The organism is Campylobacter concisus, from assembly GCF_002913545.1.
GTDB classification, from domain to species: Bacteria; Campylobacterota; Campylobacteria; order Campylobacterales; family Campylobacteraceae; genus Campylobacter_A; species Campylobacter_A concisus_AV.
On record NZ_PPBR01000132.1, the window covers coordinates 1 to 57,671 of the forward strand.

The window sequence follows — 57,671 nt, forward strand, 5'->3', positions numbered from 1 at the left end:
ATATCAAGATTATAACAGCATAGACGAGCTAAATAGTGAGATAAAAAAGTGCTCTCTTTGCTTTTTGAGAAATAGCTCAAAGTGCGTTTTTACTGGCTTTGGCGATAAAAATAGCAAGATAATGTTTGTAGCATTTTCAATAAAATTTGATCTTTTTGAAAGCACAGCTGGCAAAATTTTGCAAAATACTATAAAAGAAGGCTTAAATTTAGAAAAAGATAATGTTTATATAAGCTCGCTTTTGCGCTGTGAAATTTCAAATAGTGACGCGAAAAATCCAGCGCTAGAGCGCTCTTTTGAGCTTTGTAGGCCATATCTTTTAGAAGAGATAAGGCTTATTAAGCCAAAAATTATCATCACTTTAGGAGAGGAAGCTTTCATGCATCTTTATCCAAATTTGCTCTCAAAGGGCGGATTTTCAAGCATAAGAGGGAGCATTTTAAAAGATGATGATAGGTTTATAATGCCAACCTTTTCACCAGAGTGGATCAGCAAAAATCCAAGTTTTGAAGAAAATTTTATAGATGATTTGAAAAAAATCAAGGGAGTGATATGAAAAGAATTTTTCTTTTTTTAGTTATATTTGTAAGCCTTTTTGCAGCGCAAAATGAAGCCATAAGCGAGATGCAAGACGAGATCACTGAGGCAAAATTTGAAAGCAACATTACTAAAAATCAAAGCCTCTCAAGCATACCGCCAGCAAAGATCACTTACATAAATTTAGAGCCAGAATTTTGTGATAGCTCTTGCTTAAATGAGCTAGCAAAGAGCGATATGCTAGCTAGCTTTATGGCTAGATTTGAGCCAGCAAAGATAGATGATAAGGCGCTTTTAGGCCTTTATACTTCACTTGGTGGAGAGATGGTTTTAAAGCTTGCGCAAAGCGATAAGATAGCAGTCATCATCCCTCAAAAGGTCATAAAATCATACGCAAATGTCGTGTCAAACGCGATTCTAAGCTACATCTTAAAGCAAGATGCAAATGTCGAAGTGAAATTTATAAATAGCAGCGACGAGAGTTTGTCTAGCCTTCAAAATGCGCTTCAAAACGCTAGAAATGAGGGATTTATCTACTTCATAGCAGCCCTTACTCAAAATGGCGCAAACACAGTAAATTCTCTCATCCTGCCAAACGAACTCATCTACATCACAAGCGTTCATAGCTCTTTTGTGACAGCTCCAAAGCCAAATTTGATCTTTGGCGGAGTTGATTACAAAGCTCAAATTTCAGCCCTGTTAGCTTTTGCCAACGAAAAGATAGTCGCCTTTGACGATGGCAGCGCGCTAGCACAAAAGCTAAATGAGTATGTGCGCATGCAAAGTAGCGACTACTACGAGAGCTCGATCACTGGCAAAGATATAAATTTAAACGACACTTTAAGCAAAAAGTCTAAATTTGATAACGCAAGCGTCTTTTTAAACATCCCAATCGTCAAGGCTTCCCTTGTGGCAACGCAGATGAGAGGTTTTGAGATAAAGCCTTACGCGCTTTTAAGCACGCAGATAAATTTCTTGCCAAATATCTTTAGTGCCATCACGCAAAGAGATAGACAAAACCTCTTTGTGGCAAATTCGCTAAACTCGCTTGATGAGAGTTTTCTAGGGCTTGGGGATCTTTTTGGAGTTGATTTTAGATACTCACAGATAGGCTATTCAAGTGCCTTGGGAGTGGAGTATATCTATACAAATTTCATAAACAAAAATGCCAGCAAAATTTTCACAGAGAGAGTTGAGGGCTCACAAGTTTTATATGATGTGAAAATTTATGATACAAAAAGCGATCACTTTAATGAGGTAAATTCGCAGGAGCAAAACAGCACAAGCGGAATTTAGCAGTTTTGCTTGCTAAAATTTAACCTCATTTATGTAAGCTTTCATGCTCTCATCTATCTTTGCTAGCCTGCCATCTTTCATAAAAGCTAGCGTGATAGTTGCTTTAAAGAGCACTTTTTCGACATCTTTTTCATCAAATTTATAAATTTCTTGCTCTAAAACAAGGCTTGCCTTTTTAAGCTCTATGAGCTTTGTTCTCACAAAAACCTCGTCGCCAAGCACGGCTGAAGCAAGAAATTTAGCCTCAAGAGCTGAAACGACAAAGTATCCGCCCTCTTTTGTAAAATTTAGCCCAGCCTCAAAAAAAGCCTCACTTCTGGCTCGCTCGCAATATTTAATATAGTTTGTATGATATACGATGCCGCCTGCATCGGTATCTTCGTAATAAATTCTTATCTTCACTGCAAAGCTCCTTTAAATTTTCATTTGCTCTTACTAGGCTTGCCTTTAGCGCCTCTAGTTATTGTAAGTGATTGATCATAAAACAAGATAAGCACCACCGAAACGCCCACACCTAGGGCTAGCGAGACCGTCGTAGTCGTGATGGCATTATCAAAAAATATGATCAAATACTCATTTTTCTTAGCGATGCTTGTCTCATTTAAAAATGAAAAAAGTGCCAAAATGCCCTTATACGCAAAAACTCCTGGCACCATCGGCAAAAGCGCTGGAAATGCGATGATCTCAGCTGGCACCTTTAGCCGTTTGGCAAAGAGCATGCCTAAAATTCCGCTCATAAAAGAGACGATGAGCGTTGCGACACTGATGTTAAAAAATCCCATCTGCATGATCCAAAAGCGGCTAGCATGCGCAAATGCAGCGAGCAAAGCGCAAAAGATGAGAGTTCTTTTTGGAGGCGAGCTAGCATAGGCAAAGCCAAGTCCAGCCACCGCAGCAAAGCCAGCATCTACAAGCGTTTCACAAAAAAGCTCAAACATTTAGTATCTCCGCACTGCTAAGCGTTAGCGTGATATAGACGCCAACAGCCATGCAAAGTATGAGGATGCCAGTGCTTATGGCTCTACTGATGCCAACAAGGGTGTTATCGTTTAGGATGTCAAAGACTGAATTTATGAGAAAAACGCCAGGCATCATAAAGAGCACAGACGAGCCTATTGCCACGTCACTTGTATGTGTAAGCCCGTAAGATACGCCAAGATAGGCGATAAATGAGACGACAAAGGATGTCAGGACGTATTGAACCTTTAAATTTACGCCCATTTTCGCAAGGGCAAATTTAAGAGTGTAACCAACAAGCGTTGCAAAAAATATGCAAACAACTGAGCCAGCATCGCCTCCAAAAAGTCTGCAAAATGCCGCATTTGCAAGGCTTATCAAGATAAGCGAGCTAGCAAATTTATTTGCACTGACACTCATCACACCATCAAAGCTCTCTTTAGCTTCATCTAAGCTCAAACCCTCATCTAAAATTTGCCAGCTAAGTGAGGATAGCTCAGAAATTCTGTTAAAGCTAACCTGCCCTAGAGGGATCTTTCTCACATAAGTTCGGCGCAAGGAGTTGTCCTGCGAGTCCATCACGCTAATGGTAAAATACTTCACAAAAATGGTCACGCTAACGTCGTAGCCGTAGTGCTTAGCTATGCGGTCGACGCACTTTTCTACGCGCGCAGTGTATGTGCCAGCGCTCACCATAGCTGTCGTGTATTCGGCGAGAAAATTTGTTAAGATTTGGATATCAGGCTTGGCGTTCATCTTGACTGATCTTAAATTTCACAAAAAACAAAATGAGCTGCAAAACAAGCATCACTTTCATTACATATTCGCTTGCGCTATGCATCTTGGCAAACTCCGCTGTCTGCGTCGCATCAGCACCTAGACCCTGAGCCTGCACGATAAAAGGTGTAAAGATAAAGACAAAGCTAAGCGCTAGGGCTAAGTTTAAAAACGAGAGCATAAAAGTGCTAAATTTTAGCGAAAATGCAAGCTTTTTTCTTAGATCAAAGAGCTCACTAACTGCCACAAATGCGCTTACAAATAGCAAAACATAGTTAAATTTTAAAAATATCTTTGTCATCATCTGTCCGCTCATAAAATGCGTGAGCACGCCCTCGCCTATGATGCTTTGTGGGAAAAATATGACTGGTGCGACCAAAATTCCAAGCGTTAGCTCAGTGCCAATCACCGCTGCTAATAGTAAAAAATAGATACTTCTCAATCTCTCTCCTTTATAGTTTTAAACTCGCGCAAAAGCCCCTGTCAAAGCCCGCCAAGTCCTTGTAAAACGTGCTTTTGAAGCCATTAAATTTTAGCGCCATCTCCATGCTCGCTCTTTGATCATATCCCATCTCGCAGGCGATATCTTTTATGCCGCGATTTCTAGCGATAAGGATGATATTTTTTAAAATTTCATCCCCGATCTCGCCGCCAAATAGCGCCTCATGCGGCTCATTTATCACAAATTTATCAAGTTTATAGCCTCGTGCGATATAAGGTGGGTTTGAGACCAAGATGTCGATATCACCAGAAATTTCATCGATATAAGAGCACTTTACAAAGTCGATCTTATCGCTTACATTAAATTTCAGCGCATTTTTTTTGGCTAGTTTTAGAGCCTTTTCATTTATATCAGTGGCTACTATTTTAGCGTTTGTTTTTAAAGCTAACATGACGCTTATTATCCCGCTGCCAGTGCCGATCTCAGCGATCTTTGGCGCTTTGTAGCCGCTTGCTATCTCTAGCACTTTATCAACTAAAATTTCAGTCTCAGGGCGCGGTATCAAAACGCCACTTTCTACCTCAAACTCCAGCCCATAAAAGCCAGCCTTGCCGGTAATGTATTCAAGCGGCTCATAGTTTTCAAAGCGTTTTATAAGATCAAAGTAGCCGCTCTCATCAAATTCGCTCTTTTGGTTTAAAAATATCCACTCGATGCTCACATCAAGGTAGCTCATGAGCAAAATTTTAGCAACCCTGCTTGGGTTCTCACAAAGCGGCCTTAGCCTTAAATTTGCTTCTTTTAGAGCCTCTTCAACTCTCATTTTCTAGCTCATTTATCCGCTCAAAAAGGCTTGGGTGCGAGTGATAGACAAATGAGTAAAGCCAGTGCGACTTCGGAAATGCTTTGTTTTCGCTGCCAAGCTTGGTTAGGGCGTTTATCATGTCAGTTTTGTTTGAAATTTCTTTTGAAAATCTATCTGCGCCAAATTCATTTTTGCGGCTAAAGTGCGAGATGATCGGCGAGAAAAGAAAGCTAAAAATAGGCGAGAAAAGCACCAAAAAGATGATGATGCTAGCACCATTTTGCCCTAGTCCTATCACCTCGTATGCGCTTGTGCTCACGTTTCCAAAGATAAAAAATAGACAAAATAGCATTACCGCACTTAGCGCTATCATTTTTAGGATATCTTTATGCTTAAAGTGCCCAAGCTCGTGCCCCAAAACCGCCACGATCTCTGCGGTGCTTAGCTTTTTTATCAGCGTGTCAAAAAGCACCACTCGCTTTGTCGCTCCAAGTCCGCCAAAATAGGCGTTTAAGCGGTTGTCACGCTTGCTAGCATCTATCGTAAAAACGCCACTACTTTTAAAGCCGCATTTTGCAAGTAAGCCCTCTATCTTGCCCTTTAGCTCGCCGTCTTCAAGCGGCGACATCTTGTTAAAGATAGGCGCGATGAGCGTTGGGTATATCAAATTTATAATTAAAGCGATGCCAAAACTTAGCAAAAACGCCCAAAACCACCAAAAATCGCCAAGAAAATTTATACATAAAAGCACGAGCCAGACGAAAGCCGAGCCAAAAATGAGCATTAGCGCTAGCGACTTAATAGTATCAATTAAAAATATCTTTGCGCTCATATTTGAAAAGCCAAGCTTTTTGTCTTTTACAAAGCTCTCGTAGATATTTAGCGGCAGATCAAGCAGTGACGAGATCAGCAAAAAGCTCATCACAAAGATGATATTTTCAAACGTAGTGCCATCTTTTAGGCAAGCATTTGAGAGCATTTTTAGCCCAAAGCTTATCCATGCAAAGAAGATAACGGCGTGATAGACGAGGCTAAAAATTTCAAATTTTAGATTTGTCACAGCAGCATCTGCGGCGTTTTTGTATTCGCTCTCTTCAAGCACGACTGGCTCTTTTTTGGCCTGCGCCCTTACAAAGCCGATCTGTAAATTCGCCAAAAAAAGTTTAAAAATCACATAAAAAATATAGATAAATAAAAGTGTATAAAACATATCCTTCCTTAAATTTCATAAAGACTAAAGCAACCATAGTCCGTTCTAACTGCGAGCTTGCCATCTATAAATTTAGCCTCGCAGTTTTTCACAACGTGATCTAGCGTAAATTCCGCCATCGCGTTGCCACTTTTTAGATCGGTAACGTAGCCCCTGCTTTGATCTATCACAACAAGTTTGCCAGCCTCCATGCAAAACTCGCTCGCTCTTAGGTACTCGTCCTTTATCCATGGCTGCTTTGTCACCTTTGCGCTCTTTATATCAAGGCAAAATAGCTTGTTTTCAAGATACTGCCTAAGCAAAAGCGTGTTTTCGTCCAAAAAGCAAATTTTATCAAGCGCGCCAAATTCTGCTCTTAGCTCGCTTAAAATTTCGCCATTTTTTGCATTTAAAATTTGCAGCTCATTTTCTTTGGTGCAAAGTGCAAGCATGCTAGCATCCGCACTAAGAGCTGTGCAAAGTATCGGCACGTGGCTTTTTGTAGCACATTTATACTCGCCAAGCTTTGAAATTTTACCCTCGCAAAAAGTAAAAATCTGCCCAAACATACCAAAGACGGCTACATCATTTGAAGCACAGATAAAGCTCGCTATCTCGCTACTTTTCTTGACATTTTGCTCGGCTAAAATTTCACGAAATTTGGCCTCTTTTGGCTCAAAAATATAAATTTCATGATCAAGGTCTAAAAGTAAATTTTCGCTTGCACACTGGGCATCCCACGCAAGCGGCTTTGGCAAGGTGACCTGCTCTTTTATAGCGCCGCTTCTATCAAGCTTCACCAAAAGATCGCTAGAGTTGCCGCCATCTTTTTGACCGCTACTTTTATAAACGTAAATTTCATCTTTTAAGCCTGCAAATGAGAGCGCTCCAGTATATCCGCCGCCGATATAAACGTGCAGGCTCGCCGCGCCTGCTTTTGCCTCGCTATCTTGCAGGATAAAGCCCTTTTTTAGGCTCTCCCACTCTTTTTTGACGCAGGCTTTTTTAGCCTCCGTCTCGCTTGCAAATTCTTTTTTGCTCTGCTTTGTTTTGCCGCCTTTTTGGCTCACGCTCACTAAAGCTTTATCCTCCACGCCAAGCTCTAAACGCTCACCACTATCAAAATTTACAAGCTCACGCATATTCTACTTCAAAAAGTTGTCATAAAAACTACTGATAAATAGCACCAAAATAACAAAAGGCACGATAAATTTGATATAGAAAAACCAAATATTTATAAGCTTTGCGTACTTTTCGCTGCCTTGCAAGATCTCTTTTTTCGCTTCATCTTTTAGCACCCAGCCCACAAATATCGCACATCCAAGTGAGGTCAGCACGAAAAATATGGTAGCACTTATCGCGTCGTATGCGTCAAAGATATTTTTACCAAAAATGATCACATGACTTAGCAAATTTGTAGCCATAAGTGATGGTAAATTCCCTAGCACGAAGATGACGCTAAGCACTAAAAATATCGCTTTTTTGCGTTTTATCTTAAATTTCTCTTGCAGCGTAGTAATGATCACTTCATATATCGGTAGCGATGTCGTAAGCGCGGCGATCATAAGAAGCGCGAAAAACGCAACCGCGAAAAACCCGCCAAAAGGCATGTGCGAAAAGACGATCGGAAGCGACTTGAAAACTAGGCTAGGACCGCTATCTGGCGAGACTCCGTAGCTAAAGAGCGACGGAAATATCATAAAGCCAGCAAGCACGGCTATGACGGTGTTTAAGATACCTGTGATGATAGAAATTTTAACTAAGCCTTCGTCTTTTTTAACAAAGCTTGAGAGCGTTATCATCACGCCAAATCCAAGCGAAAGCGCAAAGAAAACCTGTCCCAAAACCTCGACAAAAAGCTTTAAGCTTATCTTTGAAAAATCAGGCGTTAAATAAAATTTCACACCACTCATCGCACCCCCAAGCGTGATGTTTTTAGCGATCATGACTAGCATCAAGATAAAAAGAAGCGGCATTAGATATTTTGCCGAGCGCTCGATGCCTCCAACCGCACCTTGCACCAAGATAGCGTAGTTTACAAGCACGAAGGCAAGGGTTGCAAAGCTTATGGCAAGCGGGTTGCTGACGATATTTTGCTCGTAAAATGCGCTAGTTTGCTCAAAGCTCACGATGTGCGAGAGATCAAGCAAACCAAATGAAATTTGAGCGATATAGTTTAAGACCCAGCCGCCGATAACCATATAATAAGCCATGATGCCAAATGCGCCCACAAGGCCCATCCAGCCGACTATCTGCCACTTTTTGCTGATCTTTTTGCCATTTATCGTGCCGCCAAATGCATCAACAGCGTTGCACTTTAGGCGCCTGCCGATGGCGTTTTCAACCAAAATCATAGGAATACCAATGACTATCATCGCTATGCAAAATACCAAAACATAGGCCCCACCGCCGTTTTGACCGACTAAGTAAGGAAACCGCCACGTCGCGCCAAAGCCGACCGTAGCCCCTGCAACAGCTAAAATATATGTAAGTCTTGAACTCCACGATTTTCTATCCATATTATCTACCTTTGTGAAAAAGTTGGATTATATAAAAAAAATGATTAAATTTTGCTAGCAAAAGGCGATACTTGCGTGTAAATTTGGCTTTTTTGCTAAATTTTAGGACTTTTATAGACGGAATTTTTATCTTTGCAGGATAATTTTAAATCTATTAATGCAAAACGCCCAATTCTACATATCCCTCCATCGCAATGAGTAATATCCAGCCCTCTTTTGGGCTGCAAAAATAGTGATGTTGCGGGACATTTTCAACCATAAATTTTAAAAAATCATAAAAGTATTCAGGTGCAAATTTAAGCTCTATGCTAGTTAGACCATCACCAACGTAGCCTATCTCGCCACTTAAAATTTTGCTTTGAATGCTTGTGAGTGAGCTTAGAAAATTTTTAATATCAGCAAAATTTTTATAATCAGCTGTTTTATAATCTTTTAAATTTTGCAAAAGCGGTTTTGAACCAACAAAGGTAAAATTTCGCTCTATAAAATTTGCTACATCATCGCTTTTGTGCCATTTTTGCCCCAAATTTGACAAAAAAGCAAGCACCTCATCATCAGCTGAAGTAAAATTTAAAACTGGACTTTTCTGGCTCATTTGCCTCCTTTTTGTAAAGTCACTACGCCTTTATAAAAGAGGGATTATATAAAATTTATGGTGGTTTTATAATTTTTCGTGGAAGTTAGCGAGCAAATTTTAAAATTTAATGAACGAGTAATTTCGGCTCTAAAATTTGAGCTAAGCTGTAAGCGAAGCCAAATTTTAGTAGTCAATTCTTGCGAGTGAATGGAATTTTAAAATTTACTTTGAGATATAAATTTATCAAAAAGGGAGACAAGGGGACTTGAATTACGGTCTGCTTGCAGTTGCGAGCTTGCGAAGCAAAGCCGTCCCTTTATCCCCCTTTTTTAAATCCTCTAAACCCCTCGCACGTTAGAGGTGCATGCTCCAGCGCTTCGCACTGCATGCGGTTAAAAAACTACGGCAAAATTTTATTTATCACGCCAGATAAGCATCAGGCAAATTTTAAAATTTCATGAACGAGTAATTTCGGCTCTAAAATTTGAGCTAAGCTGCAAGCGAAGCCAAATTTTAGTAGTCAATTCTTGCGAGTGAGTGGAATTTTAAAATTTATAAAAACAACTAGATTAAATTTGCAAATTTGCCCAGAATTTTAAAAATCTAGGCAAATTTCACTCAATTTTACTCTCTAACGACGTGTAAAAATTGCATGTGTTTGCGGTATTGCTCGATGACGTCATTTATCAGCGTGGCTTCGCTCCAGCCAAGCACGTCGTAGTCCTGACCGCCCTCTTTTAGATAGACCTCAGCTCTATAGTAAAGATCATCGCCGTCAAGCTCTCTGGTGTAGTCTGGGCTCTGGCTTTTGGTGAGATAGACGCCATATCTAAAGTCCATCTCATCGCCAAGCCCAACGTTTAAATTTACAAAATTTTCGCCATTTGTGACCTTTGCTTCAAGGCCGTTTTTAGCAAATTCCTCTTTTAGCTCGTTAAAGGCTTTTAGCACGACTTCGTTTAAAAATTTCTTGCCATCTTTCTTGCCTGGAAGCGTTATGATCGCACTTAGGCGCTCTTGCCATGGCTTTGAAAGATCGCTAAGAGGCATGTTGCTAAAGTTATTTGTCTCTTTTTTAGTTAGATCCACACGCAAGGCCTTAAATAGCCCGTAAATAGCGCCAAGTAGCACGATCGCAAATGGCAGCGCCGTGGTGATAGTAAGCGCTTGAAGTGAGGCAAGTCCGCCAGCTAGCATCAAAAATGCCGCTACGATGCCCACTGCAACGCCCCAAAAGACCTTTTGCCAAACTGGTGTATCGTCTTTGCCGTTTGAGCAAAGCATGTTCATAACGATCGCTGCTGAGTCAGCAGAAGTTACGAAAAATATGACGATCATAAAGACTGCGATCACGCTTAGCACGCCTGAGAAGCTAAATTTTTCTAAAAACATAAATAGCGCTGAGGCTGAGTCAGAATTTACCGTGGTTGCTAGCTGACTAAAGCCATTTTGCACGAGCGAGATCGCTGAGTTGCCAAAGAAGCTCATCCAAGCAAATGTAAAGCCAGTTGGCACTAAAAGCACTCCCACGACAAATTCTCTTATCGTCCTGCCTTTTGAAATTTTAGCGATAAATAGCCCCACAAACGGCGACCAAGAGAGCCACCAAGACCAGTATAGCAGCGTCCAGCCGCCAAGCCAGCTATCATTTTGCTTCTCGTAGGCGTAGAGATTAAATGTGTTTGAAATGAGCGTAGAGACGTAGTCGCCGCTGTTTTGCACAAACGACTTTAAAAGCTGCGTCGTATCGCCTAAAAATAGTATCAAAAACATAAAACAAATAGCTAGCGCGATATTTGCGTTTGATAGGATCTTGATGCCCTTATCCACGCCACTTGCCGCTGAGATGGTCGCAGCCAAGCAAAGCACGATAAGAAGCGTGATATGCATGGTTGGCAGCCCAAAAACGTGCGTAAGACCCGCATTTACCTGAAGTACGCCATATCCCAGCGAGGTCGCCACGCCAAAAAGCGTCGCCACGACGGCAAATGTATCGATAGCATTGCCAATCTTGCCATAAATTTTATCGCCAATGATCGGATAAAACGCCGATCTAAGCGTGAGTGGCAAGCCGTGCCTATACGAGAAAAAAGCAAGTATTAACGCCACGATAGCATAAACTGACCAAGCGCCCATGCCCCAGTGAAAGAACGTGATATTCATCGCAAGCTTTGCTGCAGCGACACTTTGCGGGTCGCCAACTGGTGGGTTTAGATAGTGCATGAGCGGCTCAGCCACACCAAAAAATACTAGACCTATGCCCATGCCAGCGGCAAAAAGCATAGAAAACCACGAGATATTTTTGTGCTCTGGCTTTACGTGATCGGCTCCTAGTTTGATCTCGCCAAGCTTGCTAAAGCCAAGGATGATGACGCTAAGAAGTATGACGGCAACGGCTAGGATGTAAAACCAGCCAAATTTTGCCGAAATGTAATCTTGCATGCCCTTAAAAAATTCATTTGAGAAATTTGGAAATATCGCTGCAAATGCTGTTATTAAAACTATGACAATAAGCGATGGGATAAATACTGAATTGTTAAATTTTGACCTTTGAAATTTGATCATTTTTCCTCCTTTTTGTAATGTCAGCTTCTTTTCAAACTAACAAAAAAGAGTAAATAGGTCAAATTTTATCTTTAAATTTTTTATGAAATTTTAAGCTTTAGCCACCAAAAATAGCCACTTTGAAATTTATCTCAAGTCTCTTTCATCTCTCTTTGGTTTTGCAAGAGTTGTTAGCACTATGACGACAAAAGCGATGCCAAATGTGATATACAAGATGATCTTTGGCGAGTCAAACTCTACCCTCGACCTTGCGACCTCTTCGCCGCTTGCCTCCACTAGCTCGCCACGCTTTATCATCTGGCTAACATCTTTTGCGCTAAGCTCTTTAGACGGCCTTGTTAAAATTTCTATGACGCTAAGATCTGCCACCTCATAAACGCTATGTTTGATGCCATAAAATGGCTTTATGTTGCTAAAAAAATAGACCTTATCGCCGTTTGCATAGACCGCGCCATACTCTCCATCTTTTACCAGTCCTATCTCGCGCCAAGATGAGCTTGGGGCAAATTTATATAAAGAGACAGTTTGTGCCACCAAGTGTCTGCCGTGCTTTGAGCGCTGCCACTCTTCGCCTTGCTGTAAAAAATAGGCTGAAATTTCATCTACAAAAACGTCAGCATAGAGCCTTTTTAGCTCGCCTTTTAGCTGGTAGTCTGAAATTTTAGCCTGCTCGTTTTTACTGCCATCCCAAAAGTAAATTCCATCTTTGCTGGCAAAAAGAGGCCAAAACGAATGCACATTATCCACGCTATAAATGGCGCTATAAGGCATATTTTGAGCGCTAAATTTATGCTCATTTGCAAACACAGCCCCACTTTTTGGCTCAAAAAGATATTCTATATCATGTTTTGGGTCATAGCATATCCGGCGCGTCTCATCTGAATAGCTTGCATCAAGCCTATAAAAGCCCATAAACAAGCTTTTGCCATCTGTGTAATACCCACTAGCAGCGCCGCTTTCTGTCGTGATGTATCTTAGCTCACTAGGATCTGCGTCAAGCTTTTCGCCCTTATAGTAAAGCGTAGCTCCGTCTCTTGCAAAACCAGCGTCAAAGATAGGCTCTAAATTTGCGCTTTCTACCCTTTTTGTCCTGTAAAAATAAGGGCTATCATCGTAGCTTTTTATAAAAACGTGAACAAGGTTTTTCATAATGGCACTAAATTCGCTAAATCCCGCCTCTTTCTCGCTTCTAGTGCCGCAATAATAGCTTATCTTGCCATCACTTATGTAGCCATTGCCAAGCACTTTGGTGCTTTTTGGATCAAGTCCTGGCAAAATTTCCCTAGCGCAATAGACATGATTTTTATCAGCTGCCACGTTTGAGTAGTCGTATGCATGTTTTAGCTTTAAGACCCTAAAACTAGCCTCATCGACGCCTTTTAGCTCATACTTGCCACTACCTGAAATTTGAACGTAAATTTTACCCTCAGGCGAGCGGTAAAACTCGCTATTATCAATGTTTGCAAAGCTTCTTTGATACTCGCCCTCATGCCGTAGATAAAGCATCGCCAAAACAAAAAATAGCGTCAAGATAACTAAAAAATAAACAAATCTAATAGTAATTTTTCTCATTATCTATAGTCATCCACCCTTTTTTTAAGCTCACTTTTTTGCTTTTTATTTTTAAAAATAGCGCCAACTACCGAGGCCACAAATGCAATGGCTAAAAATATCCAGTAGGCATATTTTTGCGAGTAATCATCAAAGTCGCTTATCGCATCGATCACCACCTCGCCCTCAGCTGGCACAATAGCGCCTTGATCTACCATTTTTACTATCTCATCAAGTTTTAAATTCTCAACATTTGGGCCATAAGGACGAGTGAGAATTTCAACCACACCAAGGTCGTTTATATCATAAATGCTGCTGTTAAAACGCCAGCCGTAGCCGACATTATCAAAATAATATGTCTTATCGCCGTTTGCATATACTGCTCCATAGCCATCGTTTCTAACAAGACCGATCTTTCGCCACTGCTCTTTTGTATCAAGCCTTACGATAGACGTGTGGCGTGAGCTTAGGCTGTGGTCCCTTTTTGTGTTGTGCCAAATTTCATAGGTTTTTAAAAAATATGTCTTGCCATCACTTATCACCACATCGCCATATAGCGGCGTTATCTCGCCTTTAAATGGATCATCTCCGTCCCTTACAAACTCGCCCTCATCTATGCTGTTATACCACTGCCACTTTCGCTCCCAGTGATAGATCCCGCCTTTACCGCGAAAAAGAGCGTGATAGGAGTGCTCATCTTTTAGGTTAAAAAGTGGCTCGTATGGGGCAAATTTTGGGTCAAATTCATGATCGTTTGCATAGACCATGCCAGAATTTGGCTCATAAAGGTAGTGAATGCGCCATATTTCGCCGATATCACGCATTTGCGGGCTAAATTTGATCCCTAGTTTTGTGCTGTCATAATAGACATTTTCCCCATCAGTCGTAAAATGCACGCTCTTTCTGCCAGATACCTGCTCGATATAACGCATTTTGCTGGCGTTTGCGCCCTCTAGCTCTTTGCCCTCATGATAGACCTTCACGCCGTCGCTTGCGTAGCCAAAGCCCAAGATCGCTGCTAAATTTGCGTTATCAACTTGTCTAAATTTATAGATATGAGTTTGCGCTTTTGGAGTGTTAAACATTTTATGTGAGAAGATATCCCAAAACTCTTTAAGTGCGGATATTTCGAAGTTTGTCTCGCTTACGCTATCGCAAAAATATGTGATCTTGCCATCGCCAAAATAGCCATTGCCAAGCGCTCTAACGCCATTTGGATCAAGCCCGCTCATCACGAGATTACCGCAATATACCGCCTCATCGCTAGCGCCAACGTTTCTGTTGTCGTATTTGCCAGTGTCGATGTATCTAAATTTGCTGGCTTTCACGCCTATTAGCTCAAATTTACCACCACTTGGCACCATGGCATAGACCTTGTCGTCTTTGACGTAAAAAAAGCTATTATTTAGCTCTTTACTATCGCCAATGTCGTCATCTAAAATAGAAACTAACCCAAAGATAAAAAAATAGACAGCAAAAAATATCACAACAATAGCGATCACTACAGAGATTAGCGGATGTTTTTTTAACATTTTAGCCTCGTTTCAAACAAATTTAGCGACCTTATCAAGTCGCAAACCTTTCATACATTTAAATTTCAAAGTTCTATCCAAATATAAAATATCTAAAAATCATAAGCCTAATATATGCAGATTTGCCCATCCAAAATAGAAAACAAGCGGCTGCTAATGTAACAAAAAGCCTATAAATGCTAAATTCCAACGTAATCCCATAATAAATAACCCACAAAGAAATAAAACAAAGATACAAGGCAACAAGCAAAAAGAATAAATTTTTAATCCTTGCAAAAAGTCCCGACTCTTCGCTGTTTTTTGCGATGATGATAATAGTATCTATCTTATTTAAAAACCCAACCTTTTTATATTTTATCTGGACCAGATCGCCTACTTCATATTTATATATTTTAGGTGAAAATGTCTCACTAAATCTCATCTTATCAACGATAATGCTAAGGCTTACAACAGAATTTTGCCTAACAACTCTCGTATTTAGCGCGCTTATCCTACCGATCTTTTTCAAGCTACTCTAGCTCCTCGGCGATCTCAAGCACTTCAAAATAGTCATTTTCTAGGCTTTCAAGCTCAGCTTTTGCCTTTTCAAGCTCTTCATAAAGCTTGGTTAGCCCCACTTCTTGATAAATTTTTGGATCACTAAGCCCCTCGTTTAGCTCAGCTACTCTTGCTTCAAGGGCTGAAATTTTATCTGGATATGTGTTTAAAATTTGCGTTTGTTTGTAGCTTAGCTTTGCGCCAGATTTACTCTTTTGTTTGGCCTCATTTTGGCTATTTGAGAGCTCTTTTTCAAATTTATCAAGCTCTTTCATCTCATCTTCAAGCTCCAAATAGACGCTATACTCTTCATGCAAGACATTTATCTTTGTGCCCTCAAACGCCCAGAGCTTATTTGCCATCTTATCGACAAAATATCTATCGTGGCTAACTAGCAAGATAGCCCCTTCAAAGCTTTGCAAGTAGTCTTCTAAGATGTTGATAGTTGCGATGTCAAGGTCGTTTGTCGGCTCGTCAAGCACCAGCACGTCGTAAGTTTTGGTAAAAAGCATTGCAAGCGCGACGCGGTTTTTCTCTCCGCCACTTAAAACGCCTATCTTTTTATCTAAAAATTCCTTTGGAAAGAGGAAATTTTTAAGATAGCCATAGACGTGCATATTTCGCCCACGCACCAGCACGTGATCGCCGCCATTTGGACAAAATGTCTCTATAAGGCTCTTGTCATCATCAAGGACATTTCTAGCTTGATCAAAGTAGCCGATACTCACCTCGCCTCTTTTTATCTCGCCGCTACTTGGCTTTTCAAGTCCTAGCAAAATTTTAAGCAGCGTGCTTTTGCCACTGCCATTTCGCCCCACAATGGCGATCCTCTCGCCCTGCAAGACCCTTGCGTCAAATTTTTCAAAAAGCACCTTGCCGTCTATACTTTTGCTTAAATTTTTAAACTCAAAGAGCATTTTTTTGCGGTTTTGGCTCTGAACTTGGTTGAAATTTTTACTCGCACGCTCCAGCTCTAGCCTCACGCGCCTTATCACGCCTGGGTTTTTCTTAGCCTCCTCGCGCATAGCAAGCACCCGCTCTTTTCTGCCCTCGTTTCGCTTTAGTCTAGCTTTTACGCCGCGCCTTAGCCACTCCTCTTCTGCCTTTAGCTGTTTTAGCAGCGTCTCATGCGACTTTGCAAGGCTTGCTAAAATCTCCTCTTTTTTGGTTAGATAGTTTGCATATCCGCCCTCGAAATTTTTTAAGCTTGCATCCTCGACCTCAACGCACCTAGTAGCGAGCGCATCGATAAAATACCTATCGTGGCTTATAAAAACTATGCTTTGATTTGAGCTTTTAAGCATATCTTCAAGAAATTTGACCATATAGACATCAAGGTGGTTTGTAGGCTCATCAAGCAGCAGCACATCTGGCTTTTTAAGGATGAGAGCACCTAGTGCCACGCGCCTGATCTCGCCACCACTTAGCGAGCAAATGGGTCTGTTTTCATACTCTTTTAGCTTAAATTCTTGCAAAATTCGCTCGATCTTGTGCTCGATATTCCAGCCGTCCTTTGCCTCTATAAATTTTAAAAGCCTCTCTTGCTCTTTTAAAATTTCTTTGTTTTCTGGGTCATTTGCTAGCAAGACGCCACTTTTTTCATACTCGCTTATCGCATCAAATATCTCTTTTAGCTCGTTATTTAGCGCATCTCTTACGCTAAATGTGGCGTTAAAATTTGGATTTTGTGCTAGCATCTCGACGCTTATCAAGCTCTGCACTATGCGTCTGCCGCTATCTGCTGCCACCTCGCCAGAGATGATCTTCATAAGCGTGCTCTTGCCGCTGCCGTTTTTACCGATGATCGCTATCTTTTCATTTTCATTTACGCTAAGGCTTACGCTGTTTAAAATTTCATTTGCGCCAAATTTTTTACTTACGTCTATTAGGTCAATTAATGCCATTTTTCTCTCAAATTTTAAATTTTTTGGATTATATCAAAAGGGAGCTAAAACCTAATTTGGCTATAATCGCCCCTAAATTTAAAAAGGGAGAAATTTATGAATCTTTCTATGAAAAAACTGGTCGTCCCTATATTTTTAGATATGTTTTTGCACTTTATAACGCTCATCATAAACACCTACATGGTGACAAAAGTGAGCGTGCATCTAGTTGGCGCCATGGGTGCGGGCAATCAAGTGATGGATCTTTTTATGACCATTTTTAACTTTTTAAGCATGGGCTGCTCAGTCGTCGTCGCACAAGCTCTTGGCGCAAAGCAAAACGAGCTAGCCTCAAGCGTCATACACGCAAGCATCACGTCAAATACGATCTTTGGTATCTTTTCAGCCATCATCATCTACGTCTTTGGCTACAACATCTTAAATTTACTAAACGTGCCAAATGATCTCATAAACGATAGCTTCTCATACCTTCACATCCTTGGCTTTGCATTGCTCTTTGATGGCATCGGTATGGTGCTAGCTGCGGTGCTTCGCGTCTATAACCTAGCAACCGCAGTCATGCTAACTTCAGTTTTGATGAACATCATCACCATCTTTGGCAACGCCATCGCCCTTTTTGGCTGGTTTGATCTGCCAAATTTAGGCCTGCAAGGTGTTGCTATCTCGACATTTGTGGGTAGGCTAATAGGCGTTTTTGTCCTACTTTACATGCTCATACGCGTGGCAAAAGTTAGAATTTATCTTAGCAAACTGCTTGTCGTGCCGTTTGGAATTTTAAAGAAAATACTCTCAGTTGGCTTGCCAAGTGCTGGCGAAAATTTACTCTGGATGGCGCAATACATGGTCGCATTTGGCTTTATCGCGAGCATGGGCGAGGCAACTCTTAGCGTGCAGACTATCTACTTTCAGATCACGCTTCTCATCCTGCTTTGTGGAGCGAGTATCAGCGTGGCAAACGAGGTCATCGTGGGGCATTTGGTTGGGGCAAGCGAGTTTAACGAGGCCTATACAAGGACTTTTAAAGCCTTGTGGCTTGGCATTTTTATAACCTTAGTCGTCGTTTTGATCGCCTACGCCTTAAAGTATAAGATCATGGACGCACTAAATTTAGATGAGAGCTTGCGCAAGATAATGCTACCGCTCTTTACCCTCTCGATCGTGCTAGAAGCTGGCAGAACCTTTAACATCGTCATCGTAAATGCCCTTCGTGCAAGTGGCGACGCGAAATTTCCGCTTGCGACTGGGCTTATCTTTATGTGGGGGCTTTCGCTGCCGCTTGGATATTTCTTAGGCATACACCTTGGCTGGGGCATCGTTGGCGTTTGGATAGGATTTTGCGCTGATGAGTGGCTAAGAGGCCTTGCAAATACATGGCGCTGGAGAAGCAAAAAGTGGCAAGAAAAACGCCTAGTTTGAGGCAAAAGAGCGTAAATTTAGACTTTTATGGCCTAAGCGTTTTAATAAATTTCAAAACAAATGTAAAATCTATGCGTCTAAGAGTTGGCAAGGATGCTAAGATCACGCTTTCTATGCCATTTTACAGCACGCAAAAGATGGCTCTTAGCTTTCTTGAGACGCACAGAATTTGGCTTGAAAACTCATATAAAAAAGCTCTTTTAAATTTACCAAAAGATGATGAGATGAAATTTCTTGGTCAAATTTATAAGATCAAATTTAATGAGAGCATAAAACTGCCATTTTTTGAAGATAAATTTATCATAACGCCAAATTTAAAGGCACTTGAGCGCCTTAAAAAAGCAAGAGCAAAAGAGCTATTTTTAGAGCTTGTAAGCTACTATCAGCCTCATATCAATAAGCCAGTTAGTCGCATCGTCATAAGAGATAGCAAAACTCGCTGGGGCAGCTGCAACCACAAAAAAGGCTATATAAACTTAAGCCTAAGGCTCATCGAAAAACCGCTCTCAGCCGTGCGATACGTCGTGCTTCACGAGCTTACTCACCTACTCTATCCGCATCATCAAAGCAGCTTTTATAAATTTATAGAAGCCATCATGCCTGATTATAAAGAGCAAGAGCAAATTTTAAAATCATAATTATTTTTCATCAAGTAAGTGTAAATTTAATATGTTAAAATTGCACATTACTTTACAAAAGGAAAAATTTTATGAAAAAAATGATTTTTATCTCGCTTCTTGCAGCTTGCGCTCTAGCAGGCAACTTTGAAGATGGCTTGAAAGCTTATGCTGACTCAAATTTCACTGAGGCTTTGTCTAAATTTGAAGCAGGTTGCGCGGCAAATGACGCAAGATCATGCGCAAAAGCAGGTGCGATCTACCAGCTTGGCAAAACTGACGTGCCAGATAGCAACAAAGCGCTAGAGTTTTACAATAAAGCTTGCCAAGGCGGTGAAAAAGAGGGTTGCTCAGCAGCTGGTGGAATTTATCTAGATAACGATCCACAAAAGGCAAGAGAGCTTTTTAACAAAGCATGCGAGCTAAATGACGGCTACTCTTGCGCGATGATGGGATCAATACTAATAGATGATCATAAATTTAAAGAGGCCTACGCGGTTTTAGAAAAAGGTTGCAAACTAGGCGATAAGCTTGCTTGCGAATTTGCAGGCGATCTAAAACGCTCAAAACAACTTTGATCTTTAGGCTTTAAAAGCCTAAATTCTCACTTTTTACAAAATCAATAGAAATAAATTTAAAAAAGTTTAGGCAAGAGAGCTCTTGCCTAATGTTAAATCGCTCTTATTTGATCAAGTGGTTTATCTTTTATGCCCCACTGAGTCATAAAGACAAAGCCATAAAGGGCTGCTGCTACGATGTAGGCTGTGTATTCGTTTGGCATTAGCCCAAATTTCACGCAGATATTTGGCACAAGAGCTAGAGGCACGACTGGGATAAGTAGCGCCCTCTCCCAAATCCTAAGCTTTGTGACGTAGTATCCTTGAAGCAAGCTTGAAAAGGCAAACATCCCCACGATCGCCATGCCAAAGACGAGCAAAATTTCAAGCGGGTTGCTCATCCAAACGATACCTTTTGAATCAAGCGGATCGCTCGTGTTTATGCTTTCAATTAGCATAAGTTTGTTGTTAAAGAAAAAGGCAAATGGCAAGATCGCCGTTCTTAGATCGTAAAAGAACCCTTGCACGCCAACGGTTATTGGATTTGCTTTAGCGATGCCTGCTGCTGCGTAGGCTGCGATGCCAACTGGTGGCGTATCATCGGCCAAAATTCCAAAGTAAAAGACAAAAAGATGCACAGCGATAGCAGGGATCAAGAAGCCATTTTTATGTGCCAAAAACAAGATAACTGGCGCAACAAGGCTTGAGACGACGATGTAGTTTGCTGTCGTTGGAAGCCCCATGCCAAGGATGAGCGACATAAGAGCTGTTAAAACTAGGATCATCATGATGTTATCGCCTGCTAGAAGCTCGACTAGATCAGAGAGCACCTGACCAAGGCCAGTAAGCGAGATAGAGCCCACGATGATGCCAGCAAGTGCTGTTGCAATGGCTATTGTGGTCATGCTTTTTGCAGCTGCGACCATCGCCCAAAATATATCCTCAAAGCCAAGAAGCACGTCGCTTAGCCCTACTTTTTCGCCTGAAGCTAGCTTTTTAGTTGGCTCTTGAAAGATCATTATCAAAAATAAAAATCCAATCGCATTAAATGCTGCAGCTATGGCTGACTCTTTTGCGATTAAAAGCGTGTAAAGCAAGATCAAAATAGGCGTTATATAGTGAAGACCACTTACAAAAATTTTAAATCTTGAGTGAAATTCGCTCTGATTTATGCCTTTTAGTCCAAGCTTGACGCTCTCTAAATGCACGATGAAAAATAGTGACAAATAACAAGCAAATGCTGGAATAACCGCTGCCATCATAACATTTGTATATGTCATACCTAAAAACTCAGCGATGATAAAAGCAGCCGCACCCATGATCGGAGGCATGAGCTGTCCATTTACACCAGCAGCAACCTCGATAGCTCCAGCTTTTGTGCGAGAAAGACCAGCTTTTTTCATAAGCGGTATGGTAAATGTACCAACGGTTACGACGTTTGCTGTAGAGCTGCCTGATACCATGCCAGTTAGGCCACTTGCGATGACTGAAGCCTTAGCTGGGCCACCTCTATATTTGCCAAGAAGTGAGAAGGCTAAATTTATGAAGTATTGTCCAGCGCCTGCTCGCTCGAGCAATGAACCAAAAAGAACAAAAAGGTAGATAAAACTAACGCTAACACCGATAGGCACGCCAAAGACGCCCTCAGTCGTTAAAAACATGTGTCCTGCGATCTTTTCAAAGCTAGCGCCTTGGTGAGCGATGATATCTGGCATATAAGGGCCAAAGTGATCATATATCAAAAATAATATACAAATGATAGGAAGCGCTGGTCCCATGACACGCCTGCCAGCTTCAAGCAAGACAATGATCGCTAAAAACGATATGACGATATCTTGAGTGATATAATCCCCTGTCCTATCAGCTAGCTCGTAAAAATAAACCGCTGGATAAAGCACGGCAACAACGCCTACCACACAAAAAACTAGGTCGTAAAACGGCAAACTTGAGTGAGCCTTTTTATGAAAAGTGACTGGATATAGCAAAAATACAAGCCCAACCGCAAAGGCTAGGTGCACTGAGCGCGAAATGTTAGTATTTAGTGGGAAATACGCTATATAAAGCTGAAAAACCGACCAAGAGAAACACGCAAATGCAATGAAATAGTTGTAAATATTGCTATTTATCTCTCTTGTCTTTACCTCGACAAATTGTTCTTCGTTGTCATTAACTTCGTTCATCTTTCTCCTTTAAAATTTAAATATATAAATTTAGAAGAAATTTGCATATTTAAATTTTATCCAGAGGCAAAAGCCCCTGGAGATGGATTATTTTAAGATACCAGCCTCTTTAAATGCAGCCTCTGCAGCTGGGTGAAGCGGAGCTGAAAGACCTTGAACAAGATCCTCTTTTTTAACTGATTTTAGCGCTGGGTGAAGAGTTTTATACTCATCAAAGTTGTCTAAGATAGCTTTTATCACAGCTTTTACAGCCTCATCTTTTGTATCTTTGCTAGTTACTAAAACAGCTTTTACGCCGATAGTATTTACGTCGTGGTCGACACCATCATAAGAGCCTTTTGGGATCACGCCTTTTGCAAAGTATGGTTTTTCTTTAAGAAGGTTGTCGATCTCGCTGCCTTCGATGTTTAGGATATCAATAGGCAAAGATGTCGCAGCATCAGTGATGTTTGCAGTTGGGTGACCAACGACAAAGCTATATCCGTCTATCTTTTTATCTTTTAGTGCGTGTGGGCATTCGCCAACTGTTAAAACGCCGCGATATCCTAGTTTTGAAACATCAAAGCCCTTTGCTTTAAAGACTTCAAGCGTGCTCACTTCGTTGCCGCTACCTGGGTTGCCTACGTTGTATTTTTTACCAGCAAATGAAGAGAGATCGCTTGTTAGACCGCTATCTTTTGCTACAACAAATGCAAGAAGCTCTGGATATATCGCTACTACTGAGCGTAAATTTTCATCTTTTGCTCCGTCAAATTTGCCAGTGCCGTTATATTTGTCATAGACGACGTCACTTTGAACAAAGCCAAAAGTAAGCTCTTTTTTAAGGACGTTATTTACGTTATAAACTGAGCCGCCAGTTGATTGAACAGAGCATTTTACGTCTGTATTTTTATTTGCCAAGCGGCAGATCGCTCCACCTATCGGATAGTATGTGCCTGTCATGCCACCAGTGCCGATACTGATAAATTCTTTTGCTGAAAGTGTTGTTGCCAAAAGCAATCCAGCAAGTGCCAAAGAAGTAGTTTTCATCTAAAATCCTTTCAAAAAATTTAAGGCTATTTTATTCTATAAATTTAGCTTTGTATCTTTTTGATATGATATTTTTATGCCATTTTGGTAAAGTTGCAACTATTCTACACAATCAAGGCTTAAAAAAATATTTTCTTAAGAATAAATTTATATTTCTTTTACGAGCATTCTAAATTTTATGAGCTAGAAATCCTAGCTCTAAATTTAGTCGATAAATCTCTTTGTGATATTTGCGTAGGCATCGATCCTGCGGTCTCTTAAAAATGGCCAAATTCTGCGCACTTCTTCGCTTCTTTTCATATCTATCTCAACGATCTTGCAAAGCTCGTCTGTGCTATTTGCGCGGAAAAGCTGCTCGCCTTGTGGCCCGTAAACAAAGCTATTTCCCCAAAACTTAATCCCATCCATCACACCGCTATCATCTTTTTCAAAGCCCACGCGATTTACTGCAACCACTGGCAGGCCATTTGCCACGCTGTGGCCTCTTTGCACCGCCACCCACGCTTCAAGCTGTCTTGACTTTTCATCGTCGTTGTCACCCTCAAACCAGCCAATAGCCGTTGGGTAGATGAGAATTTTCGCCCCTTTTAGTGCCATTAGCCTTGCTGCCTCTGGATACCACTGATCCCAACAGACCAAAACGCCAAGCTTGCCAAGGCTAGTTTCAATAGGCTCAAAGCCAATATCGCCAGGCGTAAAGTAAAATTTCTCGTAAAAACCAGGGTCATCAGGGATGTGCATTTTTCTGTATTTGCCAGCCACACTGCCGTCACGCTCGAAGACAAAGGCGGTGTTGTGATAAAGTCCGTCAGCTCTCTTTTCAAAGAGCGAAGTGACTAAAACTACGCCATTTTCTTTTGCTACCCTGCCCCAAAAAGCGACGTCCTCTTGCCACTCATTTGCGTGATCAAAGAAATTTGTATCCTCGCTTTGGCAAAAGTATTGCGTCTGGTGTAGCTCTTGGCAGACAACTAGATCGGCACCTCCTTTTTTTGCCTCGGCGATTAGCTCAAGCGTCTTTGCGATAGTTGCCTCTTTTGTCCCTTTAAATTCTTGTTGAAGTAGTGCTACTTTCATCTCATCTCCCTTCTTTGTCGTTGTATGGGTCTAAATGCGTGGTTATCTGCCACGAAAATTCCTTAAATTTCTCTCTTATCTCGGCTTCAAGCGAGTCGGCCACCTCGTGCGCGTCGTAAAGCGAGATATCTTTGTCAAAAACTAAATGCAGCGTTAAAAATATGGTATTTGCGCTCTGCCTTGTATTTAGGTAGTGAAAGTCTGAAATCCTCTGCTTTGCCTTTATCATCTTAATGATCTCAGCTGTGATCTCAGGGCTTGCTGCGTGATCTAGCAAGATACCAAAGGCATCTTTGCCAAGACTTATGGCGCTTTGAGCGATGTAGCCACTTATCACGATACCAAAGATCGCATCTATCATCACAAATCCGCTAAATTTAATGATAAGCAGCGATATGATGACTGCAAGGTTGCTAAAAAGGTCGATCTTATAGTGCAGTGCGTCTGCTTTTATGATAAGATTGCCACTTTTTTTAGAAATTTGGTTTAAAAATAGCACCAAACATAGCGTCACTACGACTGAAAACACCATCACACCAAGGCTTAAGCCAAGGTCTATCTCTAAATTTGGCTCGCTAAATTTCTTAACACTCTCATAAAATATATATCCAGCAGCCACGACGATGATGACACACTCAAATAGCGCTGCTAACGCCTCCAGCTTTGTGTAGCCAAAGTTAAATCTCTCATCAGCTTGCTTTCTTGACTTTCTAAGCGCAAATAAATTTAAAAGCGAAACGATAAAATCAAGCATCGAGTCAATCGCCGAGCCAAGCACAGCGACTGAGCCGCTAAAAAGCCCAGCTGCAAATTTCACAAGTGCAAGTAAAAAGGCGCAAGCTCCAGCTGCGATAACGGCTTTATTTTCGCCCTGCGTGCACTCCTGCTTATTTATACTGTTAAACTCATAATCAAACGGACTTGACAAGACTAAGCCCTCTTGTATCTATTTTGACTTGAGCAGTGAAGCGAGCCATTTTGACGAACAAAAACTAGCGAATTTACACCGATGATCTTTCTATCTGGAAGCGCCTTGGCTAGTAAATTTAGCACCTTTTCATCGTTTTCATCGTTATATGTTGGCACGATTAGCGCACCATTTATAAAGATAAAATTTGCATAGGTGCAGCCAAGCCTTTTGCCATCATAAAATTTAGGTTTTGGTAGTGGCAAGGCAAGTAGCTTAAAGCCAGTTTTTTTAAGCTCATCTTCCATTTTTTTTAGCTCATCATAGTGCTCATCGCTCCTATCATCGCAAGCTGCGTAAGCAATAGTGTCAGGCGTGATAAAACGCGCTAAAGTGTCGATATGGCTATCTGTGTCATCGCCTCTTATAAAGCCATTTTCAAGCCAAATGATACGCTTTAAGCCAAACAAATTCTTTAGCTTCTCCTCGATCTGCTCTTTGCTAAGTGCTTTGTTTCTATTTTCATTTAGCAGGCATTTTGTGGTAGTTAAAAGCACGCCATCTCCGTTAAACTCGACACTCCCACCCTCTAGTATCATATCAACCGGCTCAAGCTTAGTTTTATAAATTTTAGCTAGCTCCAAATTTATCGCATCATCTTTTGAACTCTTAAATTTACCACCCCAAGCGTTAAATTTAAAGTCATAGCTCTTTACGCCGTCCTTGGTGCAAACGTCGATCATACCGTAGTCTCTGATCCAAGTATCGTCAGTATCAAGCTTAACAAACTCTACATTTTTAAATTTCTTAAACCTAGCGAAATTTGCCTCATCAGGGCAGATGAGCACCACCTTTTCAAAAGGCGTAACAGCAGCCACAAGCTCCTCATAGCCCGCCAAAATCTCCTCTAAATAAGGCTCCCAGTCGCTCTTACTATGTGGCAGCGATAAAAACAAAAGCTCCTGCTCTTCCCACTCTGCATACGCTCTCACGCTCTCTCCTTGTAAATTTTATAAATTCCATAAATCGTAATGATTATCCAAAAGGCCTCTATCAAAAATGAACCGAGGTTAAAGTGCACAAAAAGCGAGATTATAAGCAGCACCGCACCTACTAAATTTATTATCTGGTAGGCTAGATTGTGGCTATTTAGGCGGCCGATCTGAAGTAAAAAGTAGCCCATCACGATGCAGATCATCCCTAAAAAGCCCATGATCTGAAAAAGATCGATCAAATTTTATCCTTTTTGTAAGCTTAAATTTAAAGCGTGATCATATCTAATTAGTTTTAAATTTATGATTATGGGATAAAATAACTCCATTTTTCAGATTGGATTAAAGTTTATGGATTTTGAGTTTATTGAGAAATTTTACCCCCTTTTTGTAAAGGCTGGTATTCTCACCTGCCAGATCGCCTTTTTAGGGATCGTTTTTTCTATTTTGATAGGCATTTTTTGCATGGCTGTGAAATTTTACAAGCTAAAATTTCTCTCAAAACTAGTTGATTGCTACGTTGAGCTTTCAAGAAACACACCGCTTCTTATCCAGCTCTTCTTTTTATACTACGGCTTGCCAAAGCTTGGAGTGTCGATGAGTGGCTTTACCTGTGCGGTCGCGGGGCTTAGCTTTCTTGGTGGCAGCTACATGAGCGAGAGCTTTAGGCTTGGCTTTGAGGCAGTGAGAAGGTCGCAGATAGAAGCAGGACTTAGCATCGCACTTAGTAAAAACCAACTCCTAAGATATGTCATCTTGCCACAAGCCTTTAGCGTGGCACTTCCAAGTATCAGTGCAAACGTCATATTTTTACTAAAAGAGACAAGCATCGTTAGTATCGTAGCGCTTGCTGATCTAGTCTACGTTGCAAAAGATCTCATCGGGCTTTACTACAAGACAGATGAGGCGCTTTTTATGCTGGTTATTAGCTATCTTGTCATCATCTTGCCAGTCTCGCTGGCGCTTGGCTACGTCGAAAAAAGGGTGAGAAATGCAAGGAGTTAGTATATTATTTGACACGCAAAATTTACTAAGGCTGCTTGAAGGTCTTGTAGTAAGCACTGAAATTTCACTCATCTCGATCATCATCTCCGTCATCGGCGGACTCATACTTGGTGTTTTAATGAGTATGAAAAACAAATTTATATATCTTGTTTTAAAAATTTGCCTCGAGATCGTTCGTATCATGCCTCAGATCGTCTGGCTATTTTTATTTTACTTTGGCGTTAGCAAGGCTTTTGGGCTGCATATATCGGCATTTACCGCCTCGCTCATCGTCTTTAGCCTTTGGGGTGTTTTTGAGATGATGGATATCGTGCGAGGAGCGATCACCTCGATACCAAAGCACCAGTTTGAGTCAGCCGCCTCACTAGGACTTAGCAAATTTCAAATTTACTTTTATGTCATCATCCCGCTTGCTACTAGAAGGCTGGTGCCTGGAGCTGTAAATTTACTAAGCCGTATGATAAAAACGACCTCTATCGTCGTGCTAATCGGCGTTGTAGAGGTGGTAAAAGTAGGCCAGCAGATCATCGAGCGAAATGTATTTACAAATCCTATGGCGCCATTTTGGATATACACGCTCATATTCTTTTTATATTTTGCGATCTGCTATCCAGTCTCAAAACTATCGAAAAAACTAGAAGAAAAATGGAGCTAAAATGAGCGAAAATATCTTAGAACTTAAAAAAATAAACAAATTTTATGGAGAGCTTCACGCCTTAAAGGATATAAGCTTAGAGGTTAAAAGTGGCGAAGTGGTCGTGCTTCTTGGACCATCAGGCTGTGGCAAGAGCACAACACTTAGATGCATAAACGGCCTTGAAAGCATAGCAAGCGGCGAGATCATCATAGACGGCGAAGTGATAGATGCTAAATTTAAAGAGTGGCAAAGGATCCGCCAAAAAGTCGGCATGGTCTTTCAAAGCTACGAGCTCTTTGATCACATGAACGTCATAGATAACGTCCTTCTTGGGCCTTTGAAGGTGCAAAAAAGAGATAGGGCCGAGGCCGAAAAAACGGCTGATATGTGGCTAAGCAAGGTTGGGCTACTTGATAAGAAATTTGCCTATCCAAAGGAGCTAAGCGGCGGTCAAAAGCAGCGCATAGCAATCGTTAGAAGCCTTTGCTTAAACCCTGAGATCATGCTATTTGACGAGGTTACGGCTGCGCTTGATCCAGAGATTGTTAGAGAAGTGCTTGATGTGATACTAAATTTAGCCAAAGATGGCATGACGATGCTAATAGTCACCCACGAGATGAGCTTTGCAAGAGCGGTTGCAAATAAGATCGTATTTATGGACGCTGGAGCGATCGTGGAGATCAGCGAGCCAGAGGAGTTTTTTACTAATCCAAAGAGCGAGCGAGCGAAGAAATTTCTAAATTTATTCTCGTTTTAGAAAAAATAAGAGATAATTTGCCGTTTTTTCAAAATGCGTTTAGAGCGAGATTTGATCGCTCTTATTTACTAAATTTTTCAAAGGAGAAAGAGTGAGAAAATTTAAATTTTTCTTATTAGCATTAGTCGCTACCGTCTTTCTAACGGGTTGTGGTGATGACAAAGGTGCGGACAAAGCAGCCGCTTCAAACCAAGCTGATACGATCGCAAAGATCAAAGAGCGTGGATATATAAGGATAGGCGTTTTTAGCGACAAACCGCCATTTGGCTACGTCGATAAAGACGGCAAAAACCAAGGCTATGACATCTACTTTGCAAAACGCATCGCAAAAGACTTACTTGGCGATGAGAGCAAGGTTAAATTTGAGCTAGTCGAGGCTGCTGGCAGGGTCGAAGTACTCACAGCTGACAAGGTCGATATCACGCTTGCAAATTTCACGAAGACGCCTGAGCGCGCGCAAGTTGTTGATTTTGCGCTTCCATATATGAAGGTCTCACTTGGCATCGTTAGCCCAGAAGGCGCTGTGATAAAGAGCGTTGATGAGCTAAAAGATAAAACCTTGATCGTCAATAAAGGCACAACAGCAGACGCATTTTTTACAAAAAATTATCCTGATATCAAGCTTTTAAAGTATGATCAAAACACCGAAACTTTCGCAGCTTTGGTTGATAAAAGGGGTGCAGCTCTAGCACATGATAATGCCCTACTTTTTGCCTGGGCGAAAGAGACTCCTGGCTTTGTCGTAGGCGTTGAAGCACTTGGCGACGTGGATGTGATAGCTCCAGCTGTCAAAAAAGGCAACAAAGCCTTGCTTGAGTGGCTAAATAACGAGATCATCGAGCTTGGAAAAGAAAATTTCTTTCACAAAGACTATGACGCAACGCTAAAACCAATATATGGTGATAGTGTCAATCCTGAATCTCTAGTTGTTGAAGGCGGCAAACTCTAAATTTAATGGCGTAATCTTTACGCCATCTCTCTTTTTAAATTTAACAAATATATTTGCAAGTTTTACAGCAGGCGACATCACTTTAAAATCCATGACGGCAGTTTTGTAATTCTTGGTAGCAAGCTAGCATGTAAATTTACGATAATGTTTCTAAAGTTTTTGTCAGCAAGTGGGACTGTTTTAAAATCTATAATGAGCAGATATTTTGCACACCTGAGCGCTAAACTAGCAAAATAAGCTTATAGCGAAATGAACTCTTTTTAAAAAACACTGGCATCGATAGGCTATTTGTTGATTTTAAATTCTATATATTTGATAAATTTAGAAAACTGCGAAAGTCAAATGAGAGAGAAAACCTTAGTTTTTGAATATTTAAATAAAATTTTAAAAAGCATTTTGGAGTAAATTTAGCCCAAAATGCATTTATTGGTTACATTAAGCTCTTTAGTAAATTTGTCACTTTTTGCTCGATCTCTTCTAAAAATTCCTTACTCTTAGCTTCAAATCTAGTAACGATAACTGGCGTTGTATTTGACGCACGCACCAGCGCCCAGCCATTTTCAAACTGAATCCTAATGCCATCAATGTCGATAATATTTTTTATCTTTGGCAGGTCGCAGCCTTCATTTTTCACGCACTCTTTTAGCTTAGCAACTATCTTAAATTTAGCCTCGTCAGTCGTCTTTATCTTGATCTCATCGGTGCTAAAGACAAGCGGCATTTTATCAAGCTCGCCGTCAAGGTCAAAGCCCTTATGAACTAGCTCAAGCACCCTCATCATCGCATAAAGCGCGTCATCAAAGCCAAAATAGCGCTCTTTAAAGAAAATATGTCCGCTCACTTCAGCCGCAAGATCTACGTTTAGCTCTTTCATCATCTTTTTGATGTTGCTGTGTCCGGTCTTACCCATAAAAACTTCGCCGATTTTTGCGATCTCATCATACATATTTTGTGAGCATTTTACCTCGCCAAGCACCTTTGGATGTTTCATATTTAGCGCATAAAGATATGCTAGCTCATCGCCTTTTATATCTCTTTTTGGCGTTATCACGGCGATCCTATCGCCATCTCCGTCAAAGCCAAATCCAAGGTCAAATTCTTTCTTTTCAATGAGCGAAAATAGCTCTTTTAAATTCTCTTTTTCGCTTGGGTCTGGGTGGTGATTTGGGAAATTTCCGTCTGGATCTTCATATAAAATTTTCGCATTTAGCCCAAGTGCCTTGACGATAGGCACCAAGCTCACGCCAACAGCGCCATTTGCACAGTCGATAACAAAAGGCTTTTTGAAATTTTTAAGCTCGCTAAATTCTTTTACAAAAAACTCAACGTATTTTTCTAAAATATTAAATTTCTCACAGCTCTCATCGTCTGCTATTTGCTCACCAGAGGCGATTATCTCATTCACCTTATCTTTTAAAATTTGCAGATCTTTGCCAAAAAAACTATCTTTTTTAATGGTGATCTTAAAGCCGTTATAATATTTTGGATTGTGAGAGCCTGTGATCATAATGTTTGCGTCGAAATAATCAGCATAAACGCTAAAGTAGCCAACAGGAGTTGGTAGCAAGCCGATATTGTAAATTTTAAAGCCACCAGCCTTGTTTAGACCGCTTAGCAGATACCTAAAAAGCGTGCTAGCACTTAGCCTTGCGTCAAAACCAACGCTTAAAGTTTTCACGCCAAATTCGTTAAATTTCTTACCCAAAGCAAGCCCTATAGCCTTGACGCTGTCTTCTGTCAAGTCTTTTTCAAAAATGCCGCGGATGTCGTATTCTCTAAAAATTTCATCATATTTCATTGTAAATTCTCCCTAAAAGAATGCAAAAATAATACAAGAATAAATTTAAAAAGGAGTAAATAATTTTATAAATTTAGTGAGGTTAAAATATAAATTCGAGCTAGAAAAGACTCTAGCTCGAAAAGGGCTGCTACATCATGCCGCCCATACCACCCATGCCGCCCATGTCAGGCATTGCAGGCATTGCTTTTTCTTCTTTTATCTCGCTGATAGTTGCTTCAGTTGTTAGTAGCAAGCTAGCTACGCTAACAGCGTTTTGTAGCGCAACTCTCTCAACTTTTACTGGGTCGATGATGCCAGCTTCAAACATATTTACATATTCGCCAGTTGCAGCGTTAAAGCCAAAATTTGCATCTTTGCTTGTCTCAACTGCGTTTGCTACTACGCCAGCGTCAAAGCCAGCGTTCTCAGCGATTTGGCGAAGTGGAGCACGAAGCGCTCTTCTAACGATCTCAGCGCCGATTGCCTCATCGCCTTGTAAATTTAAATTTACGCTCTTTGAAGCAAGGATAAGAGCTGAACCGCCACCTACTACGATGCCCTCTTCAACAGCTGCACGAGTAGCGCTTAGAGCGTCATCTACGCGGTCTTTTTTCTCTTTCATCTCAGTCTCAGTCGCAGCACCTACTTTGATAACTGCCACGCCGCCACTTAGTTTTGCAAGGCGCTCTTGAAGTTTTTCTTTGTCATAGTCGCTTGTAGTCTCGGCGATTTGCGCTTTGATCTGAGTTATTCTAGCGTCGATCGCTGACTTCTCGCCTGCGCCATTTACGATAGTTGTGTTGTCTTTGTCGATAACTACACTTGAAGCTTGTCCAAGGTCGTTTATAGTGGCACTCTCAAGTGTTCTGCCTAGCTCTTCGCTGATAACTTCGCCACCTGTTAAGATAGCGATATCTTCAAGCATCGCTTTTCTTCTATCGCCAAAGCCAGGAGCTTTTACAGCTGAGATGTTTAGCACGCCGCGAAGTTTATTTACAACAAGCGTTGCAAGTGCCTCACCCTCGATATCTTCAGCGATGATTAGGAGTGGTTTGCCACTCTTTTGTACTTGCTCAAGCACTGGAAGCAGGTCTTTTAAATTTGTGATCTTCTTGTCAAATAGCAATATAAATGGATTGCTTAGCTCAACTTGCATCTTTTCAGGGTTTGTGATGAAGTATGGGCTTAGATATCCGCGGTCAAACTGCATACCCTCAACAACGCTTAGCTCGTCTTGGATAGACTTTGCCTCTTCTACTGTTATGACGCCGTCTTTGCCGACTTTCTCCATCGCATCAGCGATAAGCTTACCGATGCTCTCATCTGAGTTTGCAGAGATAGTAGCGATCTGAGCGATCTCTTTTGAGCCAGAAACTTTTTTAGAGATGTTTTTTAGTGCATCTATAAGAGCTGCTACTTCTTTATCCATACCACGTTTTACTTCGATAGGATTTGCGCCAGCAGTTACGTTTCTAAGACCCTCTTTAAATATCGCGTGAGCTAGCACAGTTGCTGTTGTAGTGCCGTCACCTGCTTGGTCATTTGTCTTGCTTGCTACTTCTCTAACTAGGCTTGCACCCATGTTTTCGATAGTATCTTTTAGCTCAACCTCTTTAGCCACGCTAACGCCGTCTTTTGTGATGTTTGGAGCGCCAAAGCTCTTTTGGATAAGGACATTTCTGCCTCTTGGTCCCATTGTCACTTTTACAGCGTCATTTAGTTTTTTTACGCCCTCATATAGGCGATTTCTTGCATCATCAGAGTAAAAAATTTCTTTTGCCATTGTCTTTCCTTTTTAAATTATTTAATCACGCCTAAAATATCGTCGATGTTTAAAACAAGATATGTTTTATCATCTAAATTCACCTCAGTGCCAGCGTATTTAGCAAATACTACTTTTTCGCCAACTTTTACGCCCTCAGCTTCAGCACCAATTGCTTTTACCTCACCGCTTAAAGGTTTTTCTTTTGCGTTATCAGGTATAATTATGCCCGAAGCTGTCGTCTTTGTCTCTTCTACGCGTTCGACTAGGACACGCTTGCCTAATGGTTGAAAGTTCATTGTTCATCCTTTTAGTTTAATTGTCTTTTTTAGCACTCTTTATTTTTGAGTGATGAAATGCTAGCATTTTTTTCTGAAAAAGTCAATAATTTATAGTGAATTTTATTAAAAACTTTAGTCTAAGTGACTAAAGTTTTATGATATGTAAAACTAATATAAAGGAATTTTATGAAAAAAGTAGCTTACATAGTTGGCGCGCTTGTGTTCATAGTAGCTTGCATTTTTGGCTTTATCTTTAGCTCTTTTGGCAATAAATTTATAGCCAGCAAAATAGAAAAAGAGGCACTAGCTCGTGGTATCGATGTCAAATTTAAAGATTTTAACCTTGGTCTTAGCACCTTAAATTTAGAGGCGACCGTGATGAACGCCATAAATTTAAAGGCAAATGGCGAGCTCTCCTTGCTTGCTCAAAGTATGAGCTTAAACATAGATATAAACGCCGACAAGGTAAAGGCTAGCGAGCTTGGACTAAAAAAGGACGTCGCTCTTAAAGCAAACGTGGCTGGTAAATTTAGCGACTTCAAGCTAACGGCAACTGGCACGGCGCTTGGCTCAAACATAAATTTAAACGCAAATTTAAAAGACTACCTGCCAAAAGCTCTAAATCTTGACGCTAAAAACATCGAACTTTCTGAGATCTCAGCTCTTGCGCAAAAGCCAAATTTAGCTAGTGGTAAGTTTGATCTAACGAGCAATATGCAAGGGGTCGATGAGAAAAATGAACCCATTATAAACGCTCAAATTCTAGCAAGTGATGCGGCGATAAACAAAGAAATTCTTAAAAATGAGTTTGGGCTAAATTTAGCAAAAGATATAAACTTTAAAGGCGGCGTAAATGCTAAATTTGCAAATGAAAAAGTGAGTGCAAAAACCCTTATCATCGCACCTGAAGCCACTTTAAAAGCAAACGAGACGACTTATGATCTAGCTAGTAAAAATTTAAAGAGTGACTTTTCGCTAAATGTGCCTGATCTTGCCCTTTTTGGCAAGTTCTTAAATCAACAGCTAAGTGGCGCTGTGGATGCAAACGGCGAAATTACAATGCAAGAAAATGCCCTTCAAAACCTAAAAGCTGAGATAAACGGGCTTGGTGGCAAGATAAATGCAAATTTTGATAGCAAAAACTTAGCCCTAAATGCAACTAGCATCAAACTAAAAGAGCTTCTAGCGCTTGCTTTGCAGCCTAGCTACGCAGACGGGCAAATAAATTTAAACGCAAATTTTAGCGGATTTGACGAGCTAAAAAAGCTTGCAGGCGAGGCTAAATTTGAGATAAAAAACGGTCTTATAGATAAAGGGCTTACAAAGCTTAAAAATGCGGCGAAATTTGAGCTAAAAGGTGGCGCCACAGCAAAAGGTGAACTTGTAAATTTTGACGCAAATGTGCTTAGCGACCTTGGCGAGCTAAAGGATGTAAAGGGCGTTTATGACCTAAAAAACAGCCAAATTTTTAGCAAATTTGCCCTGCTCATTAGCAACCCTGAGAAATTTAAAGCGGTTAGTGGCTTTGAGGTTGGCTCAAAGATGGCGCTTGCGGGCGATGTGAAGGTTAAAGCAAGCAAGATAGATGAGCTAAATTTAGGCGGCGATGCCTTTGCTGGCAAGCTAAACGCCACCATAAAAAATGAAAATCTTGATCTTAACCTAAAAGAGGCGCAGCTAGGAGAGATCTTAGCACTTAGTGGCAACGACAGACTGGTAAATGCCAAGACAAATGTCCAAGCAAAGGGGCAAAATATCTTTAGTAAAAGCCCAAGCGTCACCGCAACGATTGCTTTAAATGATGGCAAATTTAACGCCGCAGCACTTAGCAAAATGCTTGATAAAAAATTCCCAGAAAACGAGAAATTTAGCTCAAATTTAAGCCTAGACTATAAAGGCGACATGGCAAAATTTAGTGGCGACTTTCTTAGCTCGCTAGCTGATATAAAGGGCATAGATGGCAGCTTTGATGTGGGCAAAAGCACGCTAAGCCTAAAGCTTCAAGCGGTGGTTTCAGAGCTAAATAAGCTTGCATTTTTAGCTGGTCGCGAGCTTCACGGTAAATTTGCAGCCTTAGTAACGGCGAACGGCAAAGTGGATGATCTAGGCGTAAAAGCCACCTCTGATGATCTATTTAAGGGCAAACTAGAGGCAAACTACAAAGGTGGCGCGCTTGATGCAGTGCTAAAAAACTTTGAGGTCAAAGGGCTAACGCAGACTTTGGGGCTAGAGCACCTTTATGATGGCAACGGCGATGCTAAATTTGACTACGAGACGAAGCAAAAGCTCGGCAAATTTGACATCTTGCTAAAAGAGGGCCACCTAGCCAGTACAAATCTCACAAACAACATCAAAACCTTCACCGGCAAAGACATCACAAAAGAAATTTACAAAGACGGCAAAATTTATGGCGATATAAAGGGCGACAACGTCATCTTTAACGTAAATTTAAGCTCACCAAAGAGCGACATAAAGGTTTCAAACGGCACTTACAATACCGCCACGAAAATGCTTAACGCGCCGCTTGTTTGCAGGCTAGAAAAGACCGACCTAAACGTGCAAATCTCAGGCACTACAGACAAGCTAAAATACGATGTCAGATCGCAATATCTCGAAAATAAGGTCAAAAAAGAGATAGGTAGATTTTTAGATAAAAAGCTTGGCAAAGATGATGACGCAAGCGGCGAAAAACAAAATTTAAAGGGGCTTTTAAAAGGGCTATTTTAGATGAAAAAGGCGGAAAATTTAAAGTATCTAATGGGGCTTGGGCACTTTTGTAGCGACATAAACCAAAGCGCGCTTGGTGCGATGCTGCCCTTTTTCATCGCGAGCTACCACTACGACTATGCCACAGCCGCCTCGCTCGTGACCGCCACAAATTTAGCAAGCTCGCTCATCCAGCCACTTATCGGTCGCCTAAGCGACAAAAAAGAGCTACCATACGTCATCCCGCTTGGGCTGCTGCTTGCGGGCGGTGGCATGAGCCTAACTGGCTTTGTGACAAACTACTACATCATCCTAGTTTGCGTGATGATAAGCGGTATCGGCGCCGCGCTCTTTCACCCAAGCGCCGCAAGGATCGTAAACTACACCTCAAACGCCAAAAATAGAGCCAAAAGCATAAGTATATTTTCATTTGGTGGTAATGTCGGCTTTGCGGTTGGGCCCATTTTAGTCGCCGTTTTTGTGGGAAATTTTGGCCTAAAAGGAACGCTGATCTTTATAATTCCCCAAATTTTTCTGACACTTTTATACCTTAAAAAGGGCAAATTTATAAAAGCGCTAGAAGACAATCACAAAAAGCAAATTTCCCAAAAAACAAGCGCTCTAAAAGACGATCTGGGCGCATTTTTAAGGCTTTGTCTGTGCATATTTTCACGCTCTATCGTCGCTTTTGGCTTTTCAGCATTTTTTAGCATCTACCTCATCAAAATTTTTGGTCTTAGCAAAGAAGCTGCAAATGTAAATTTAAGTATGTTTTTTGCTGCAGGTGCGATCTCTACGCTATTTGGCGGAGCACTAGCTGATAGATACGGCTTAGTTAGGCTCATCAAAATAAGCCTAAGCATCGCCGCGCCGCTAGTCGTGCTAATGCTCTTTATCGACAGCTACGCGCTATTTCTCGTGGCCTCCATGTGCGTAAGCGCCTGCATCAGCCTATCTTTTAGCCCCTCAATCGCCCTTGCACAGCTTTATCTGCCAAATCAAATCGGCCTAGCCTCTGGCGTAACGCTTGGACTTAGTATAACAATCGGCGGTATATTCGCAACGGTCATCGGCAAGATCGCTGACATCTTTAGCTTAACGCACTCGTTTTACTTTATCGCCGCAGTATCGCTCATCTGCGCAGTTTCTAGCTACTTTTTAAAGCCGGTTAGCAGAACTTAATTCTATACAAATAGCTCGCTAACAGCGTAGAGCACAGCCTTGCCACCAAGCATCACCCTGCCGTCATCTCTCATCCTACAAGCGATCTCACCACCTCTTTTTGACACCTCAAATACTGCGGCTTTTACCAAGCTCTTTCGTTCAAAATAGTGCCAAATGACAATGCCTTGAGCCACAGACTATATCCTTTGCACGCCCAACTTTGGCGCAAAGCTAAAGAGACACGGTTAAATTTCTCGCCCCTTGAGCTGATTTTGTAAATTTTATTTTTTGGGCTTTAAATTTGCTTGGTAGATAAAATTTGATACGAACTGAAATTTAAACAAAGCTTGTCAAAGAGAGGAAATTTTTGCTTCGATACAAGGCGACAAGACTAAATTTAAAGATATAAAAGAGCCAAGCCATGGCGCTTAGAGTGGCGGTATTTTGCAGTAGTTTTTATTTTAAAATTTAAAAGGCAAAGTGTCTTGTGATGATTTTAAATGTTACGAAGAAATTTTCGACCGAAGATAGAACAAATAAATTTAAGCCACCAAGACAAGAATTTTTTGTTTTGTTTAGTAGTTTTTAAACCCTAAGATGCAGTATTTTTTTGCTTGCTTCGCCTTGCTTGCAACGAGATTTCACTACAAGAAGCTGAGCCATGGATTTTGGGCGGCAGTATTTTGTGATAGATTTAAATGTTGCGCAGTTAAAATTTGCGCAGACCAGAGACACGTAGAAATTTAAATTTTAGCTACCAAAGCATCAAGGCAAAGTATCTTGCGATGATTTTAAATGTTTTGCTTCGCAAGCTCGCAACTGCAAGCAGAAACGAAGAAATTTTGACAGAAGATAAAACAAATAATTTTAAGCCACCAAGACAAGAAAATTTTTGTTTATCTGTGAGGAGGCAGTAAGTCAAATTTAAAGATATAAAAGAACCAAAACATGGTGCTTGGGCGACAGTATTTTGTGATAGATTTAAATGTTTCGCGGTTAAAATTTGCACAGACTAGACACGTAGAAATTTAAATTTTAGCTACCAAAGCATCAAGGCAAAGTATCTTGTGATGATTTTAAATGTTTTGCTTCGCAAGCTCGCAACTGCAAGCAGAAACAAAGAAATTTTCGACCGAAGATAGAACAAATAAATTTAAGCAATTAAGACAAGAAAATTTTTGTTTCAGACAAGGCGGATGAGCAAAAACGAGGGAGCGTATATACGATACGTGACCGAAGTTTGAAGCGATATCTAACGCAGTATAAAACAAAAAGGGCTTGTCTTTTTTATAACTTTCTCATCTTTGCTATCTCGTCACGTAATGCCGCCGCCTTCTCAAACTCCAGCTGCGCCGCCGCTTCAAGCATCTGCTTTCTTAGCTCTTTTACTATCGCGGCTCGCTCGCTCGCAGGCATTTTTTCCAGATTTGCGCCTTTTCTTAAAATCTCCGTACCGTCCTCGACGTGCAGGCTCTCTTCGATATTTCTGCTGGCAGAGTGTGGCGTTATGCCGTGAGCTTTGTTGTATTCATCTTGAAATTTACGCCTAGCAGTCGTCGTATCGATCGCCTCTTTCATAGATTTTGTTATCTTTTTGGCAAACATTAACACCTTGCCATTTACGTTTCTAGCCGCACGCCCCATCGTCTGTATAAGGCTCGTGGTCGAGCGCAAAAAGCCCTCTTTATCAGCGTCCATTATGGCTATTAGGCTCACTTCAGGCAGGTCAAGCCCCTCACGGAGCAAATTTATGCCTATTAGCATATCAAACTCGCCACTTCTAAGCCCTCTAATGATCTCATTTCGCTCGATCGCGTCGATGTCTGAGTGCATATACTTGACCTTTATGCCAAGCTCGATGTAGTAGCGGCTTAGCTCCTCAGCCATCTTTTTAGTTAGTACCGTAACTAACACACGCTCACCTCTTGCGATGACCGCCTTTGCCTCGTCAAATAGCGCTTCTACTTGATTGTCACTATCTTTTATCTCGATGATCGGATCAAGTAGCCCCGTAGGTCGCAAAATTTGCTCATAGACATGCCCTTGGCTGATACCAAGCTCATACTCGTTTGGCGTTGCTGAGACAAAGAGAAATTTCGCCTTTTTGCTTATAAATTCGTCAAATTTAAGCGGCCTGTTATCAAGCGCTGATGGCAAGCGAAATCCATACTCCACAAGCACCTCTTTACGGCTCCTATCGCCTGCATACATGCCCCTAAACTGCGGTAAACTCACGTGGCTCTCATCGACGATAACCAGATAGTCCTCGCCACTTATCTCAAAGTAGTCAAACATCGAGTACGGCGTCTCTCCAGCCTTTTGACCAGTTAGGTGGCGCGCATAGTTTTCGATACCTTTACACATGCCCGTACTCGCCATCATCTCAAGGTCAAACTCCACTCTCTGCTTTAGTCTCTGCGCCTCAACTAGCTTGCCCTGCTCGTTAAATTCTTTCAAGCGCACATCAAGCTCCTCTTCGATCTCTTTCATAGCGATCTTTAGCCTATCAGCGCCCACGATAAACTGGCTGGTCGGGTAGAGGATAAATTTTTTCAGGTCGTGTCTTTTTTTGTTTTCCAGCACGTCCAGGCTATACATCGTCTCGATCTCGTCGCCGAAAAACTCGATCCTAAACGCCTCGTCGTTAAAATATGCGGGATATACGTCCACCACGTCGCCGTTTACGCGAAAGTCGCCTCGGTCGAAATAAACGTCGTTTCGCTTGTATCCCATGTCCACTAGCTTTTGCAGTAGCGTGCGCTGGTTGATTTTATCGCCGACGTTTAGGTATGCGACCATGCCTTTATACTCGCTTGGATTACCGAGGCCGTAGTTTGCAGAGACTGAGGCCACGCAGACGACATCATCAAAGCTTAGCAAGCTAGCAGTCGCAGAGAGACGCAGACGCTCAAGCTCCTCATTTACCGAGCTATCCTTTTCTATATATAGATCGCTTCTTGGGATGTAGGCCTCTGGCTGGTAGTAGTCGTAGTAGCTTATGAAGTACTCGACATGATTTTTTGGGAAAAAGCCCTTAAATTCGCTGTAAAGCTGAGCGGCAAGGGATTTGTTATGCGTCATTATAAGCGTTGGCATATTTAGCTCGCGTATGACATTTGCCATGGTAAAAGTCTTACCAGACCCTGTCACGCCTAGAAGAGTTTGGTATTTATTGCCTGATTTTATACTTTTTACTATCTCTTTTATCGCTCTTGCTTGGTCGCTGCTTGGGCTAAATTTAGATGAAATTTCAAATTTACTCATTGATCGCCTTTAAATTTGGGCGAATTTTATAGCAAAGATAGTGCTTTGTCAAATGAGAATTTTAAAAAGAATTTAGCCTCTGCGTGTTAGAATACGGCATTAATTATTATTTTAAAGGAACCTTTATGTTTGAAGATAATGCGATCTTAACCACACTAAGCGATAAAGTAAATGACCTCATCACAAAATACGATGAAGTCTGCAGAGTAAATGAAGAGCTACGTAATGAGATCGTAACATTAAAAGCACAAAATGAGGCAAAAACTAATCAGATCATGCGCTTAGAAGAAGACCTTGACAAGAAAAATAGCGAAGCTGATGATGTAATGAAAAAGATCGAAGCAGTCCTTGGTAGATAAGCTAGGCATTTTTGGCATAAAAGATGAAACAGATCACGCTCACCGTATCATCTCGCGACTATACGATAACGCTTGATGATGATTTTGCTGAAGTTTTTGAGCGTGACTGGCAGAAATTTATGGGGGGAAAGAAATTTATAGAGCCTCGTGAGCTTATAAACGCCTTTGTCGAAAAGAGCTACGAGAGCTACACAAATTTGCGCGTCGTAAAGGATGTCACAAAAGAGATAGAAGAGATACTAAAACTGGAAAATAAATGAAAAAAAGAGCTTTTACCCTAATAGAAATTATATTTGTCATCGTCATACTTGGCGTCTTAAGCGCTATTGCTATACCAAAGCTTTTCTTTACTAGAAGCGACGCCATAGTCACAAATGCAAAAACGCAAATCGCTGCCATAAAAAGCGGCATCTCACTAAAATACAACGATAGCGTCCTCAAAGGCACTCCAGCATATCCAGACGCGCTTGATGATGGGAATAAACTTTTCAACAAAGTAATAAGCGTAAATATCGCAGACAGCGGCACAAAAAACGGCTGGCATAAAACTGGAGCAACAACTTATACCTTCAAACTAGACGGACAAACAGCAAATTTCACTTACAAAAACGCAACTGGCGAATTTGACTGCCAAAGCAGCGACGGACTTTGCAGTGCCCTTGAGTGATGAGATACTACGAGGTCGTATTTAGCGGGGTAAATTTAGCTGCGCTCACATATAAAAGCGAGCTAGATATTGCGCCATTTCGCGCCGTCACCGCAAAGCTTAGGGGCAAAAGTCTAACTGGCTTCATCCTGCGTGAAGTGGATGAGCCAAGCTTTAAAACAACTCTCATTGATGAAATTTTACCCATTAAACTAAACGATATCCAAGCAACTTTAGCTAAATTTATTGCCTACTACTACACCTGCGAGCTTGGCGTTGCTATAAATTTATTTGAGCCACAAAGCCTTACTGATGATGAAATTTACAAAGGCGAAAGCGACTTTAAATCGCCAAATTTAAGCCCAAAGCAGCTTGAAGCGCTAAATTTTATAAATGAGCGAAAAAGCTCGCTCATCTTTGGCGACACGGGAAGCGGCAAAAGTGAAATTTACATCGCTAAAATCAGAGAGATTTTAAACGCAGGCGGTCAGGCGCTATTTTTGATGCCTGAAATTTCACTAACCCCGCAGATGCAAAAGCGCTTAGAGAGCTTCTTTGGCGAGGCTGTGGCTGTGTGGCACTCAAAGATCACGCCAAAGAAAAAAGAGCAAATTTTAAAAGACATTAAAAGCGGCAAGGCTAGGCTTGTTGCAGGTGCAAGGTCTGCCCTATTTTTGCCACTTGAGAAGCTAAAACTAATCATCATCGACGAAGAGCACGACGATAGCTATAAAAACACAGGCTCAAAGCCCCACTACAACGCAAGAGACCTAGCACTCTTTTTAACTAGCAAATTTGACCTGCAAGTAGTTCTGGGTAGTGCCACGCCAAGCCTCACTAGCTTTTACAAGCAAGAATGTTTTCGCCTAAAAGGGACATATTTTGCGTCGCAAAAGAGCTATATATTTGACGAGAGCGAGACTGGCATAAGCGAAATTTTAAAAGAGCAGATCGCAAAGACGCTCGAAAACAAAAAACAAGCCGTCATCTGCCTGCCAACAAGGGCAAATTTCAAATATCTTGTCTGTAAAAACTGCGGCGAGACGGTGAAGTGTCCGTTTTGTAGCATCGGCATGAGCTACTATAAAAAGCAAAACGTGCTAAAGTGCCAATACTGCGAGCATAAAATGGCTGTGCCAAAGACCTGCCACCAGTGCGGCAGCGAGATGATAGAGGCTAAAAAGATCGGTACGAGCGAGCTTCTTGAGAGGCTGCAAGCTGAGTTTGCAAACGCTAGGATCGCTAAATTTGATAGAGACGAGATCACGACGCAAAATAAGCTCGTAAAGGCTTTGAAGGAATTTAACGATGGCAAGATAGATATCTTGCTTGGCACGCAGATGCTAAGCAAGGGGCATGACTATCACAACGTCGAGCTAGCCGTCATCATGGGCTTTGACGAGCTTTTAAATTTTCCTGATTTTAGAGCTAGAGAGCGGACACTAGCCCTTGCCATGCAAGTAGCTGGCAGAGCCGGCAGAAACGGAGCTGGCAGGGTCATCATCCAAAGCAAACAAAGAGAGTTTTTTGAGAGCTACATCAGCGACTACGACGCATTTTTAAAGGATGAGATACCTTTTAGAGAAGCTCTTTATCCGCCATTTACTAGGCTGCTTCGCGTGGTCGTTTCGCACAAAGATGAGAGCATGACAAAGGGCGCAATGAACGAATTTGTGCAAAGGCTGGAGCCACTAAAAGGCGATGAGCTCGAGATCGTTGGATATGGCAAGTGTCAGGCTGAGTATCTTGTGGGTAAATTTAGATATGAAATTCTGCTTCGCTCAAACTCGCACACCATGCTTTTAAAAGCGGCAAACCTCTGCAAAAGCGAACTTAGCGATATCGATATAGATCCGGTAAATTTTAGCTAGTGATTAGCTAATGTTGATTATAATTTCACCAAAAATTTAACGGATACATCAATGCTTTTTAACTCTTACGAATTTATATTTTTATTCTTGCCATTTACATTTTTTACATACTTTTATCTAAATAAAAAGCGCCTCACAGAAGTGGCAAAGGGCTTTTTGGTTCTATCGTCTCTATTTTTTTACAGCTGGTGGAATGTCATTTATCTGCCGCTAATCTTAGGCTCAATGGTGTTTAACTACTGCTTTGGAGTGGAGCTAAACAAAGAAAATAGTAAAATTTCTAAAAAATTTATTCTTATACTAGGCATTGTGGCAAATTTAATGCTACTTGGATATTTTAAATATTCAGACTTCTTTATAAGCAATGTAAATTTTATCTTTAACACTCATATACCTCATTTAAATTTACTATTGCCCCTTGCGATATCATTTTTTACTTTTCAGCAAATAGCCTATTTGGTCGATAGTGCTACGGGGGGGGGTACGAAGCAGTATGATTTTTTAAACTACTGCTTATTTGTTACCTTTTTTCCGCAACTAATCGCTGGTCCGATCGTTCATCACAAAGAGATGATGCCGCAGTTTGCAAATTTAAAAAATAGAGTAATCAACTATAAAAATATAGCACTTGGGCTATTTATCTTCTCGATAGGTCTTTTTAAAAAGGTAGTTATCGCTGATAGTTTTGCTGTTTGGGCAACAAATGGTTTTGACAAGGCGACTGTCTTAAATTTATTTGAAGCATGGGCAACCAGCCTAAGCTATACATTTCAGCTATATTTTGACTTTAGCGGATACTGCGATATGGCTATCGGTGCGGCACTTCTTTTTAATATCAAGCTTCCAATAAACTTTAACTCACCTTATAAAGCCTTAAACATTCAAGATTTTTGGCGCAGATGGCATATAACACTAAGCAGGTTTTTAAGAGACTATATCTATATCTCGCTAGGTGGTAACCGCAAAGGCAGGCTACGAACATACGCAAATTTAATGGCAACCTTTATAATAGGTGGTATATGGCATGGGGCTGGCTGGACATTTGTATTTTGGGGATTTTTGCATGGCGTTGCCTTGGTTATTCACAGAATTTGGAGCGAACTTGGCTTTAAGATGAATAAATTTTTGGCTTGGTTCATAACATTTAACTTCATAAATATTACTTGGGTATTTTTTAGAGCAAAAGATTGGGACGATGCTTTAAAAGTTTTAAAAGGAATGTTTGGGTTAAGTGGCGGCATAGTTTTAAACTCTAGATTAGAAAAAAGAGTAGGATTTTTAAAAGAATATGGTGTAAGTTTTGATAAATGGGATATAAATTTGCAAGTAGATGGAACAAATACTTTGATTTATTTTATGGTTTTCAGCTTTATACTTGCACTATTTTGCAAAAACTTTGCCCAAAAGATACAATATTTTAAACTTTGCTGGCAAAATTTAACTATTGCTGTTTTTTGTTTTGTGCTAGCTATTTTAAATATGTACAAGATGTCTCAATTTTTATATTTTAATTTTTAGGAAGATCGCATGGGGTTTAAAAAATGGACGTTTAGTTTTTTATTCGCCACAATTTTTATAATTCTATTTGTAGCAACTTTTAACTATATAGTTGACCCATATAGAATTTATGATACAAACATATTTAAAAATAAGCCAAAAGAAGATCTACAAGCGCGTTTTGCAAAGGTTTTAAGAATTCAACAACTAAAGCCTACATCTATTTTTTTAGGAAATTCTCGCCCACAAAGATCATTTGATTCTGCACATAAATATTTTACACAACCGGCCTTTAATGCAGCCATATCTGGAAGCAATCTTAATGAGGCTAAAGAATATCTAAAATGGGCAATAAGACAAGGAAATTTAAAACAAGCACTACTTGTTTTCGACGATAAAACTATGCTGGGCATGCGCAATAAGACGGATGATTTTGAGGAGTATTTTAAAAATCCAAAAGTGTATAAATATAAAATTTTATTTAGTCTTCAAATGCTTAGAGACTCTATAGCTACAGTTAAAAAACGAAAACAAACTCCACTTTTTGAGCCTGATGGCAGGCGCACAGAGGCTTCTCTGCTAGAAGAAGTACAAAAAAATGGGGGATATTACAAATACTCCATAAATACACTAGAAAACGGATACATGGCTAAATATAATAAGAATGAGGTGTCAAAATTATCTTATAAAGTTTTTATAGATATCTTAAAAGAATGCCATGACAACAATATCAAACTAGATATTGCAATAAGCCCATTGAATGTTAGGTTGCTTGAAGCTATGGACTATAGAGTTGGACTTGATGTGGTTTGGTATGAATGGAAAAAACAAATAGTAGCAATAAATGAAGAGGTTGCTTTAAAGCTAGGTAAAAAGCTATTTAGAATAATAGATTTTGGTTTATATAACGACATAACAGCACAAGAACTACCAAAAGATATAAATCAAACCTCTAAATACTATTGGGAAGCAAGCCACTACAAAACAAAACTTGCAGATATGATGTTAGATACCTTAATGCAACAAAATATAGATAGCGATTTTGGCGTAGAAATAACCAGTAAAAATATTGATGCTCACATAGAAAAGCAAAAGAGCCTTAGAAGTAAATTTATAAACACGCAAGAATATAGGCGTGAAGTTTTTGGAGATTAGGGTTAAACAAATTTATTTAAAAGCCAAGATTTTATATAATCCCCAATAAAATTTAAAGGCAAAATTTTGCAACGATACCCGACAAAACAGATAAAAATTCGTGATGTTTTAATAGGCGGTGACGCACCGATCTCCGTGCAGTCGATGACATTTTCAAAGACAAAGGACGTAAAAGGCACGCTTGAGCAGATGCAAAGGCTATATTTTGCAGGCTGTGACATCGTGCGCTGCGCAGTTTTTGACAAAGAGGACGCCAGCGCGCTAAAGCAAATCGTCGCAGGCTCACCCATCCCAGTCGTTGCAGACATACATTTTAACCACACCTACGCGCTCATCGTTAGCGAATTTGTCGATGCTATCCGCATAAATCCAGGCAACATAGGATCAGCCAAAAACATAAAAGCAGTCGTTGATGCCTGCAAGCAGCGAAATCTGCCTATCCGCATAGGCGTAAATTCTGGCTCGCTTGAAAAGCAGTTTGAGGACCGTTACGGCCGCACGGTTGAGGCGATGGTAGAGAGTGCCTTATACAACATCAAGCTTCTTGAGGATTTTGACTTTACTGACATTAAAATTTCACTTAAATCAAGTGACGTCGAGCGCACTATGCAAGCTTATAGAGCGCTTCGTCCAAAGACAAACTACCCATTTCATCTAGGCGTAACAGAGGCAGGCACTAATTTTCACGCGACTATCAAGTCCGCGATCGCACTTGGCGGATTACTACTTGAGGGTATCGGCGATACGATGAGAGTTAGCATCACAGGCGAGCTTGAAGAGGAGATCAAAGTCGCAAAGGCGATCTTAAAAGATAGCGGCCGCCAAAAAGAGGGGCTAAACATCATCTCATGCCCAACTTGTGGGCGTTTGCAAGCTGATCTCATGGCAGCAGTAAAGCTCGTGGAAGAAAAGACAAAAGGGATAAAAGAGCCGCTAAATGTCTCAGTGATGGGCTGCGTGGTAAATGCTATCGGCGAGGCAAAAGGCGCGGACGTTGCCATAGCATTTGGCAAGGGAAATGGCATGATCATGCGACACGGCGAAGTGGTCGCAAGGTTGCCTGAGAGCGAGCTTGTGGATAGATTTTTACAAGAGATCGACGACGAGATAAAGAGCAGAGGATAAAGCAGTGGCAAAAGAGAGACTTAACGAGATAGAATTTAGCAACCTTTACGACCTTGATATGGAGCGAGCCATACTAAGCTCGATCATCGCAAACAACGACGCTTTGGGCGAAATTTTTGACACGATCAAGGCTGGCGACTTTTACCTAAAAGCTCACGCGCAAATTTACAAAGCGATGGTTGATTGTCTAAACGGCGACGTGCCTATCGCATCGACATTTATCAAAAACAAGCTTGGCGAAAACTACGATGACAACGTCATGGCTAGCATTTTGGCCACAAACTCGATCATCGACATCCAAAGATACGCAAACGAGCTAAAAGAAAAATCAATCAAACGCAGTCTAGTAAAGATCGCCCACGACATCCCAAGCAAGGTAAATGAGGACAAAGCTAGCCGCGATATGGTCGATGAGCTAAGTCAGGAGTTTTACTCTCTTGTCGATGGCAGCGGCACTGGCAGCATCAGAGATAGCGAAGATATCATAAAAAGCTTGATCGTGCACATGCAAAAGCAAGCAGCCCTAAATGAGCGCGATATCATCGGACTAAACACTGGCTTTAAAAAGCTAAATGAGATGATAAAAGGCTTTAAAAATGGCGACCTCATCATCATCGCAGCGCGCCCTGGCATGGGCAAAACGACTCTTTGTCTAAATTTCATGGGGCACGTTTTAAAAAGTGGCGCTGGCGTCGTCTTTTTCTCACTTGAGATGCCAGCAGAGCAGATCATGATGAGGATGCTAGCAGACAAGACCTCGATCCCACTTCAAGAGATAATGACAGCGACCTTGGACGACGAAAAACTCGCTCACTTTAGCCACGCATGCAGCGAATTTTCGCATGCCAAGCTCTTCGTGCACGATAGTGGCTACGTAAATATCCACCAAGTAAGGACGCAGCTTCGCAAGCTAAAGTCGGCTCATCCTGAAATTTCACTCTGCGTCATCGACTACATCGGTCTTATGATGAGCACAAACAACTACGCAGATCGCCACATACAAATAGCTGAAATTTCTCGTGGCCTAAAACTTCTAGCGCGCGAGCTGGATATGCCTATCATCGCACTTTCGCAGCTAAACCGCGGCCTTGAAGCACGTGCGAACAAGCGCCCTATGCTAAGTGACCTAAGAGAGTCAGGCGCGATCGAGCAAGACGCTGATATCATCCTTTTTGTCTATAGGCACGAGGTCTATCTGGAGCAAGAGGAGAACGAGAAAAAGAGCAAGGCAGCAGCCGAGGGCAAAGAGTATAAAAGCGAGCATGTTTTTAACAAGCTTCAAGAAAATGCCGAGATCATCGTTGGCAAAAACAGAAACGGCGAGGTCGGATCTATCGATGTGCTCTTTCAAAAGCAGTACTCACGCTTTTGCGATATCGCCACCACACCAGTGCAATCAACTGAATTTAAAGAGTAAATTTGCCAAAAAGCAGGCGTATATTTTATTTTATCCTGCTTTGCCTTTTGCTTTTTTGTCTAAATTTAGCACTTAAATTTCATGAATATAACGCATTTATGGAGCTTGGCGAGCAAGACATCGTTGGCAAAGTAAGCGTAAATTTTACCAAAGAGAAAAACGGCAAAAAGCGCCAAATCATAAGGATCGACACCTCAAATTTTAGCTTTTACACAACTGCTTCTAAAAAAGACGAGATCGCTCTTTATGACGTCGTGGCGCTTAGCGTTCAGCCAATAGACGTTAGTTTTAAAGACTATCTGTCTGGCACATTTTACATGCCAAGCTACGATAGAGCCGTTATCAAAAGAGACGATAGCCTAAGGCAAAGAGCTATAAATTTCATCTCCGCCCAGCACGAAAACGCTAAAATTTCGCAGCTTTTCTCAGCACTCTTTCTTGGTACAAATGTCTTTGGCGAGCTAAGAGATGACGTCTCAAACTGGGGCGTGGCGCACCTCATTGCCATTAGCGGCTATCACCTTGGCGTCATAAGCGCGGTTTGCTTTTTTCTTTTAAAGCTCGTTTTTAAGCCCATCTACGCAAGATATCTGCCTTACCGCTCATACATTTTTGACTTTACTATCGTCATCTTTTTGGTGCTTTGCTTTTACTTTTACATGATCGGCTTTATAGCAAGCTTTTTGCGGGCATTTTTGATGAGCGTGGCTGGATTTTACATGATCTGCAAAAAGATAAAGATCTTAAATTTCTACACGCTCTTTGGCGTTATTTTATTTAGCATCGCCCTATTTCCGCAGCTTCTTTTTAGCGTTGGATTTTATTTTTCATGCCTTGGTGTCTTTTATATCTTCGTCTATCTTTTCTACTTTGCGCCCAGATTTGGCCTGCTAGCAAACTCGCTACTTTTAAATTTATATGTCTTTTTTGCTATGGAGGTTGCGGTGCTTTACTTTTTCCCGCTCATTAGCCTCTTACAGTTTAGCGTGCTAGCCCTAAACTACATATTTGGCGTATTTTATCCGCTAAGCTTCTTGCTTCATCTCTTTGGATATGGCAGCATTTTTGATGAAATTTTAAGCAAGATGCTAGCCTTTAAACTAAGCTCAAACAATCTTCACATAAGCACATTTGTCTTTTTACTTTATAACGCCATCACGCTTTTATGCGTTAAATTTAAGCCAGCAGCACTTTTGCTGCCACTCTTTGGCGTGGCATCGTTTTTGATTTTCTTGCTAAATTTTTCGTAGTCAAAGTTTTATTTAAATTTGCCGATATGCTTTTAAATTTAAAGGCGAGGCGATGCAGATAAACTCAAATTTTATAAATTTAAACAAAAATAGCTCTTCAAATAGCGCAAATTTAAAAACAGATGAAACAAATTCAAAGAGCGAAAATTTACAAAATGACAAAAGCGCTATCTTGCATGACGCTTCAAATTTAGTTAGCGAGACAAATAACGAGAGCGAGAGTAGCGCCGATATCATAAAAAAGCAGTTAGAAAAACTGCAAAAACAGCTAAAAGAGATTGAAGCTGCGATAAAACAAGCAAGTGCGAGCAAAAATCCATACGCAAAAGAGCTAGTTGCTTCTCTCCAGAGCAAAAAGGGAGCTATCTTTGCTCAGATAATGCAACTAAACACCCAGCTTGTAAAGATGCAAGGCGCTTAAATAGCTCAAATTTAACCCTAAATTTAACCTCACGCGGCCTTTACGCCGTAAAATTTCATCACTCTATTGTGAATTAATAGCGAGATATACATTATCACAGCGCCCAAAATGAGCCTTGTTAGGTTGGCGTCCTTTTGCCAAAAGACTAAATTTACGATGATGGCAGCTGGTATGAGGGCGTTGTTCATGATGGCAAGCACGCCGCTATCGACCTCGCAAGCCCCTTTGTTCCACATAAAATATCCCAGCCCGCTAGCGACCGCTCCAAGCCACAAAAGTACCAAAGTTTGGGTTAGATCTACGTGAAATTTAGCTGGATTGCCAAGGGTTATGAGTGCGATCACTGCTACAAAAAACGCTCCAAAGTGAAAGTAGCCAAAGACTTTTTTTTGATCCACGTCAAATCTCTCCAAAAGCGCCTTATACGCACTCTGCCCTGCTCCAAAGCAGATATTTGCCCCTTGCACCAGCAAAAAGCCCTTTATCGCCCCTTCGTTTATCGCGCCATACTTGATGATAAGCGCGCCAAATACCGCAACGCCAACGCTAAAGAGATAAAGCGGTCTAAATTTAAAGCTAAACGCATCGTATATAAGCGTCACATAAAACGGCGTAAAAATGGTAAAAAGCGCGACTTCAGGCACGCTTAGATACAAAAACGAGTTGTAGTAGCAAAGATACATTAGTCCTATTTGCACCGCTCCTATGCCCATTATGCCAAGGGCTAGCTTTGGACTAACGCCTCGAAATTTCGTAAATGGCAAAAAAACTAGGCTTGCAAGCGTCACACGCACAAAAACAGCCAAATAGCTATCGACCTTGCCAGCTAAAAATTCCCCTATCAAACTAAAGCTAAACGCCCACAAAATGGTCACAAAGATCAGTTTATTCATTCTATCACCACCTCATTTATGTTTCTTGCGCATTCAAAAAAGTATTCAAGCTTGTTTAGCTCGAGCAAATCGCCATTTAGGATAAAATTTGCCCTGTCGCTAAAATTTTTCTCACTCACAAACAAAAACTGCTCAAATTTTACCTTGCCGCTAAGATAGCCATTTAGCAGGTCATTAAAGTCGCTATCAAGGCTATCTTGCTTTAGTGAGTCTAAATTTAGCCTAGCGCCTAGGCCCTCTATCACGCCTCTTAGATCCTTTAGCCTAGCTATTATCCTATTTTCTTCGTCGCTTAGATCAAGCGCGGCCTTTTGCTCCTCTATGCGCTTAGTTTGGCTTTGCTTGCTGAGGCTTAGGCTATCTGGCAGCTTCCACTCAAACTCCACTCTAGGCTTGTTCGCATCAGCGTATGCCTCAGCCATCTGCGAAGTCGTCCTCTCACCTTTTTTAAAGCTGTTATTATTCACACTTTGCGTATCTTTTAAGTAAATTTTTGGAGCAAATTTGCTCTTTTGCTTCTCATTTTCTTGCTCTTTTATATATTTTTCTTGCTCCATCGCCCCAAGCTTGGCACTTATATCATCTTTGCTAAAATCAGGCATCATTATCTTTGAGCCAGCGTTAAAGCCGATCTCGCCGTTTGAGAGTAAATTTATCCTTGAGTTTAGCTCAGCTAGCTTAAGTCCAAGCTCGTCTAGCTCGGCTCTTTTTTTATCAAGAGTGAAATTTATCGCATCAAACTCAGCTTTATTTATCTCGCCATACTCAAACCAAAACTCATTTTCAGCCGCAGCCTTGGCAAAGCTATCTACAAATTTTGTCTCCAAATTTATAAGCGAATTTAGTGCAATGGCGTTGAAATAGACCTTTGCGACCTGAAAAGCAGTGAGGTTCATCAGCTCTTCATCTTTGTAAATTTTCTCCACGCCCTTGTGGTCTAAAATTTTATCAGCAGCCTCACTCGCTCCGCCGTCAAAAATGAGATACTCGACCTTTGCCGTGATCGATCCCGCCTTTGTCATATATCCGCCCTTTAGCTCATCAGGCACAAAGGTATATCTGCCATCAAGGGATAAATTTAGCTTATTACTCTTGTTTTTATTTATATATTCATTTTTATTAAATTCTTTCAAACTCTCAAGCTTTGCACTTTGCGCCAGAGCGATGATCTCTAGTAAATTTCCAGCCCAAAGAGGCAAAGCAAAGAGCAAAACAGCCAAAATCTTCTTCAAATTCTCTCCCTTTCATAAAATTTTCTTATAAATTTATCAAGATTATAGACCCAAGCAAAAAGCACTGGCACGACAAGCAAGCTTAGCAAAGTCGAGCTAATGAGCCCAAAGATGATGCTTATAGCCATAGGCGAGTTGGCCTCAAAGCCAGCACCCCTGCTAAGTGCAAGAGGCAGCATGGCAAATATCATGGCAAAAGTGGTCATCAAAACAGCCCTTAGACGCTTCTTAGCAGCCATTTTCACAGCTTCGTTCGCCTCCATGCCACTATTTGCAAAGTGGTTTGCAAAATCAACCACCAAAATGGCGTTTTTGCCAACCATGCCAAAGAGCAAGATGACGCCAACCATGACAAATAGGCTAAATGGATTGCCACTTATAAAAAGCCCTATCACGACGCCACAAAAGGCAAGCGGCATGGCAAGCATGATGAGAAATGGCAGCAAAAAGCTCTCATAAAGTGCGGCTAGCACCATGTAAATAAGCACTGCGCTAGCACTCACCGTAAAGATAAAAGAAGCGTTTGTATCGTCCATGAGCTCCACAAATCCAAGGAATTTATACTTGAAATTTGCTGGCAAAATTTCATCAAGCTTCTTTGAAATTTCATTTGCCACGCTATTTAGCGGAGCGTTGTTTTTGGTATTTGCTAAAAATTTGATCTCATCGGCTCTATTAAACCTTGAAATACTAGCTGGCTTTTGCTCAAAACTAATCGTCGCCACATCGCCAAGTGTGACAAAAAAGCCCTCATTGCTTCTTATCTTGGTCTTTAAGATATCATCTGTATCGCTTCTAAATTTATCATCAAGACGCATATAAAGCTCATACTCTTTGCCATTTTCGTTTTCAAAAACAGAGACCTCGTTCTGGCTAAATGCACTATAAACGGCGCTTGCAACGCTGGCTTTGTCTAAATTTAGCCTCTTAGCCTTATCTTCATCGATAGAAATTTGCACGCGTTTTAGCAGATCTTCTTCGGGCGAATTTACGTCCGTTGCGTCATTTATCTCTTTTAGCATCTTGCTGATCTTTGGCACAAATTTCTCTAGCTCTTTGCCATTTTCAGATGTGATAGTAAGCTTAACTGGCTGCACATCGCCACCTTCAACCACCGGAAGATCAGCCACGATGACGCTCATATCATCACTTTTTAGCTTGTCGCGAAACCTCTGCATGATAGCGTTTTGCCGCTCGTGATTAGCTCTATCTTTTAGCTCTTTTAGCTTAACATAGGCCTTTACGAGATATGGCTGTTTGGCGTCTGTGTAGCCAAGGATGAAGTAAGCGTAAGCTACCTGAGGATCGGCATTTATGAGTGAAATTTTATCTTTTAGCCTCTCTTTGCTAGCTTGCAGGCTAAGTGATGGATCAAGCTTAAAGTAGATGTTAAACTCAGAGTTATCCTCGCTTGGCATGAAGTCACCGCCTACAAATTTAGCCAGTCCAAACGAGCAAACAACGACCACAATCGTTATGGCTAAAAATATGAGTTTAAATTTAAGCGCCAAGGCTAAAAGCTTCTCATAGCCATTTTCAAGAGCCTCAAAAAAGGGCTCACTCTTTAGAAAAAAGCTGCTTTCTTTGGCATTTACAAACCTAGCACTTAGCGTTGGCACAAGAAAGATGCTCACAAAAAACGAGATGACGATGCCAGCTGCCACGCTCATCGCAAAGGAGTTAAAGTACTTGCCTACGATGCCGCTCATAAAGGCTATTGGCACAAAGACGCAAAGTAGCACGAGCGAGATCGCAAAGACGCTAAATGCTATCTCTTTTATGCCTGCAAAGCTTGCTTTTAGGGCATTTGGCTCATCTTTTAGCTTGCTAGCGATATTTTCAGTGACGACTATCGCATCATCGATGAAAATTCCAATGCCAAGTGTGAGCGCTATGAGGCTTAAGCGGTTTATGTCGTAGCCTAGGGCATTTATAATGAAAAATGTCGCCACGATGCTAGTTGGTATCGCTACGACTGAGATGATGGTGATCGAGAAATTTCTTAAAAACAGATAGACGATCACGATGGTTAGCAAGACGCCAAGGATCATATCAAAGGCGGTTTGATCGATGTGCTTTTGTATCACTTCGCTCTTATCGTAGGCTATTTTTACGTCGTATTCGCTGCCAAGCAGGCTTTTAAACTGATCTAGCTTTGATTTTGCTAGAGCGATCACAGTTAGAGCGTTTGCGTCTGGAGCTAGCTCAAGACCAAGCAAGACGCCACTTTTTTTATCCATTATCGCTGCTTCGTTTGCGTCTTTGTAAGCGAGATCAACACTTGCGATATCTTTTAAAAAGACCCCTTGTTTGATCGTTAAATTTCTTATCTCATCTATACTTTTGGCACTGAAATTTGACTTGATCGCCATTTGGATCTGCTCATTTTCTATCTTGCCCAGTGGCGCTTTTAAATTTTCAACCTTTATCAAATTTGCCACTTCGTTTGCGCTAAGGGCATTTTTATCAAGCTTAAATCTATCTAGCAAAATTTTCACCGCTGGCTCTAAAAAGCCATTTGTCTTGACCTTTGAAACGCCGCTAATGCGCTCCAAAAATGGCTTTGCCACGTCATCTATCTCTTGCATGAGCTTGGTTTCATTACCATCAAGCCTTGTGATAAAGAGGCTAAAGACGGCTGAAGAGAGGCCATTTAGCTTTTCTATCTCGTAGTTTGCGTTTAACCTTGCCTTTTGCATCTTGTCACGGACGTCGTTTGTAGCGCTCTCTAGGTCTTTGTTTAGCTCAAATTCGATGCTTACCACGCTTAGGTTGTCAAAGCTGGTTGAGTAGAGCTTTTTTATCCCCTCGATGCTTGAGACCTCATCCTCTATCTTTTGCGTGATCTTTGTCTTGATGTAGTTCATATCGCCATTTGCGTAGGTCGTGATCTTGACGATTGGGATATTTACTTGCGGGTATAAATTTACGTTCATCGTCTTTAGCGAGTATATGCCAAAGACAACGAGGCTTAAAAATATCATAAGCGTAGTTATGGGGCGGTTGATGGCTGTTTTTATCATTTATTTTCGCCGATTATCACTTTTCCTTGACCAAACATGCCTGGCTTCATCCCCACATCGTAAGCTTCGGCGTAAAATTTCCTGGTCTCTCTTTTTATCTCTGGGTAAATTAGCGCGATTTTAACCTCTTTTTCCTCGTTTGTTGCGTCAAGCTTAAATTTAAAAATGTCGCCAACTTTTACTAAATTTGCATATTTTTCGTCAATCGCTATTAAAATTTTAGCCTCCTCAGAGTTTAAGACAAAGGCTGGCTGAAGCGGCGAAGCACTCTCGCCAAGCTCGACATTTTTACTAGCTATGACGCCATCAAACGGAGCTTTTAAAAGGGCCTTTTTAAGATGATCATCTGCGTTTAAAATGGCGATCTCAGCTGCTTGCACCCTAAGGGCTGCCTCGTCAAATTTATACTTTACTTCATCAAATTCTTGCTTTGAAGTGACGTCCTTTACCTGGCTAAATTTATTAAAGGTGCTTTTAGCAAATTCTTTGGCATTTTTGGCAAGCGCTAGGTCGTTTTTTGCTTTTTTTAGAGCGATCTCAAGGCTTGTTTGATCAAGGCTAGCTAAAGCGTCGCCCTTTTTAACGTGGCTTGAGACATCTACAAAAATTTTATCCACCTTGCCACTGCCCTCAAATGCAAGCTTTGAGCTTTGCTTAGCATAGACTTCAAAATCAGCAAAAATCTCCTCCCCCGCAAATGAAAAAATGCAAAATATCATTAAAATTATCAGCTTTTTCAATCCCTAATCCTCTCTAAAATGCTCTCCCCGCTCTCAAAAAAATACTCCGCCTTTTTTATCTCTAGCTCATCTTTCGCCCCTTCAAAAAGGCTAATGGCATCAAATTTTTGCGAGAGTGCTTCAAGCAGGTCGCTATATCCTAAAAGCCCAGAGTTATACTTCTCAAAGCTCGCTCTAAGCGCAAGATCGCTTGCTTTTACATACTCGTTTAACGAGGCGATCTTTGAGCTAAGAGTTGCGATCTCGTTTTGTAAATTTTTAAGTTTAGTCTCATTTTCACGCTTTTTATACTCTAAATTTAGCCTCGCCTCATCAAGCGCGATCTTGCTAGCTTGGCTCATCTTGCTAGTGGCAAAAAAGTCAAAAATTTTCCACCTAAAGCTAACGCCAAATTTATTGCCGTGTGTGTCCTCTTTTAGATATTTATCCAGATATGGGCGGTAAGCGCTATATTTGCCAAGGTCAATGTCGTAGTTATTTTTGTAAAATCCATAGGTGTCATAAAGCATGATTTGAGGCAAAAAGCCAGCTCTTGTCTCGCTAAGCTTAGCCTCACTTAAAGATATATCTTGACTTAGCCTATCAAGCTCGGCATTTTTTGAAGCTAAATTTGAGCTAATCTCAGCCATTTTTGCCCCACTAAGTGGAGAAATTTGCTCGCCTGTTAGCAAATTTATCTCATTTAAAATTTGCTCCATTTTATTTTTGTATTCAAGCTGCGTGCTGTTTGCTAGGTGGTATTTTGCCCGCACATTTTCTAGCTCATCTTTTGGGGCAAGCCCTGCTTTGTTTGCCTTTTCAAGCTTGTCTAAAACGCCTTTTAAGAAATTTGCCTGAGCGTTTTTGGCGGCTATTATATTTTCAAGTGCGCAGGCGTTAAAGTATAAATTTACAGCCTTAAATGCAAAGTAGTTTTTGGCTTCATCGCTTGCAATAGCGGCTTTATTTTTTAAAAGCTGGCTCATCTTTAGCCTAGCCTCTCTAGCTCCACCATCATATAGTAAAAAATCAATCCTTGCTAGCACGCCAGCTGACTCTTTGGCGACTATGCTTGGGAAGGTGCTTGCGTTTTTGCCATATGAGCCCTCTAGGCTAAGGCTTGGCAAGTAAGCACTTGATGTCGCTTCGTCACTTAAATTTGCTCTTTTTAGTTCAAGCTCTTTGATCTTTGAAATTTCGTTTTGAGTGGCCTTGTTTGCTATCTCGCTTAAATTTGATCCAAATAGCGCCAAAGGCAAAAGTGCTAATAAAATTTTCTTCATCAGTGAAAGCTCTTTACGAGGTTTCCTATTAGTAAATTCCAGCCGTCTACCAGCACGAAGATGAGCAGCTTAAATGGCAGCGATATCATGACAGGAGGTAGCATCATCATACCCATCGCCATCAAAACGGAGCTTACGACCATGTCGATAACTAAAAATGGCAGATAGAGCAGAAATGCTATCTCAAAAGATGTTTTTAGCTCGCTTATCATAAAGGCTGACATCGCGATACTTAGCGGGATATCCTCGATATTTGCTGGATTTTGCAAATTTCTTATCCTAAAAAATAGCGCAAGATCCTTCTCTCTAGTGTTTTTGACCATAAATTCTTTAAAGGGCTTTAAACTCTTATCAAGCATCTCCTCATAGCCTATCTGATCGGCTATATAAGGCTTTATGCCCTCGTCGTAGCTTCTTTGACCAACTGGCTCCATGATAAAAAATGTAAGCACCATCGCAAGCGAGATGAGCACCGTTGAAGGCGGCACTTGTTGCGTGCCCATCGCTTGACG

General features: G+C 41.1%; 52 protein-coding genes (1 of these 52 running past the window's edge). 21 read left to right on the top strand and 31 right to left on the bottom strand.

What is annotated here, in order from left to right:
- Both CYP05_RS09375 and CYP05_RS09380 read left to right on the top strand, forming a co-directional pair.
- Window positions 1–556: uracil-DNA glycosylase family protein (locus tag CYP05_RS09375; protein WP_103642733.1), on the top strand; the 556-nt coding region annotated here is incomplete at its 5' end.
- On the top strand, window positions 553–1,833 hold the full coding sequence (locus tag CYP05_RS09380; RefSeq protein WP_103642734.1) for a hypothetical protein: 1,281 nt from the start codon (window positions 553–555) through the stop codon (window positions 1,831–1,833). The genes CYP05_RS09375 and CYP05_RS09380, both read left to right, overlap by 4 nt.
- 12 nt (window positions 1,834–1,845) lie before the next feature.
- On the opposite strand, the gene CYP05_RS09385 is transcribed toward CYP05_RS09380, so the two are convergent.
- The 14 genes from CYP05_RS09385 to abc-f form a co-directional block, all read right to left on the bottom strand.
- Window positions 1,846–2,235, bottom strand: coding sequence for a YbgC/FadM family acyl-CoA thioesterase (locus tag CYP05_RS09385; RefSeq protein ID WP_103642735.1), 390 nt, complete (start codon window positions 2,233–2,235; stop codon window positions 1,846–1,848).
- 20 nt (window positions 2,236–2,255) lie between these two features.
- Complete coding sequence (locus CYP05_RS09390) at window positions 2,256–2,771, bottom strand: threonine/serine exporter family protein (RefSeq protein WP_103569012.1); 516 nt, start codon at window positions 2,769–2,771, stop codon at window positions 2,256–2,258.
- Window positions 2,764–3,546, bottom strand: a complete 783-nt coding sequence (locus tag CYP05_RS09395) for a threonine/serine exporter family protein (RefSeq protein ID WP_103642736.1) — start codon at window positions 3,544–3,546, stop codon at window positions 2,764–2,766. The genes CYP05_RS09390 and CYP05_RS09395 overlap by 8 nt, the downstream gene beginning before the upstream one ends.
- The gene (locus CYP05_RS09400) at window positions 3,530–4,009 is read right to left on the bottom strand and encodes a DUF4149 domain-containing protein (protein WP_103579193.1); all 480 of its coding nucleotides are present in this window, start codon (window positions 4,007–4,009) and stop codon (window positions 3,530–3,532) included. Before CYP05_RS09400 ends, CYP05_RS09395 begins: the two co-directional genes overlap by 17 nt.
- 10 nt (window positions 4,010–4,019) lie before the next feature.
- A complete protein-coding gene (prmC, locus tag CYP05_RS09405) occupies window positions 4,020–4,832 on the bottom strand; it encodes a peptide chain release factor N(5)-glutamine methyltransferase (protein ID WP_103642737.1) in 813 nt (270 codons plus the stop codon).
- On the bottom strand, window positions 4,822–6,024 hold the full coding sequence (locus CYP05_RS09410; protein WP_103642738.1) for a M48 family metallopeptidase: 1,203 nt from the start codon (window positions 6,022–6,024) through the stop codon (window positions 4,822–4,824). The genes prmC and CYP05_RS09410 overlap by 11 nt, the downstream gene beginning before the upstream one ends.
- A gap of 8 nt (window positions 6,025–6,032) precedes the next feature.
- Window positions 6,033–7,145: a hypothetical protein gene (locus tag CYP05_RS09415; protein WP_103642739.1), complete on the bottom strand. Its 1,113-nt coding sequence runs from the start codon at window positions 7,143–7,145 to the stop codon at window positions 6,033–6,035.
- A gap of 3 nt (window positions 7,146–7,148) precedes the next feature.
- Entirely contained in the window at window positions 7,149–8,522 is a 1,374-nt protein-coding gene (locus tag CYP05_RS09420; RefSeq protein WP_103642740.1) for a sodium-dependent transporter, read from the bottom strand.
- A 154-nt stretch (window positions 8,523–8,676) separates the two neighbouring features.
- Complete coding sequence (locus tag CYP05_RS09425) at window positions 8,677–9,117, bottom strand: hypothetical protein (RefSeq protein WP_103642741.1); 441 nt, start codon at window positions 9,115–9,117, stop codon at window positions 8,677–8,679.
- A gap of 606 nt (window positions 9,118–9,723) precedes the next feature.
- Window positions 9,724–11,664 carry a BCCT family transporter gene (locus CYP05_RS09430; protein WP_103642742.1) on the bottom strand — a complete coding sequence of 647 codons (1,941 nt, stop codon included), beginning with the start codon at window positions 11,662–11,664 and terminating at the stop codon, window positions 9,724–9,726.
- A 126-nt stretch (window positions 11,665–11,790) separates the two neighbouring features.
- Window positions 11,791–13,236, bottom strand: a complete 1,446-nt coding sequence (locus tag CYP05_RS09435) for a DKNYY domain-containing protein (protein ID WP_103642743.1) — start codon at window positions 13,234–13,236, stop codon at window positions 11,791–11,793.
- Window positions 13,236–14,747, bottom strand: a complete 1,512-nt coding sequence (locus CYP05_RS09440; protein ID WP_103642744.1) for a DKNYY domain-containing protein — start codon at window positions 14,745–14,747, stop codon at window positions 13,236–13,238. Before CYP05_RS09440 ends, CYP05_RS09435 begins: the two co-directional genes overlap by 1 nt.
- 73 nt (window positions 14,748–14,820) lie before the next feature.
- Entirely contained in the window at window positions 14,821–15,168 is a 348-nt protein-coding gene (locus tag CYP05_RS09445) for a hypothetical protein (RefSeq protein ID WP_219809362.1), read from the bottom strand.
- 88 nt (window positions 15,169–15,256) lie between these two features.
- Window positions 15,257–17,188, bottom strand: coding sequence for a ribosomal protection-like ABC-F family protein (gene abc-f, locus CYP05_RS09450; protein ID WP_103642746.1), 1,932 nt, complete (start codon window positions 17,186–17,188; stop codon window positions 15,257–15,259).
- A gap of 96 nt (window positions 17,189–17,284) precedes the next feature.
- Between abc-f and CYP05_RS09455 the strand changes: the two genes are divergently transcribed.
- The 3 genes from CYP05_RS09455 to CYP05_RS09465 all read left to right on the top strand — a co-directional run bounded on the left by CYP05_RS09455 (window position 17,285) and on the right by CYP05_RS09465 (window position 19,799).
- Entirely contained in the window at window positions 17,285–18,604 is a 1,320-nt protein-coding gene (locus CYP05_RS09455; protein ID WP_103642747.1) for an MATE family efflux transporter, read from the top strand.
- Window positions 18,559–19,242, top strand: a complete 684-nt coding sequence (locus CYP05_RS09460) for a YgjP-like metallopeptidase domain-containing protein (protein ID WP_103642748.1) — start codon at window positions 18,559–18,561, stop codon at window positions 19,240–19,242. The genes CYP05_RS09455 and CYP05_RS09460 overlap by 46 nt, the downstream gene beginning before the upstream one ends.
- A gap of 71 nt (window positions 19,243–19,313) precedes the next feature.
- Window positions 19,314–19,799 carry a tetratricopeptide repeat protein gene (locus tag CYP05_RS09465; RefSeq protein ID WP_103642749.1) on the top strand — a complete coding sequence of 162 codons (486 nt, stop codon included), beginning with the start codon at window positions 19,314–19,316 and terminating at the stop codon, window positions 19,797–19,799.
- 92 nt (window positions 19,800–19,891) lie between these two features.
- On the opposite strand, the gene CYP05_RS09470 is transcribed toward CYP05_RS09465, so the two are convergent.
- The 6 genes from CYP05_RS09470 to CYP05_RS09495 all read right to left on the bottom strand — a co-directional run bounded on the left by CYP05_RS09470 (window position 19,892) and on the right by CYP05_RS09495 (window position 26,205).
- The gene (locus tag CYP05_RS09470) at window positions 19,892–21,958 is read right to left on the bottom strand and encodes a TRAP transporter permease (RefSeq protein WP_103572065.1); all 2,067 of its coding nucleotides are present in this window, start codon (window positions 21,956–21,958) and stop codon (window positions 19,892–19,894) included.
- 87 nt (window positions 21,959–22,045) lie between these two features.
- Window positions 22,046–22,987 carry a TAXI family TRAP transporter solute-binding subunit gene (locus tag CYP05_RS09475; RefSeq protein WP_002940425.1) on the bottom strand — a complete coding sequence of 314 codons (942 nt, stop codon included), beginning with the start codon at window positions 22,985–22,987 and terminating at the stop codon, window positions 22,046–22,048.
- A 204-nt stretch (window positions 22,988–23,191) separates the two neighbouring features.
- The gene (locus CYP05_RS09480; protein ID WP_103642750.1) at window positions 23,192–24,064 is read right to left on the bottom strand and encodes a carbon-nitrogen hydrolase; all 873 of its coding nucleotides are present in this window, start codon (window positions 24,062–24,064) and stop codon (window positions 23,192–23,194) included.
- 1 nt (window position 24,065) lies between these two features.
- Window positions 24,066–24,992: a cation diffusion facilitator family transporter gene (locus tag CYP05_RS09485; protein ID WP_103642751.1), complete on the bottom strand. Its 927-nt coding sequence runs from the start codon at window positions 24,990–24,992 to the stop codon at window positions 24,066–24,068.
- Window positions 24,993–24,994: 2 nt separating this feature from the next.
- Window positions 24,995–25,963 (bottom strand): agmatine deiminase family protein, encoded by a 969-nt coding sequence (locus CYP05_RS09490; RefSeq protein WP_103642752.1) that lies wholly within the window; start codon window positions 25,961–25,963, stop codon window positions 24,995–24,997.
- Window positions 25,960–26,205, bottom strand: a complete 246-nt coding sequence (locus tag CYP05_RS09495; protein ID WP_103642753.1) for a CBU_0592 family membrane protein — start codon at window positions 26,203–26,205, stop codon at window positions 25,960–25,962. The genes CYP05_RS09490 and CYP05_RS09495 overlap by 4 nt, the downstream gene beginning before the upstream one ends.
- A gap of 109 nt (window positions 26,206–26,314) precedes the next feature.
- Here CYP05_RS09495 and CYP05_RS09500 point away from each other — a divergent pair, with 109 nt between their 5' ends.
- From CYP05_RS09500 to CYP05_RS09515, 4 genes are all read left to right on the top strand, one after another.
- On the top strand, window positions 26,315–26,968 hold the full coding sequence (locus CYP05_RS09500) for an amino acid ABC transporter permease (RefSeq protein WP_103642754.1): 654 nt from the start codon (window positions 26,315–26,317) through the stop codon (window positions 26,966–26,968).
- A complete protein-coding gene (locus CYP05_RS09505; RefSeq protein ID WP_103642755.1) occupies window positions 26,955–27,623 on the top strand; it encodes an amino acid ABC transporter permease in 669 nt (222 codons plus the stop codon). Before CYP05_RS09500 ends, CYP05_RS09505 begins: the two co-directional genes overlap by 14 nt.
- A 1-nt stretch (window position 27,624) precedes the next feature.
- The gene (locus tag CYP05_RS09510) at window positions 27,625–28,362 is read left to right on the top strand and encodes an amino acid ABC transporter ATP-binding protein (RefSeq protein WP_103595383.1); all 738 of its coding nucleotides are present in this window, start codon (window positions 27,625–27,627) and stop codon (window positions 28,360–28,362) included.
- Between the two features lie 91 nt (window positions 28,363–28,453).
- Window positions 28,454–29,311, top strand: coding sequence for a cysteine ABC transporter substrate-binding protein (locus tag CYP05_RS09515; protein ID WP_009293645.1), 858 nt, complete (start codon window positions 28,454–28,456; stop codon window positions 29,309–29,311).
- A gap of 430 nt (window positions 29,312–29,741) precedes the next feature.
- Here CYP05_RS09515 and CYP05_RS09520 read toward each other — a convergent pair whose 3' ends face one another.
- The 3 genes from CYP05_RS09520 to groES all read right to left on the bottom strand — a co-directional run bounded on the left by CYP05_RS09520 (window position 29,742) and on the right by groES (window position 33,152).
- The gene (locus CYP05_RS09520; RefSeq protein WP_103642756.1) at window positions 29,742–31,109 is read right to left on the bottom strand and encodes a phosphomannomutase/phosphoglucomutase; all 1,368 of its coding nucleotides are present in this window, start codon (window positions 31,107–31,109) and stop codon (window positions 29,742–29,744) included.
- A 130-nt stretch (window positions 31,110–31,239) separates the two neighbouring features.
- A complete protein-coding gene (gene groL, locus CYP05_RS09525) occupies window positions 31,240–32,874 on the bottom strand; it encodes a chaperonin GroEL (RefSeq protein ID WP_002940160.1) in 1,635 nt (544 codons plus the stop codon).
- 17 nt (window positions 32,875–32,891) lie between these two features.
- Window positions 32,892–33,152 carry a co-chaperone GroES gene (groES, locus tag CYP05_RS09530; protein ID WP_021089314.1) on the bottom strand — a complete coding sequence of 87 codons (261 nt, stop codon included), beginning with the start codon at window positions 33,150–33,152 and terminating at the stop codon, window positions 32,892–32,894.
- A 168-nt stretch (window positions 33,153–33,320) separates the two neighbouring features.
- Here groES and CYP05_RS09535 point away from each other — a divergent pair, with 168 nt between their 5' ends.
- Complete coding sequence (locus tag CYP05_RS09535; protein ID WP_103642757.1) at window positions 33,321–35,861, top strand: tryptophanyl-tRNA synthetase; 2,541 nt, start codon at window positions 33,321–33,323, stop codon at window positions 35,859–35,861.
- Window positions 35,862–37,022, top strand: coding sequence for an MFS transporter (locus CYP05_RS09540; protein WP_103642758.1), 1,161 nt, complete (start codon window positions 35,862–35,864; stop codon window positions 37,020–37,022).
- 2 nt (window positions 37,023–37,024) lie between these two features.
- Here CYP05_RS09540 and CYP05_RS10040 read toward each other — a convergent pair whose 3' ends face one another.
- The gene (locus CYP05_RS10040; protein ID WP_181001204.1) at window positions 37,025–37,198 is read right to left on the bottom strand and encodes a hypothetical protein; all 174 of its coding nucleotides are present in this window, start codon (window positions 37,196–37,198) and stop codon (window positions 37,025–37,027) included.
- 1,093 nt (window positions 37,199–38,291) lie between these two features.
- Window positions 38,292–40,268: an excinuclease ABC subunit UvrB gene (gene uvrB / locus CYP05_RS09550; protein ID WP_103615513.1), complete on the bottom strand. Its 1,977-nt coding sequence runs from the start codon at window positions 40,266–40,268 to the stop codon at window positions 38,292–38,294.
- A gap of 125 nt (window positions 40,269–40,393) precedes the next feature.
- On the opposite strand from uvrB, the gene CYP05_RS09555 reads away from it, so the two are divergent.
- The 10 genes from CYP05_RS09555 (at window position 40,394) to CYP05_RS09600 (ending at window position 50,009) form a co-directional block, all read left to right on the top strand.
- The gene (locus tag CYP05_RS09555) at window positions 40,394–40,627 is read left to right on the top strand and encodes a hypothetical protein (protein ID WP_002940382.1); all 234 of its coding nucleotides are present in this window, start codon (window positions 40,394–40,396) and stop codon (window positions 40,625–40,627) included.
- A gap of 23 nt (window positions 40,628–40,650) precedes the next feature.
- Window positions 40,651–40,887 (top strand): hypothetical protein, encoded by a 237-nt coding sequence (locus tag CYP05_RS09560; RefSeq protein WP_103642760.1) that lies wholly within the window; start codon window positions 40,651–40,653, stop codon window positions 40,885–40,887.
- Window positions 40,884–41,294: a type II secretion system protein gene (locus tag CYP05_RS09565; protein WP_103642761.1), complete on the top strand. Its 411-nt coding sequence runs from the start codon at window positions 40,884–40,886 to the stop codon at window positions 41,292–41,294. Before CYP05_RS09560 ends, CYP05_RS09565 begins: the two co-directional genes overlap by 4 nt.
- Window positions 41,294–43,144, top strand: coding sequence for a primosomal protein N' (locus CYP05_RS09570; RefSeq protein ID WP_103642762.1), 1,851 nt, complete (start codon window positions 41,294–41,296; stop codon window positions 43,142–43,144). The genes CYP05_RS09565 and CYP05_RS09570 overlap by 1 nt, the downstream gene beginning before the upstream one ends.
- A 51-nt stretch (window positions 43,145–43,195) precedes the next feature.
- Window positions 43,196–44,662 (top strand): MBOAT family O-acyltransferase, encoded by a 1,467-nt coding sequence (locus CYP05_RS09575; RefSeq protein WP_103642763.1) that lies wholly within the window; start codon window positions 43,196–43,198, stop codon window positions 44,660–44,662.
- A gap of 9 nt (window positions 44,663–44,671) precedes the next feature.
- Window positions 44,672–45,796, top strand: a complete 1,125-nt coding sequence (locus CYP05_RS09580; RefSeq protein ID WP_103642764.1) for a hypothetical protein — start codon at window positions 44,672–44,674, stop codon at window positions 45,794–45,796.
- 66 nt (window positions 45,797–45,862) lie between these two features.
- Window positions 45,863–46,921: a flavodoxin-dependent (E)-4-hydroxy-3-methylbut-2-enyl-diphosphate synthase gene (gene ispG, locus CYP05_RS09585; protein ID WP_103642765.1), complete on the top strand. Its 1,059-nt coding sequence runs from the start codon at window positions 45,863–45,865 to the stop codon at window positions 46,919–46,921.
- A 4-nt stretch (window positions 46,922–46,925) separates the two neighbouring features.
- Window positions 46,926–48,338: a replicative DNA helicase gene (locus CYP05_RS09590; protein ID WP_009293632.1), complete on the top strand. Its 1,413-nt coding sequence runs from the start codon at window positions 46,926–46,928 to the stop codon at window positions 48,336–48,338.
- A 2-nt stretch (window positions 48,339–48,340) separates the two neighbouring features.
- Window positions 48,341–49,588: a ComEC/Rec2 family competence protein gene (locus CYP05_RS09595; protein ID WP_103642766.1), complete on the top strand. Its 1,248-nt coding sequence runs from the start codon at window positions 48,341–48,343 to the stop codon at window positions 49,586–49,588.
- 52 nt (window positions 49,589–49,640) lie between these two features.
- Entirely contained in the window at window positions 49,641–50,009 is a 369-nt protein-coding gene (locus tag CYP05_RS09600) for a hypothetical protein (protein ID WP_103642767.1), read from the top strand.
- A gap of 29 nt (window positions 50,010–50,038) precedes the next feature.
- On the opposite strand, the gene CYP05_RS09605 is transcribed toward CYP05_RS09600, so the two are convergent.
- The 6 genes in view from CYP05_RS09605 to fliP are tightly spaced (each overlapping or abutting the next) and all read right to left on the bottom strand, a layout consistent with a single transcriptional unit that may run on beyond the window.
- Window positions 50,039–50,902, bottom strand: a complete 864-nt coding sequence (locus CYP05_RS09605; protein ID WP_103642768.1) for an EamA family transporter — start codon at window positions 50,900–50,902, stop codon at window positions 50,039–50,041.
- A complete protein-coding gene (locus CYP05_RS09610; RefSeq protein WP_103642769.1) occupies window positions 50,899–52,134 on the bottom strand; it encodes a TolC family protein in 1,236 nt (411 codons plus the stop codon). Before CYP05_RS09610 ends, CYP05_RS09605 begins: the two co-directional genes overlap by 4 nt.
- On the bottom strand, window positions 52,131–55,157 hold the full coding sequence (locus CYP05_RS09615; protein WP_103642770.1) for an efflux RND transporter permease subunit: 3,027 nt from the start codon (window positions 55,155–55,157) through the stop codon (window positions 52,131–52,133). Before CYP05_RS09615 ends, CYP05_RS09610 begins: the two co-directional genes overlap by 4 nt.
- Window positions 55,154–55,897, bottom strand: a complete 744-nt coding sequence (locus CYP05_RS09620; protein WP_103642771.1) for an efflux RND transporter periplasmic adaptor subunit — start codon at window positions 55,895–55,897, stop codon at window positions 55,154–55,156. The genes CYP05_RS09615 and CYP05_RS09620 overlap by 4 nt, the downstream gene beginning before the upstream one ends.
- Window positions 55,894–57,159 (bottom strand): TolC family protein, encoded by a 1,266-nt coding sequence (locus CYP05_RS09625; protein ID WP_103642772.1) that lies wholly within the window; start codon window positions 57,157–57,159, stop codon window positions 55,894–55,896. Before CYP05_RS09625 ends, CYP05_RS09620 begins: the two co-directional genes overlap by 4 nt.
- Window positions 57,159–57,671: the 3' portion of a flagellar type III secretion system pore protein FliP gene (gene fliP / locus CYP05_RS09630; RefSeq protein ID WP_430747666.1), read on the bottom strand. Its footprint extends 210 nt past the window's final position; only the last 513 of its 723 coding nucleotides appear in the window; its start codon lies off the right edge, out of view — the gene reads right to left on this strand; it ends in the stop codon at window positions 57,159–57,161. The genes CYP05_RS09625 and fliP overlap by 1 nt, the downstream gene beginning before the upstream one ends.

Coding starts and splice junctions, on each gene's coding strand:
- CYP05_RS09380 (WP_103642734.1), top strand. CDS start 553: ATGAAAAGAATTTTTCTTTTTTTAGTTATATTTGTAAGCCTTTTTGCA.
- CYP05_RS09390 (WP_103569012.1), bottom strand. CDS start 2,771: ATGTTTGAGCTTTTTTGTGAAACGCTTGTAGATGCTGGCTTTGCTGCG.
- CYP05_RS09395 (WP_103642736.1), bottom strand. CDS start 3,546: ATGAACGCCAAGCCTGATATCCAAATCTTAACAAATTTTCTCGCCGAA.
- prmC (WP_103642737.1), bottom strand. CDS start 4,832: ATGAGAGTTGAAGAGGCTCTAAAAGAAGCAAATTTAAGGCTAAGGCCG.
- CYP05_RS09410 (WP_103642738.1), bottom strand. CDS start 6,024: ATGTTTTATACACTTTTATTTATCTATATTTTTTATGTGATTTTTAAA.
- CYP05_RS09415 (WP_103642739.1), bottom strand. CDS start 7,145: ATGCGTGAGCTTGTAAATTTTGATAGTGGTGAGCGTTTAGAGCTTGGC.
- CYP05_RS09420 (WP_103642740.1), bottom strand. CDS start 8,522: ATGGATAGAAAATCGTGGAGTTCAAGACTTACATATATTTTAGCTGTT.
- CYP05_RS09425 (WP_103642741.1), bottom strand. CDS start 9,117: ATGAGCCAGAAAAGTCCAGTTTTAAATTTTACTTCAGCTGATGATGAG.
- CYP05_RS09430 (WP_103642742.1), bottom strand. CDS start 11,664: ATGATCAAATTTCAAAGGTCAAAATTTAACAATTCAGTATTTATCCCA.
- CYP05_RS09435 (WP_103642743.1), bottom strand. CDS start 13,236: ATGAGAAAAATTACTATTAGATTTGTTTATTTTTTAGTTATCTTGACG.
- CYP05_RS09440 (WP_103642744.1), bottom strand. CDS start 14,747: ATGTTAAAAAAACATCCGCTAATCTCTGTAGTGATCGCTATTGTTGTG.
- CYP05_RS09445 (WP_219809362.1), bottom strand. CDS start 15,168: ATGAGATTTAGTGAGACATTTTCACCTAAAATATATAAATATGAAGTA.
- abc-f (WP_103642746.1), bottom strand. CDS start 17,188: ATGGCATTAATTGACCTAATAGACGTAAGTAAAAAATTTGGCGCAAAT.
- CYP05_RS09455 (WP_103642747.1), top strand. CDS start 17,285: ATGAATCTTTCTATGAAAAAACTGGTCGTCCCTATATTTTTAGATATG.
- CYP05_RS09460 (WP_103642748.1), top strand. CDS start 18,559: ATGGCGCTGGAGAAGCAAAAAGTGGCAAGAAAAACGCCTAGTTTGAGG.
- CYP05_RS09465 (WP_103642749.1), top strand. CDS start 19,314: ATGAAAAAAATGATTTTTATCTCGCTTCTTGCAGCTTGCGCTCTAGCA.
- CYP05_RS09470 (WP_103572065.1), bottom strand. CDS start 21,958: ATGAACGAAGTTAATGACAACGAAGAACAATTTGTCGAGGTAAAGACA.
- CYP05_RS09475 (WP_002940425.1), bottom strand. CDS start 22,987: ATGAAAACTACTTCTTTGGCACTTGCTGGATTGCTTTTGGCAACAACA.
- CYP05_RS09480 (WP_103642750.1), bottom strand. CDS start 24,064: ATGAAAGTAGCACTACTTCAACAAGAATTTAAAGGGACAAAAGAGGCA.
- CYP05_RS09500 (WP_103642754.1), top strand. CDS start 26,315: ATGGATTTTGAGTTTATTGAGAAATTTTACCCCCTTTTTGTAAAGGCT.
- CYP05_RS09505 (WP_103642755.1), top strand. CDS start 26,955: ATGCAAGGAGTTAGTATATTATTTGACACGCAAAATTTACTAAGGCTG.
- CYP05_RS09510 (WP_103595383.1), top strand. CDS start 27,625: ATGAGCGAAAATATCTTAGAACTTAAAAAAATAAACAAATTTTATGGA.
- CYP05_RS09520 (WP_103642756.1), bottom strand. CDS start 31,109: ATGAAATATGATGAAATTTTTAGAGAATACGACATCCGCGGCATTTTT.
- groL (WP_002940160.1), bottom strand. CDS start 32,874: ATGGCAAAAGAAATTTTTTACTCTGATGATGCAAGAAATCGCCTATAT.
- groES (WP_021089314.1), bottom strand. CDS start 33,152: ATGAACTTTCAACCATTAGGCAAGCGTGTCCTAGTCGAACGCGTAGAA.
- CYP05_RS09535 (WP_103642757.1), top strand. CDS start 33,321: ATGAAAAAAGTAGCTTACATAGTTGGCGCGCTTGTGTTCATAGTAGCT.
- CYP05_RS09540 (WP_103642758.1), top strand. CDS start 35,862: ATGAAAAAGGCGGAAAATTTAAAGTATCTAATGGGGCTTGGGCACTTT.
- uvrB (WP_103615513.1), bottom strand. CDS start 40,268: ATGAGTAAATTTGAAATTTCATCTAAATTTAGCCCAAGCAGCGACCAA.
- CYP05_RS09555 (WP_002940382.1), top strand. CDS start 40,394: ATGTTTGAAGATAATGCGATCTTAACCACACTAAGCGATAAAGTAAAT.
- CYP05_RS09560 (WP_103642760.1), top strand. CDS start 40,651: ATGAAACAGATCACGCTCACCGTATCATCTCGCGACTATACGATAACG.
- CYP05_RS09565 (WP_103642761.1), top strand. CDS start 40,884: ATGAAAAAAAGAGCTTTTACCCTAATAGAAATTATATTTGTCATCGTC.
- CYP05_RS09570 (WP_103642762.1), top strand. CDS start 41,294: ATGAGATACTACGAGGTCGTATTTAGCGGGGTAAATTTAGCTGCGCTC.
- CYP05_RS09575 (WP_103642763.1), top strand. CDS start 43,196: ATGCTTTTTAACTCTTACGAATTTATATTTTTATTCTTGCCATTTACA.
- CYP05_RS09580 (WP_103642764.1), top strand. CDS start 44,672: ATGGGGTTTAAAAAATGGACGTTTAGTTTTTTATTCGCCACAATTTTT.
- CYP05_RS09600 (WP_103642767.1), top strand. CDS start 49,641: ATGCAGATAAACTCAAATTTTATAAATTTAAACAAAAATAGCTCTTCA.
- CYP05_RS09605 (WP_103642768.1), bottom strand. CDS start 50,902: ATGAATAAACTGATCTTTGTGACCATTTTGTGGGCGTTTAGCTTTAGT.
- CYP05_RS09615 (WP_103642770.1), bottom strand. CDS start 55,157: ATGATAAAAACAGCCATCAACCGCCCCATAACTACGCTTATGATATTT.
- CYP05_RS09625 (WP_103642772.1), bottom strand. CDS start 57,159: ATGAAGAAAATTTTATTAGCACTTTTGCCTTTGGCGCTATTTGGATCA.